The following is a 57671-nucleotide window of genomic DNA, read 5'->3' as shown; positions in this document are numbered from 1 at the left end:
TTATTAATACTCTTAGAAACGACCTTCTAACAGCCATTCGTTATGGTAACTCATCACTTATTTCATATTGATTTCCCATGAAAAGTCTTGTCGCTCTTGCTATCGCCTTACTCGCTGCCTATGCCTTATTGAGTCCCAGTCATTATGTGACCAACCCTTGTCCTCAATCTCACTTGGAGCCAACTTCAAAGTCATTTGATGATGTTCATTTCCAGCAGTTGATCAAGCAAGCACAGTCTTGTTCGTCTTGCTCAAAAAGTCATACCTAGAGTTGATATCCGTTAAAAAATGGGCGCTCGTACTAGTCGATACGCCCTCCCAAAACAGTGCAAATTATCAACAATCCGTCAATTCAAGCTCACTTCTACATCCGATTTAATGGTACTGGAACAAGCCAACACAAAACCATTGGCTTTATCTTCTTCAGTCAATGTTTCGTTGCTGGTAGAGTCTACTTGGCCAACTTTCACCTTACATTTGCATGAACCACAAATACCACTGCGGCAAGCTGCAATAACCGGCACGCCTCCCTTCTCCAAGGCATCAATTAACAAGGTTCCCTTATCAGCATCAAGCTCAACGCCAAAGTCAGGCACCGCTACTTTTACAACGCCCTCTTCCATGTCTAGCGTAACATCAGTCGGCGTAAAACTTTCTTGATGGAACTCCGACATATCAAAGTTGGCTTGCTCTAGGGAAGATTTAACTACCTCCATAAAGCCCGTTGGACCACACAAATAAACGGTGCGTTCATGAAAGTCAGGAATTAACGACGTTAGCCATTCAAGATTTATCAAACCTTGCGGAAAATCTGTGCCAGAATTGTCTTCAAGCAACATTTTTAGTGCGAAGTTATCGACCGTTTGGTTAAGCTCAACCAACCTATCAAAGTAAATTGCATCTTGTTTGCTCTTCGCAAGATGGAGAAATTCGATATTGACATCTGCACCGTCCACTAGCCATTGATCGACCATGGACATGACAGGTGTGATACCACATCCCGCGCTGATCATTAGCACTTTGTTTTTGGGCTGACAGTCAATATTATTGAAATGACCAAGTGGTGCTAACGCTTCTACCTGAGCACCAACTTCAAGCTGCTCAACAATATGGTTTGACACCAAACCGCCTGCGACGCGCTTCACTGTGAATTTAAGCGTTTTACTCCCCGGTACTGAACTAATTGAATAAGCTCGATACGCTTTACTGCCGTCAATATCAAAGCCAAGCGATGAGAATTGACCCGGTTTGAATTGAAATTCAGTCTCGCCGGACTTTGAAGCAAGTTCAAACGATACCGAATCTGGTGTTTCAAACCACTTTTTAGTACATGTCAGTTCTATCGTATCTGATTGGGACCATGCCATTACATCATTCCTCTGAATAAGAAATGGCGCCTTAAACGCCATTTCTAGTACCTTTTTTTACGCTGCCAAAATCGTCTTTAAGTCGTTTTCTACGGTAGAAATACCACGCATATCAAACTTCTCTTGTAAGATGCTAAGCAGGTTATCTGTAAGGAATGCAGGAGCCGTTGGACCGGTATAAATGCCTTTAACGCCTAAAGCGAAGAGTGTCAACAAGATGACAATCGCTTTTTGCTCAAACCAAGATAGGACGAGAGTTAGTGGCAATTCGTTAATGCCACAATCAAACTCATCAGCAAGCGCTAACGCCAATTGGATAGCAGAGTAAGCGTCATTGCACTGACCCACATCCAATAGGCGAGGAATACCATTGATGTCACCAAACTGGTTTTTGTTGAAGCGGAACTTGCCACACGCCAGCGTCAGAATAACACTATCTTCCGGAGCTTGAGCTGTAAAATCGCTGTAGTAACTACGCTCTGCCTTGTCGCCATCACAACCACCAACCAAGAAGAAATGCTTGATTGCGCCCGCTTTCACCTGTTCGACGACTGCTGGTGCTGCTTGCATTAGCGCATTGCGACCAAACCCAACCGTGATCATGTGTTCAATTTCGTCGTGCTGGAAGCCGTCTTGTGCAAGTGCACATTCAATCACTTGACTGAAATCGTCCCCTTCAATGTGCGCCACACCTGGCCAACCTACAATGCTGCGCGTGAACAGACGGTCCGCGTATTGACCGACATTAGGATTCAACAGGCAGTTAGACGTCATTACAATCGCACCAGGGAAGTTGGCAAACTCTTTTTGCTGGTTCTGCCATGCGCTGCCATAGTTACCGACTAAATGAGGGTACTTCTTAAGCTCTGGATAAGCGTGAGCTGGGAGCATCTCACCATTAGTGTAGACGTTAATGCCTTTTCCTTCTGTTTGTTGAAGGATTTTCTCTAAGTCATGAAGGTCGTGACCAGACACTAGAATGCAGTGGCCTTTTACCGTTTTAACGTTAACTTGAGTCGGCTCAGGGTGACCGAAGGTTTCCGTTTCACCTTTATCTAGCATTTCCATGATCTTGTAATTCATAAGACCAATTTGCATCGAGGTATTCAGTAATGGCTCTAAATCGACAGGGTCAGTGCCTAACCAAGCCATAATTTGGTGATACTCACCATAGACCGCTTCATCTTTTTGAGAGAGCACACGAGCATGCTCAAGGTAGGCGGCTGCACCTTTAAGGCCGTAGAGACAGAGTAAACGAAGGCCAATCACGTCTTCATGTAAACTATCGTGACCACGGTTTACCGCTGCAGTCGGAGCAAATTCTAATAGCGCTTGTTTTGTAGTTGGTAAGTCAAACTGAGCCGCAGGAGAAAGTTCATCAATCGCGATACCTTGTACTAGAGAGGCAGCTTGAACTTGTTCTTGAAGACGCGCTTTATATGTTGCAGCCAGATTGGCAAGCTCGATGATGCGTTCAGGGTCGAAGTTAACGTTAGTTAGCGTAGAAAAGAATGCTCTAGGCGCCCATTGGTCGATTTCTTGGTCTACGATACCGAATTTACGACCCTGATCGGCCCAGAATGAAACCCCTTGAAGGGTATACACTAACACGTCTTGTAGGTCAGAAACTTCAGACGTTTTGCCACACATACCTTGAGTATAAGAACACCCTTTAGCAACAGGGGTTTGAATAGTTTGTTCGCATTGAATACAGAACATAATGAGGACTCCAGTATTTTAATTCGTGCCTTGGTACTTTGCCAAAGCTGATTATTCCTGAAGTCTCTATAGCATAACGTGTGCCAATTTTTATCTTATTGTAATTAAAGACTTTTAACACAAAAATCACAATTAAAACAGTCATTTAGACCTAGACCACAATCACAACATTAAAACACACCTGAGTCATTATGACCTAAATTACATCAAGAAAACGATTCTCCATTTCAACTTCTTGAAGTTTCATTAGTTTCAACGCAGTTTTCATATGTTTCTGCATGACTTTATACGCCATTTCAGAATCACCAACTCTCAATGCCTCAATTAATGAAAGTTGGCTATCTATACCTGTGCGCCAGAGATCGTAGTTTTCTGGCTCATATAGCTTCTTGTAGATTGTCATATCTGACAACATTTGAGCAGTAAAGCGGATAACCAGTTTTAGTAACTCATTGGAGGAAAAACTTGCCAAAATACGATGGAATTCAATCGACGCTAAGTGATGCTCTCGCTCTTCATAAATATCACGAGGAGGCTCAGCATACAATTTGGTTTGGTCCTTTAGCTCTTTGAGCTGATTCGACGTTAGTTTACCCGCTAAACTGGCGGCAAGTTGGGGCTCTAATGCGAGACGTAGCTGATACAAATCTTCAATTGAAGTCTCCTTGAAGAATAGATAATTACTCAGCAACATTTGCGCTTTTTCTTCAGAGACTTCGGAAACGAAGACACCACCTTTGGGACCCGTTTTTGTCTGCAATAGCCCCTGAGCGTCTAATAGTCGCATCGATTCGCGCACTGTGCTTTTTGAGGCGTCAAACATTTCCATCACTTCCACTTCATTAGGAAGTCTATCTCCTGGCTGAAGCTTCTGTTCCACAATCCATTTTTTAATCGCTGACGCTACGTTTTCGGTTCGTCGTTTTTTGACGGTCAAAAGACACCTCTATTTTTACTCGATTTCAATGTCTACGGTAACTGAAACTCCCTGTCGGGTGAAGCAGTTACCTTAAAACACAAGGTTATCAGCTCTCAATATCGTTACAAATCATACTCACAAAAGCGACGACATCGATTGCATTTATCATGATAAATAGTGTATTTTGCCAATTTATCATGATAAATAAGTAAACGCAGCATCAAAAACGAGAATAAATATGACCATTGCATCCACTTCATCACTAGCTTGGGATTGGCTTGAGCAACTAGCAAAATGTTCTGAGACAACCAACCCTGATGTAGAAGGCGTAACCCGTCTTTGTGCCACAAAAGAACATAAAGAGGCCATCAATCTACTTAAGCAATACATGATGGAGTCAGGCATGTCAGTGAGAATGGACAATGCCGCCAACCTAATTGGCCGATACGCCAGCGCGGAATCAAACGCAAAGACTCTCATCTTTGGTTCACATCAAGACACCGTTCCTAATGGTGGTAAGTACGATGGAATTTTGGGAGTCGTTGTCCCACTCGCTCTCGTTCACCACCTGAACCAGCAAGATATTCAACTTCCGTATAACATTGATGTCATCGCCTTTAGTGATGAAGAAGGCACTCGCTTTCAATCAACACTACTCGGCTCGAAAGCCATTTCCGGTATTTTCGACCCTGCAATGCTCGACGCTAAGGATTCACAAGGGGTATCGCTGCAAGACGCACTTCACGACTTTGGTTGTGAGACACAGCAAATAGAAAATGATGCCTACGACGCAGAAGAAGTCATTGGTTTTGTTGAGCTGCACATAGAACAAGGCCCACAGCTTGAAGCCGAACAACTGCCAGTCGGTGTTGTATCCGCTATCACTGGGATAGAGAGACATACCATAACCATTCATGGCAAAGCGGGACATGCTGGTACTGTTCCAATGCACAACCGCCAAGACTCTCTTGTCGGCGCTGCAAGTGTAATCAGCACTTTTGACGCCCTGTGTAAAAGTGATAGAGATCTCGTTGGCGTGATAGGAAAAATAGAAAACTACCCTAACGGCGTGAACGTCATCCCACAGAAAACGCATATTACCGTTGAACTTCGCTCTCCTATTGATGAGAAGCGCCGTAAAGCAAGAGCGACATTTTTAGCGTCTATTCAGCAACAACTTAATGCACTCAATCTCAGTTACGACCATACGCAGACCTATGAGCAACAAGCCGTTCAATGTTCAAAGGCCCTGTCAGATAAGCTAACTCAAGCTGTCGAAACCTGTGGTATTAAACCGAAAACCTTATTCAGTGGAGCTGGTCACGATGGCCTCGCGGTCAGCTCTCTAACCGACATCGCAATGCTGTTCATGCGATGCACTGATGGCGTAAGTCATCATCCTGACGAAGCGATTACTCAGGAAGACTTACAAGCATCTTTACAAGTACTAAAAGAATTCTGCCTAGCGATATAAAAACGTAAAGAATCAACCTAGAATCAAACTATGGAGAATATTGGACATGGAAATGACCAATCAGATTGACACAACATCGAAACGCCCCTGGTACAAGTCAATGCCAGACCCTATGGTCTTAATTTTTGGCATTTTGGTGGCAACTTACTTGCTCACATTTATCGTTCCAGCAGGCGTATTTGAAAGGGCCGTTGTTGATGGAAAAACAACGGTAGTTCCTGAGTCGTTTACGTATCTTCAAGATGCACCATCGGTGCATTTCTTTGATATTTTCGTCGCCATTCCGAAAGGTTTGATTAGTGCAGCACCTTACCTGTTCATTGTGTTTATCGCTGGTGGGTTGTTCCATATTCTGCAACGTTCCGGAGCATTAGAAAATGCTATTGGTGTCGCAGTAAATCGCGTAGGAGTAGAAAACCGTAACCTAATAATCACTATTGGTACGTTTATTTATGGTTTCTTCGGTGTTGCGGTTGGTTTTGAAAATAACATTGCGTTGGTCCCAGTCGCTGTTTTGATTTCCGCGGCGGTCGGTTATTCAAGCCTAGTAGGTACCGTAATGGCAGTGGGTGGTATCGGTGTTGGTTTTGCTTTGTCACCTATTAACCCATATACCGTAGGTGTTGCTCAAGGTATTGCAGAACTGCCTACTTTCTCTGGCGCTGGCCTGCGTACCGCTCTTGTTATCGCCTCGCTGGCTCTTCTTTCACTCTTTATCTGCAAGAAAGTCACCAAAATGGACTTTGTAGAACAAGATGACTCCGCCGGCCTTAAGAAAGATCTTAGCGAATACTCGATGAATCGAGAGAACAAGCTCACGCTTGCTGCTTTTGTTGCAGGCCTTGGTGTGATGCTTTACGGTGTTTTCGCCAATGGTTGGTACATCAATGAGATTGCAGGTTTATTCCTGCTCATGGCGATTGTTATCGGTATCATCAACAAAATGAATGCTAACCAAATCGTCAAGGAAATGATGGTTGGTGCATCAGGTGTAACCGCAGGTGCCTTGGTAATCGGTGTCGCGGCATCCATTCAGGTGATTCTAGATCAAGCACAGATCATCGACACCATCGTTAATGCACTTAGCTCTCTAATCCAAGATATGCCAATTGCGATCTCTGCGATCGTAGCCAGTGTCGTGCAAGGTATTATCAACTTGTTTGTTCCATCAGGTTCAGGGCAAGCAATGGTAACTATGCCGATTCTAATTCCTGTTGCTGATTTGGTAGGAATGAGTCGTCAGCTGATGATTACTGCATTCCAAGTTGGCGATGGTTTAACCAACCTAATTGTTCCAACATCGGGCGGTACTTTAGCTATGCTGGCATTGGGACGAGTTTCTTACGAGCAATGGCTTAAAGCCATTATGCCATTCATGCTTATGGTATACGGACTAAGCTGGGTCGCACTATTCATTGGCCAATTAATCGGCTACTAACTTCAATTATAAGTGGAGGCACTGCGCCTCCCATTTCCAGAAGACTATGACAATATCTCTATTACATTTTAATCCATTAACCGGAACCTCTGCGTCCATTACTGCGACAGGAGGTCCTTGCGTTGGCGGATATGTCAATCATTCTTGGCGCTCCGTTGGTGCATGTGCTACCCAAGGGTTATTTACCAATCCTTGGTATGCAGACTTTGCCAAAAACAAATTACAGCAAGGTACTTCCGCCAGAGATATTATCAACGAACTGACTGCGTTAGACTCAGGACATAGTCAACGACAATGTCTTGTTATGGACCAAAACGGAGCATCCGCTGCGTTAGATGGCAGCGACAATATTGCTTACATTGGTCACCTTAGCTATCCAACTATTGCAGTGGCAGGCAATATGTTAGAGGGACATCAAGTCTTAGAGCAATTCAGTCGAGTATTTATTGAACAAACGACCATAAACTCCCAAGCGGTATTGGAGCACATTGAGGCCCCTCAATATAAACCAGACTATGAAGCAACTTTGCCCGATGCACTTATTAGCGCTTTAGAAGCGGCCTTATCAGCGGGTGGAGACAAACGAGGTACAGTTTCTGCATCATTGCGTATTGAATTTGCGCATCTCGCACCGATCGACATCCGCATAGATTGGGCAAAGGCCGACCTTATCGAAGAGCTTCGCTTTGTTCTGGATAAAGTACGAGAAAGAAGCTTTCAAGCGTTTTTATCTGAGCTCCCTCGACAAGTAGACCATTAAATCTTCTGGTGTCAGAAGTGTGACATCACTTCTGACACACTTATTATTCAACTAACTTCTCAAGCGCTTGTTATAGCTTAACGATATTGCTAATGTAGACGCATATAACAAAAACAATGGGTTCCAAGTGAACGCTGTCAGCTTTAACAACGTCGATAAATGGTTTGGGGAATTCCAAGCTCTCTCAGCAATTAACCTCGAAGTCCTCCAAGGTGAAATTGTCGTAATCTGCGGCCCTTCAGGCTCAGGAAAGTCCACATTAATCCGCTGCATTAACGGATTAGAGCAATACAATAATGGTGACATCCAAGTATTGGGGCAAGCTATAAACTCTAGTGGAATAAAGCCCGGACAAGTTGGTATGGTATTCCAGCACTTCAATTTATTTCCACACCTTACTGTGTTAGAAAATCTCACTCTATCGCCTATTCGCACACTCAAGCTATCTAAAAAAGAGGCCACATCTCGTGCACTCGAAATGCTTGAGCGCGTGAAAATCGCCGAGCAAGCGAACAAGTACCCTTCTCAACTGTCTGGTGGTCAGCAGCAAAGGGTAGCAATAGCGCGCTCTCTTTGTATGAAGCCTGACATATTGCTGTTCGATGAACCGACTTCAGCGCTCGATCCTGAGATGATCAGTGAAGTGCTCAATGTGATGGTTGAGTTGGCAGAAGAAGGGATGACCATGCTTTGTGTTACTCATGAAATGGGCTTCGCCAAACGTGTGGCAGACAGAGTAATCTTTATGGATGAAGGACAAATTCTAGAATCCGCTCCGCCGAGCCAGATTTTTGATAATCCGCAACACCCTAGAACAAAAGCCTTCTTAGATAAGATCTTAAATCACTGATGATATTAAAGATTATTAAGCCAGTTCTATCGGCATTGATACAGATCGCATTAGTCACTGTCGCGCTTGTTTGGCTGCTCGATAGCGGAGCCCAAGCGATGGGCTATCGCTGGCAATGGGAACGCGTACCCGATTACCTCGCCTTTTATGAAGATGGACAGTGGTGGCCCGCTGAGCTGCTTGAAGGACTTGTCGTAACACTCAAAATCAGTGGACTAGCGCTCGTTTTCACCTTGTTGTTTGGACTCATTACTGCCTTACTTAAAACATCAAACTCAGTCGTTGGTCGTGGCATAGCTCATTGTTATGTCGAAGGGATTCGAAATACACCACTACTTGTTCAAATCTACCTGCTTTACTTTGTGTTTGGTCCAATTATAGGTCTTGATCGTTTTTCTACTGCCGTGTTCGCGCTGGCTTTATTTCAAGGTGCTTATACAGCAGAGATATTGCGAGCAGGCTTAAACAGCATCCCTAAAGGGCAATTTGAAGCCTGCCGCTCAGTAGGTTTGTCGCGATTCTACACCTATTACGATGTGATACTGCCTCAAGTCGTGAGACGCACTGTCCCTCCACTCACCAATGAAATCGTATCGCTAATAAAAAACTCATCCATCGTCAGCGTTATGGCTATTTTCGATTTAACCACAGAGGGTCGCAACATCGTTTCAGAAACGGCCATGCCTTTTGAAATTTGGTTTACCGTGGCCGCTATTTATTTAGTACTAACACTTACGTTATCCGCTTTATCCGCTTGGTTGGAGCATCGCTTAAACCAATCGCAATCGATTTAACTTAAATCGCAATCAAGGAGTCAGACTATGCAAGGAAAACTCAAAAACATAATTAGAGCCATCACTACCGCTGCTATCGGTATGGCGGTGTCTCTAGGTGTCGCTGCCAGTGACACTCCAAACCTGGACAAGATCAATGAACGAGGCACGCTACGCGTTGGTATGTCCACCTTTGTTCCATGGGCTATGCGTGACAAACAAGGTGATTTGATTGGTTTTGAAATCGATGTTGCTAAACGCCTCGCAGAGGACTCAGGCTGGAAAGTAGAATTTGTTCCCACTGCCTGGGACGGTATTATTCCGGCTCTATTGGCGCAAAAATTTGATGTGATCATCGGAGGTATGTCGATCACACCAGAGCGTTCTAAGAGTGTTCTCTTCACTACACCTTACTCTCATTCAGGGGTTCAAATTGCCGCGAGTAAGAAACTTGCAGAAGGCTTCTCGACCATTGAAGACTTCGATTCTCGTCGAGTTAAGATCGCAGCAAGACGAGGTGCCTATACGGTTCAAGTTGCTCGTGAAACCTTCCCTAAAGCCAAAGTCTTACAATTTGACGATGACGCCCAAGCGTTTCAAGAAGTACTCAACGGTAACGCGCATGCAGTTATCGCATCTAGCCCTAAGCCAGAGCATGAAGCAATTAAACACGCCAATGCCCTGTTTATTCCGTTTAGTGAGCGTTTATCAAAAGGTAACGAAGCATTTGCAGTGCGCTTGGATGAAGAGGACAAAAAAGTATTCTTTGATCAGTGGATTCAGGCTCGTACCGATGATGGTTGGCTAAAAGATCGCTATGAATACTGGTTCTCTACTCTTGATTGGCAAGATCAAATCGCTGGCGGACAGTAAATATTATGATGAACACCGACTCAACATGCCGTAAATATTGCGATAGTGCAATGAAAAAGAAGTGGCGCTTATCCACTTTGGATCTTGTTCTTATTACCGTGCTGGTTGTACTACTAGCGTGGTTCGGCTATCGCTCTTCCATCGGTATTAATTACCATTGGCGATGGTCTCAGGCTTTTGAGTTGGTGTTTACTCCCACTAGCAATGGTGGACTGCCCTACTTCGTTCAAGGCGCTATCTCGACATTACGCCTTAGTATTTGGGGTATGCTGTTGGCGCTTTCCCTAGGCACTCTACTTGGACTAGCGAAGCACTCAAATATGGTGTTTTTGCGGGTTCCGGCAAATATCTTTATTCAGCTAGTAAGGAATATTCCACCACTCGTATTCATATTTATTTTCTATTTCTTCATTTCCAATCAGCTAATTCCATTACTGGGGTTATCTGAATTACTTCGTGGTAGCAGTAGTGAAATCAGTGGCTGGCAATCCTTCTTATTCGGCCCCCAATCACTATGGGAGAACTTACTATCCGGCGTAATATGCATAGGTCTGCTTTCCTCAGCCTATGTCGCTGAAATTGTCAGAGCAGGGCTTAACGCTATACCAAAAGGTCAGTGGGAAGCTGGCCAATCATTAGGTTTGTCTACATGGCATCAATATCGTGATGTTATTGCCCCTCAAGTGCTTACTACTATAAGCCCCGCTTTAGCCGGTCAAGCCATATCCTTAGTCAAAGACACCTCGATTGTTTCACTGATCTCGATACAAGAGATGACATTTGTTGGCACTGAAATCGCTAATTCATCTGGATTGATATTCGAGATCTGGTTAATCGTGGGTCTGTGCTACTTTTTGCTCTGCTTTTCATTATCGCTATTGTTTAAAAAGCTAGAAGTAACCCAGCGCTAACACTGCGCAAACCTAAGCACTACTTTCTGACAGAACATTCAAATTATGGCCGTAATAGTATGTTATGGTCATTTCTTATCCATACTCACATTATTAGTAAGCGCCAATTATTTTAACCACGTCATACTTTTAGGTATAAACATTATTATCTAACTATACAGTTTTATATAAACCTAGCGCCTTTATAATACGACATAATATTACATTTAATACATAACATTACCCGAACTTACATAACACCCTCACAAGTACCGACATACCGTAACTCATAGCCTATTTTTAAATATAAATTAATTTATCCATAAAGATCATCGTCGGAAATATATTCTATTAGCCATTTACTGAAACTTTAATTCCATTTGTCTGCACTTATAGCTTTGTTAATAATCATTTAGCCTATTTATAGATACGACGAGCCAAGAGCGTATTAATAATAAAACTTATTAGAGACTAAATAGGGATTTAACATGAAGAAAGTTTCTCTTTTAACAGCGGCTATTATTGCAGGTTTATCAGCAACGGCAGCGAATGCAGCTGACGTATATAAAGGTGATAATCTGAACCTAGCAGTGGGCGGTCGAGCTGAAGCGCGTGCTGATTTTGACAAGAGCAGTAATGATAGAACCGTGGCCGACAATAGTCGTGCTCGTTTAAACATTGGAGCTACAACTGAAATCGCAGATGGTGTAAATGCCAAAGGTTTCTATGAAAATGAATACAATAAGGATGGTTTGTCAGAGAATCGATATTTGTATGTGGGCGTCGCAGGTGAAAACAACGAACTTCAATACGGTAAAACTGACGGTTCATTAGGTATCATTACTGACTACACCGACATCTTAGACGCATTTGGCGCGGAAGCAGGAAAGAAAACTGCTACAGCGGATCGCGCAGAAAACCAACTACTTTATATTGGTAATTATGGTGGTCTGACTGTAAAAGCAAACCTTAACGGTGGTGGTTCTACTGCTACGGTTAAAAGTAGCGATATTTTTGCGACTGCGGCCAATGCAGGAAATTTAGACAAAGTATCTGGAACAGTAGATCAAGGTTATGGTCTAGCTGCCAAATATCAGTTAGGTGACCTATCTTTCGGTGCAGGTTACGCATATCAAAAAGAAGTCGATGTCAAATCTATAGATAAAAGTGGCACAGAAACTAACTTAGATGATGCTACTAGCCAAAACGTACTTGTTGGTGCCGGCTATCAGTTAAATAGTGTTTACTTAGGTGCACTGTATACTCAGGGACAGCTTCTAGAGCAAAAATACAAAGGGTTTGAAGTCGCTTCTAAGTATGATCTAACCGAGAAAGTTCGTCTTGCAGCTACATTCCAACAAGTAAAGTTTGATGAAGCAAAAGATAACAAACAAAACATCGCGGCAAGCGTACACTACAAATTTACTAATTACTTCACGACTTACGCAGGTATCTCACAAGACCTTAAAGGCGACAAAGATACAGCAGGACGTGTTGGCGCTATCGTCACGTTCTAATTCTAAACTGCACTTTTGTTAGATGGGATGGATTAACATGACCGAAGATCTTTCCTGGCAGCTAGTTTAAATCCAAACGCCCTATCAGCCATCACCTTGTGATGGCTGTTTTTTTATTATTGAAGAATTAAATTGGTAGGTAGTGGTCCACCAGCAACACTACAAATAAAATCATCAAATGCATAATGGAGAATTTAAAAGTATCCATTGCTGTCTTTTCTGTTGCCGCATACTTTAATTTCCAAGCATAATAGATAAAACCTGCACTCAAGAAGGTCGAACCGGCCAAATACAACAATCCTGTCATTCCGACTAAGGCGGGTAATAAGCACACTAATGCCAACAAAATGGTATAAAGCAAAATAGAAGTCTTGGTGTATTCAATCCCGTGAGTCACCGGAAGCATAGGAATATCGGCTTTCGCGTAATCATCTTTTCTATGAATCGCCAATGCCCAAAAATGAGGTGGCGTCCATATGAAGATAATCATTACCAGTAACCAAGCATTAGCGTGCAGCTCTCCTGTGACCGCGGTCCAACCTAACAACGGCGGCATCGCACCAGCAATACCTGCGATAACAATATTTTGTGGCGTCGCTCGCTTTAAATACAAGGTGTACACAACAGCGTAGCCAAGCAAGCTAGCGAATGTAAGCCAAGCGGTTAACCAGTTCACCCCCAAAGCTAATATTGCAAAACCTAATACGCCAATACTCAGTGCAAAAGTAAAGACTTTACCAACACTCAAGTCTCCTGATGGCAACGGACGTTTATGGGTTCTAGCCATGACAGCATCAATTCGACGGTCAATTAGATGGTTGAAAGCTGCTGCAGAACCAGCCATTAAAGCTATACCCAACAATCCCAGCACGGTAGCCTGAACAGGCAAGGCTCCCGGTATCGCCAAACACATCCCAACCAAAGCTGTTAAGATCATTAATGCGACCACTTTCGGTTTGGTCAATGTTAAATACACACGCCAGTTGAGTCTTGGTTTAACGACGGAATCCACACGACTTGTCGCCGCCATTGTCAGTTTATTCATAGAGAACTCTCCTTGTCTCCAGATGCTTTCAGTCTCTCAACTTTATTCTCCGACTCAATAACTGTCAGTGTCGGCTTTTCTGATTGAGCGTACCGTATATTCCACATAATATAGTTAGCTTGAATTAGGCTTAATAGAAGTAGCGCAGCGCCCAGATTATGCATAACAGCTATTGGCAAAGGTAAATGGAACACCACATTGCTCACCCCAAGTGCAAGTTGAATCGCTAACAGTCCTAATAACAGCACTGCGACGTTGCGTACCAGGCGTTGATTATGTTTTAGCAAGCTCAGGCCTAATATCCCAACGAGTAAAGTCACCACAATCGCACCAAAACGATGACTCACATGGATGGTCATTCGTGCAGCATAGTCAAGTACGCCAAATTCGTAATTATCAAAGCCAGAATGAACCGGAGTGAAAGCGGTTTTAAAGTCGAGATAGCGCACCCATTCGCCTTCACAAATCGGCAAAGCGGTACACACCACAGCAGCGTAATTTGAAGATACCCAACCGCCGAGTATTATTTGTAAGATGGTTGCGGTAAGAGCCAAGCCAGCCAATATTTTGAGTCGACGACCAATTATCTTTGGCTCACCAGTCACGATATTAGCTTCAACCACTGTTGGCTGAAAGGTCGCACTTACCGCAGATTTAGATTTCGCTTTATTATCCTGCCGCGTCGCTATCACGTTCGGACGTAGTTTTAAATATGTGAAAAATAGTAAAGAAAACATCGTAAAGCCGCCTATCAGGTGACCCATGACTACAATTGGCATCAACTTAAGCGTCACCGTCCACATCCCCAATGCAGCCTGGAAGACAATCACTAAAGATAACGACAACGGCAAAGCCACTCCTAGTCGTGTACGCTCATATCTTAATGCCAGGTAGGTCATCGCGAACACAACCAGACCCAGAGATCCTGCCAAATAACGGTGTATCATTTCTAGCCAAGCTTTATGAGGCTCCACCGCTCGCTCGGGAAAAAGAGTATTAGCAACGGCAACATCAACGTTATTGCTCGGAACCGTAAGATGGCCATAACAACCTGGCCAGTCCGGACAACCTAAACCAGCATCAGCAAGGCGTGTATAAGCCCCCATTGCGATGACAACAACGGTCAGAACTAACGCCCCTTTCACCAAATCTATCAGTCTCATTGCAACTCCTTATGCCTTCAACACTGGTGTGCTCAACCTTTCGCTTCTACCCTACTCGCGATAACTTGAGTAACTTTCTTAGATCGGATAACAACCCCTTGCTATGGGCGATTTGTTGTTCCTTGGTTGTGGGTTCAAAAAACATCACGACTTGACCTAACGTGTCGGTAATGATATACCCTTGTGATGGCACTAAAGCCGAGAAAGCATCGTTAACGGTCAACACGGTCACCGAATCCGGTAGTTCAGGCAGTACTTGTCCGGTCTGTACATAAACAACAGGTGTCACGCGCTCTTTATACTTTCCTAGCGCTAAGTATGTTTGTCCCATGACGTATAAGCGATTTAAGCATGCATCATCACATGTAGCAGGAAGCATAAAACCAAGCTGCCAACTCTCTCCTTGAAGAGGGTTCACCATTCCCAGTGACTCAAACGTTACTCGAGGCTCCAACAGCCGACCATGATTGGTCACGCCAGACTCATACCAATGGTTACTCAGAATCGCCTTCGCGACGATAAACGGCAACGCAAAAAACAGAATCAACGCCAATAGCGTAAGTCGTCCTTTTAACACGGCTTTGGGCTTAAGCGAATGTGTCGTCATCCCTGTGCTCATAAACGCTCCTAATGTCTTGTTGAATGAGTTTTTCTGGCCCATCGATACACGGCAATACCTACTACGAAGGCAAATACCAACGCCATGGAGAACCACTGAAAAGCGTACCCATAGTGTTTGCTCGAGTTCATAGACAATGGTTTCCAAGGGTGAGCATAAGGCGTTGTTGAATCGATAGGCTGCAACGCCCATGCTTGTAGGGGCTTACCAGTAAGCTCTGCCAATGAACCTATATTTAAGTTCTGAATTCGAAATCTGGTAGAAATCGAAGAGGTAAAATCTTCAGGGTAGAGCTCATTACCTAAAGGGCTGTCCATCTTTTGATATAAACGCCCGGTTATCATCAGAGGTTGGGTTAAAGGCTCAACAACAGGCAATGACTGTCTTTGCTCCATTCCTTTAACGAAACCCAGTTCAAGAAGCAAAAAGCGTGACTGGTCATCGATAATAAGCTGAAACACCAAATAACCAACTTGTCCTTCAAAGGTCTGATTATCCAAATAAAAAAGCTCTGGCAGAGGCGTGACCTCAGCAAAGACGGTGACACCTATCCAATCAAGATAATTACTGTTCGATTGAGGCGTGTTTGAAAAATGGACAGAGCTCAAAGAAATCGGAGGCTGCTTACTTCGCTGAGTCAACATCGACTCCATATGTGATTTGTCGTTACCTCGCTGTAGCTGCCACAAACCTAATTTGACCAAAGTAGAAAACACAACCACAGTTAATACAAAGCCGACCCAGAATTTCACCGATTTGAACCAAACCACGTGAGGAACCTCAATGTCACCGACACTATTGTTTAAGATTGTTTTAGTACTGCTGTTACTTTTCATCATCTTTAACTTAGCGCTTGCCTTAATTCGAATGGTGCGAGACGACCCTAATTCTGATAAACCCATGAGTCACTATCTGGGTCGCCGTGTCTTATTTTCTGCGATCGTTATTATTCTTTTGATCATCGCCCTTCAAAGTGGATTGCTTGCTCCTAATCCCCGCCCTTATTAAGTCAGTTCTCTAAAACTTGAGTTAAAGTACATAAACAAAAACAAAGAGGCACAACCAAACCACATCAACAAAGTGCCAGTACCAACTGCCAGCCTGAAATGCAAAATGGTCTTTGGGAGTAAAATGATCTTTAGCGATTCGGAACAAGAGTACAATCAAGAAGATCGTTCCTAAACACACATGTAGGCCATGGAATCCAGTCAGCATAAAGAAGGTATTGCCGTATATCCCAGATTGTAAGGTCAGTCCCATATCTTGATATGCATGCGCATATTCAACCGCTTGGTAATAGAGGAAAAACACCGCTAGTACGATGGTAATCTCAAGCCAGACGATAAGCGCCGTTCGTTTGTTTTTCTCCAAACTGACATGCGCCATATGCAGCGTAATCGAAGAAAGCAGTAGTATGATAGTGTTCTTCAATGGCAAACCTTGCCATGGCATCGCCTCAGTCGTGTCACCTGCTGGCGTTGTCGTCAAAGGCCAAATTGCTTCAAAACTAGGCCACAGAACTTCGTGAGTCATCACATTGTTGTCTGCCCCGCCAAGCCAAGGGACGGAGATCATTCGTGCATAAAACAACGCCCCAAAAAAAGCGCCGAAGAACATCACTTCAGAAAAAATGAACCAGCTCATCCCTTGACGAAATGAACGCGTAATCTGATCTGAATACAAGCCTGACAATGATTCACTGACAACGTTGCTAAACCAACCTGACAGCATGTACAACAACACGACAAAGCCAAGCGCTAGAGTAACGTTACCAATGACACTACCCGCCCCACCAGTTTCTAAATGTTGAACCGTGAGCCCAGCCCCAACCGCTACTAAAAACAGCGCGATTGCCCCCACGATTGGCCAACTACTCTGAGCTGGAACGTAATAAGATTGAGGTTTACTCATAGCTTAACTCCCTGTTAAGTGCGCTTTTGCTACCCTTACTGCGTTCAACGGCATCCTGCACGCTTGCATTGCTTGTGATGTTGTAGAGTGTGTACGACAAAGTCAGTGTGTGAATTGACTCGGGGATATCAGGTTCGATATAGAAAATTAGAGGCATCTCCGCTTCGCCATTAGCATCAAGAGGTTGATGGTTGAAGCAAAAGCACTCAATTTTATTAAAATAAGCAGCGCCAGTGCCCGGAGATACAGATGGCACTGCTTGCCCGATTAAAGATTGCGACGCATTGTTCTTTGCCAAATAAGCAGTTTGAATCACCTCACCGGGATGAACATCAAGGTAGATGGTTTCGGGCTTAAAGGTCCACGGCATATCAGGATTGATGTGTGCCATAAACTCAACACGAATCGTACGCGAGATGTCCGCCCTCATTCCGACGGGTTGCACCGCAGACACCGTATTGGTTTTACCATTGATACCCAATGCTTCACACATAATGTCGTACAACGGAACCAAAGCAAAACCGAACCCAAACATGCCGATAACAGCAACACTAAGCCACGTTACTAACTTTTTATTTGACTTACGGTTTTGCTCGCTCATAAGTCACCTCTCTAATCCACTTTGGGTGGAGTACTAAAGGTGTGATGCGGTGCTGGACTTGGGACTGTCCATTCTAGCCCTTCCGCTCTGTCCCAAGGTTTGGCTTCGGCCTTTTCTCCACCTTTAATGCACTTGATTACTAACCATAAGAAAATCAACTGCGACAGACCAAAGGCAAAACCGCCGATTGAGACGATCTGGTTTACATCCGCAAATTGAATTGCATAGTCAGGAATACGCCTTGGCATGCCCGCTAATCCTAAGAAGTGCATCGGGAAAAACAGCACATTGACCGAAATAACCGAGCACCAAAAATGCCACAAGCTAAGTTTGTGGTCGTACATATGTCCTGTCCATTTGGGCAGCCAGTAATAAGCGGCCGCCATAATTGAGAACACAGCACCAGACACCAATACATAGTGGAAGTGAGCCACGACAAAATAGGTATCGTGATACTGGAAGTCCGCCGGCACGATAGCTAGCATCAACCCAGAAAAACCACCGATGGTAAACAAGACAATGAAGGCGATGGCGAACAGCATGGGCGTTTCGAACGTTAACGCACCGCGCCACATGGTTGCTACCCAATTAAATACTTTCACACCCGTTGGCACAGCAATCAGCATAGTGCAATACATGAAGAACAACTCTGCGAATACCGGCATCCCTGTAGTAAACATATGGTGCGCCCAAACCAAGAAAGACAACAGTGCGATACTGCACGTCGCATAAACCATAGAGTGGTAGCCAAACAGTTTCTTACCACTAAACGCTGGTACGATTGCAGAGACGATACCGAAAGAAGGTAAAATCATGATGTACACTTCTGGATGGCCAAAGAACCAGAAGATATGTTGGAACATCACAGGGTCGCCGCCACCCGCTGCATCAAAGAAACTGGTTCCAAAATACTTGTCTGTTAACACCATTGTCACAGCACCCGCTAACACTGGCATCACCGCAATAAGCAGGAAGGCTGTAATCAACCAAGTCCAAACAAAGAGTGGCATTTTCATCAACGTCATCCCAGGGGCGCGCATATTGAAAATGGTAACAATGACATTTATTGCCCCCATGATGGAGCTAATCCCCATGATATGTACCGAGAAAACAAACAATGCCGTACTATCGGGACCATAGGTTGTAGAAAGTGGTGCATAGAATGTCCAACCAAAATCAGGACCACCACCGGGCATGAAGAGAGATGACAATAGAATCAGGAAGGCGAACGGCAGAATCCAAAAGCTTAAGTTATTCATGCGCGGTAATGCCATATCTGGCGCACCGATCATCATAGGGATCATCCAGTTAGCCAACCCAGTAAATGCAGGCATTACTGCACCAAATACCATCACTAAGCCATGAACTGTGGTCATCTGGTTAAAGAAATTTGGCTCTACAAGCTGTAAGCCCGGTTGGAATAGCTCTGCACGAATGACCATTGCCATTGCGCCGCCAGTAAGAAACATGGCGAAACTAAACCACAGGTACAATGTCCCGATATCTTTATGGTTAGTGGAGTATACCCATCTTGCCCAACCTGAAGGGGCGTGATCATGATGATCGTCTTCAATAACGGCCGTGCTTTCCGCACGACTCATCTCTGCATCCGTCGCTGTTGACGACTTAACTGTTTCCATAGGATCCGTTTTCATCATAACTCCTTGGAGCTGGTTTGCTCCCCATCTTGCGCTTTGAACGCATTGATATCAGAGGCTTGTACTGCATCTCCCGTATCATTACCCCAAGCATTTCGCTGGTACGTCACTACTGCTGCTATTTCTTTGTCTGTCAATTGGTTAGCAAACGACTGCATGGCTGTTCCATTTACCCCATCAACAATTTTGCTGATGTGAATCGACACATCTCCGGTCGTCGCAACTGCACTCCCCGCAATGGCTGGAAAAGCCCCCGTGATACCTTCACCGTTTGCTTGATGGCAGACAGCACAACGACCCGCATACACTTCTTCACCAATTGTCATCAGTTCATCAAGTGGAAGTGTGGCATCAAGAGATTTTGCTGCTTCCGCTGCTGCCAATGCCATTTCTTGTTTCTTTCCTGCTAACCATGCATCGTAATCACTCTGCTCCATGGCTTGAACGACGATCGGCATAAACCCATGAGCTTTACCACACAGTTCGGCACATTGACCACGATAAACACCTGGCTCGTCAATCTTGGTCCATGCCTCATTAATAAAGCCTGGGATTGTGTCTTTCTTGACGGCAAAATCCGGCACCCACCAAGAGTGAATTACATCATCGGATGTCATTAAGAAGCGGATTTTTTGATTGATGGGTACGACGAGTGGATTGTCTACTTCTAGTAGATAATGAGCACCTTTTTCTTCAATACCGTCTATTTGCTTTTGAGATGTAGCCAACAAGGAGAAGAAATTAACATCTTCACCAAAGTACTCGTAGTGCCATTTCCACTGCGAGCCTGTAATTTTGATGGTGATATCGGATTGAGACGTATCTTCCATTGCCACCAAAGTTTTGGTTGCGGGAATCGCCATCGCAATCAATATGATAATCGGAATAACCGTCCAGACAATTTCAACTTTGGTGCTTTCGTGGAAGTTAGCGGCGACGGCGCCGCGAGATTTTCTGTGTTTGAAAATGGAGTAGAACATCACTCCGAATACAACAAATGCAATGGCACAACAGATGTAGAAAATCAGCATATGCAAGTCATAAACTTGGTTACTGATATCAGTAACGCCTTTAGTCAAGTTATAGCCGCTCGACTCGGCGATGAGAGGTTGGCTGATTAGCGCAGCAGCCACACCAATCCATAAGCGAATGGTCAGCAATCTCTTCAAAAGATTTCTCCTTTGCCTAGCCACGTTTGTCCTAACGTGGTTCCCCTATGACTTATACCAAGCACGTCTGAAGAGTGATCAAACAATTCAGGATGGTAAAGCCCGCAATCAAAACCCAACTAACTGTGATTCGACGACGTCTAACGAAGACCAACTAGGTTTTATCAACTCGAAAATGAGTTTCAAAAATAAAGCCAAACTGCACAAGTAAACAGTCATACACATGATAACCACTTACTTATTGAGTCCGGTATCAATAAAATACAACACAAAACAATTTGTTATATTTTTGTTAACTAAAGGCTAGTTAGAGAATTAGAGATTCGCAAGGATAAAAATAAAAGGTCACTTTTTGTGATGGTGGCTTGTCGATTACCGTTTAAATTTTGACAAACTGGAAAACTGATGTCTCTAGAACAACGGAAGGCGTGGATTCTGTCATTGCTCACAAAATACGTAAAAAACCATGAACCACTCGTAGAAGTATTTTATTATTGTATGACAATATGGCATATTACTTCTATTCCCTTTAGACATACTTCGTATATACAAGAGAGTTGGTATGAGTAACGACAAATCATTCGATGCAATCAAGGCCATGAAGCTGGAAAACGACACTTCTGCTGGTAACTTGGTTGACCTACTACCTATTGAAGTTCAGAAACGAGACTTTGACCTGTCCTTCCTAGATAACCTTGCAGAGGCTCGTCCTCGCCTACTCATCCAAGCCAATGAACTAGCCGAATTTAAATCAAGAGTTAAAAAAGATGAATCTCACTGCATGTTCGATGACTTCATGAATAACTCGACGGCCAAATTTTACGATACTGAACCTTATCCAGAACCTCAGCCTTACCCAGAAGAAACGGTTGGCAAAGCCTCTCTTTGGCGACCTTATTGGCGTCAAATGTATGTTGATTGCCAGATGGCGCTCAATGCGACACGTAATCTTGCGATCGCAGGCATTGTCAAAGACGATAAAGAACTTATTGGCAAAGCTAAAGCTTGGACGCTCCAACTCGCGTCCTATGATCCAGACGGTGTAACATCTCGCGGCTACAACGACGAAGCAGCCTTCCGCGTCATCGCAGCAATGGCTTGGGGCTATGACTGGCTACATGGTCACTTTACTGAAGAGGAACGTTCAATAGTACGTGAGGCATTAGTGACTCGTTTAGACGAAATTATGCATCACCTAAAGGTCACCGTTGACCTATTAAATAATCCATTGAACAGTCACGGCGTTCGTTCTATTTCTTCCGCTATTATCCCGACGTGTATTGCTCTCTATCACGACCATCCTAAAGCTGGTGAATATATTGCGTATGCGTTGGAGTACTATGCCGTCCATTATCCGCCATGGGGTGGTGAAGATGGTGGCTGGGCAGAAGGTCCAGATTATTGGAATACTCAAACAGCCTTCCTAGGTGAAGCATTCGATCTGTTAAAAGCCTACTGTGGTGTAGATATGTTCAATAAAACATTCTACGAAAACACAGGAGACTTCCCACTTTATTGCATGCCAGTTCACTCGAAACGAGCCAGCTTCTGCGACCAATCTTCTATCGGTGACTTCCCTGGGTTAAAACTTGCCTATAACATCAAGCATTATGCTGGAGTAAATCAAAAGCCTGAATACGTTTGGTATTACAACCAGCTGAAAGGCCGTGATACTGAAGCACATACGAAGTTCTATAACTTTGGTTGGTGGGACTTTGGCTATGACGATCTTCGTTTTAATATTCTTTGGGATGCGCCTGAAGAAAAAGCGCCGTCAAACGATCCGTTGTTAAAAGTATTCCCTATCACAGGCTGGGCAGCTTTCCACAACAATATGACTGAACGTGATAACCATATCCATATGGTCTTTAAATGTTCACCATTTGGTTCAATCAGCCATTCACACGGCGACCAAAATGCGTTTACTCTGCATGCCTTTGGTGAAACATTAGCGTCTATCACCGGCTACTATGGTGGCTTTGGCGTCGATATGCATACAAAGTGGCGTCGTCATACTTTTTCTAAGAACTTGCCCCTGTTTAATGGCAAAGGGCAGTACGGAGAGAACAAAAACACCAAATTTGAAGGTCACCAAGACCGCTTCTGTATCGAAGCAGGCGGTCAAATCACAGACTATGACACAGACTCTGACGTCAAATTTGTAGAGGGCGATGCAACCGAATCCTACAAGTTCTTTACACCAGATATCGAATCCTACAAACGTAAGATTTGGTTCGTGAAAGGCAAGCTCTTTGTCATCCAAGACAAAGCGAGCTTTGGCGAAGAGAAAGATCTCACTTGGCTAATGCATACCACGTTTAATACCGAGACAGCTCAAAAGTCATTTGCTATCCACGGTGACAAAGCACATCTAGATGTGAGCTTTATCAATCAGAGCGCTGAGAAAATTACGTCAGTGACCAACGTCGAAGGCTTTGGCGATGTGGACCCTTACGAGTTCCAAGATCTCGAGATCCACCGTCATGTAGAAGTAGAATTTTCTGCATCAAAACAACACGACATTCTTACGTTGCTTGTCCCTAATAAGAACAACGGGGAACAGGTGCAGGTATCACACAGCGTTTGCGGTAGTGAACTAACGCTCATTGTAGACGGTGATACGGTAGTCATCGATTTATCGTAATCCGTAAAAAAGGAACACAGCCCCTTTTAGCCACGCTTCAAGGGGCTTTTTTATCACTAACAGCTTTCGACTCTGGTTCATCCGAAACATCAATTTATATACATAATCTAAAAACTGATTATCTATAGCTATCAATTATCAACAGAATAGACACCTGATAATCTCCGCTCTGCAATAAACAACGCATCGAACGCACTGTTGGTGCTGTTCATTGGAGAAACATATATGCAATATGAAGGTAAAGTTTATCGGCCTTGGCCCGAAGCGCGCAGCATCTTGATTCAGACCACTCTAGGTTGCAGTATTAATACTTGCACTTTTTGTAGCATGTTTGACGACAAACGCTTCAAAGTTCGAGATCTTGACGCTGTTTTTAAGGATGTTGACGACGCAAGATTCATCTATCCTCATGTGGACTCTATTTTCTTAATCGACGGTAATGTTATGGCAGCGCGCACCGAGTACCTTGTTAAGTTACTGGATAAACTACGCAACACGTTTCCCGAAGCCTCTAAGATTTCGATGTACAGCGGCTTAAATGACTTTAGAAGAAAGACGGTCTCAGAGCTTAAAGAGATCAAAGATGCAGGACTGGATATGTGTTATTCCGGCTTGGAATCTGGAGATCCTGTCGTGCTGGAGCGAATCAAGAAACGTATGACCGCACAACACGCGATCGAAGGAATGGCAAGAGCGAAAGAAGCCGGAATTGAGACGCTGCTCTCTTTCATTTTTGGATTAGGTGGTCGTGAGCGTTCGAAAGAACATATCGTAGCAACGACTGAATTATTGAATATCACCAATCCAGAACAAATTGCGCCCATGGCACTCGCGATTCAACCGGGTACCATCATGGAACAAGAAGTGCAACGTGGCGAGTTTATTATGCCAACTCAGTTGCAAGTACTGGAAGAAGAAAAATATTTGTTAGAAAACCTCAATATCGATACTTTCTATTGGGGTGATCACGGTAATAACCTTGTACCTCAAAAAGGTTTCTTACTTGACTCACGCGATCAGTTTTTGGCAAATATAGATCGAGCCATCGTGGCGAATCCTTTAGCAAAAGATAATATTATTCATACGTTTGCTTGGTAGAGGTCACGTGCTAGTGTGGTGGCCTACTTTAGACTGCCCACTTCATCGCTTCTCAAGTTCCCAATATGGCTGGCTTCCAAAATAGTCCGAGAAAAAGTCGATAAACGCTCGAACTTTTGGCGCTAGCAAGCGCGAACTTGGGTAGACCGCCCAAATAGCGGTTTCAGATATCAAAGGGTAGTCTTCTAGAATCGGAATCAACTCCCCTCGCTCTAGATACTCGTAGCAACACCATGCAGAGCTTACCGTTATTCCTAATCCATGCACACAAGCGTCTCTTACTGCTTCACCATTGTCGGCTTTAAACTCGCCTTTAGGCTTCACAGATACCGGACCATCTGGTGTCTCGAATGTCCAATTTTCAAAGCCAGTTAAACAGACAAAATTATGTTCAAGCAAGTCAGTAGGATGAGTTGGCTTGCCATGTTTAATGAGGTAACTAGGAGATGCACATACAATTCTAGTATCGCTGGTAAGTTTACGTGCCACTAATGTTGAATCTTTGAGGGCCGCATTCCTTATTGCAACATCAAATCCTCCTTCAACTAAGTCGATAATAGAGTCCGAGAGTCGGCAATCGATTTTTAACCCCGGATGTGCATCCATAAAAGCCTGCATGGCTGGAATCAAATGCATACGTCCAAAAGACGCCGGAGCAGAAACTCGTAGAACACCACTTGGTAGCCTATTCCCCGCTCCTACCGATGCTCTGGCTATTTCTATACTTTCCAATACCTCTTCCGCGTGCGGGAGAAAAGCTACTCCTTCTTCGGTTAGCGATACTTTTCGGGTTGTTCTATGAACCAACCTAACACCTAAAGCGCTCTCTAACTTACTGATATAGGAACTTGCTACGGCTGGCGACAAGCCTAGCTCTTGGCCAGCTTGACTAATATTGTGCGTTGCCGCAAGACGAACAAATAGTTTTAGATGCTCAACATTCATGATTTCCCTTATCTCAAAACATCAGTAGGCATACTCACTTAGTAAGTAAATTAAAACCTAGCGACGCACTTACACAACAATGACACTTCACCAATGGCATTCAATATCTAAATAATAATGCAAATATCGGACGATTATAAACGTTATCTATAAAGTATTTCAGGAAAACAAGCATAGTTTGCAAACAGCTATCACTCTAAAGTTAGGTCAATAGCAACGGACCTGCATCGAGATAAGGTTTGGTGATTTCAATAGATAAGGTTTGGTGATTTCAATAGTTAATGATCAATAGAAGGAAGGCGATATGTCTACGTATTATTCAGTTTTAGAAGTGACACCAACAAGTCAAGATTGGGTATCTGACTACATTGGTCCGGCAAATAAACTTGTCGCTAAATATGGAGGTAAGTATCTGGCCCGAACTAATCACCATGAGCGTCTTGAAGGTGAACGACAGGATCCTGCTCTGCGAATTATTATTGAGTGGCCTTCACACCAGGCGGCCAAAGACTTTATGAATGATCCGGAATACCTTCCGCACCTTACCGCACGAACCAAAGGTTCAGTCAGTCATCACGCGCTTATCGAAGCCAAAGATGACTTAACATAAAATAAAAAGCCATCACGTTCGCAGTGATGGCTCAAAATGTCAGCTAAAGAAACTTGATAGTTCAATAAAAATGTACCGTCTGCTAACCTAAATCGCCAGCCATTCCACCTCGACAATGGGTTTGCCTAGATACTTCACACGTCCTAAGAAACGATCACCAGAAACAATCTCGCCAACCCCTTGGGGCGTCCCGGTCATCACAATATCTCCATCTTGCAATTCAGTGTAAGAAGCCAGTTCTTGCAAAATCACAGCTGGTTTATACAACATTTGTTTGGTGCCACCTAGTTGCATTCGCATACTGTTGATAAACAACTCCACCTCAAGCTCACAGACATCCATATCTGATAATGGAATGAAACGGCTAAATTTGGCCGAGTTATCAAACGCTTTAGCTCTTTCCCAAGGCAGACCCTTCTGTTTCAACTTAGACTGTAAGCTTCGTTTGGTAAGATCTAATCCAAAGCCCACTGCGTAGAGTTGTCGGTTGCGGATAAGGAAGCAAATTTCTGCCTCGTAATGAAGAGGCTCATCAAGGTAAGAATAAAGCTCTGATGCGATACTAGAGTTTGGTTTGTTGAACACCACCATATCTTCAGGGATCTCATTCCCTAATTCATTGATGTGTTCGACGTAGTTACGGCCTACGCACAAGATCTTCGATGGGAAAAAAGAGTCATCTCCAACAAATACCGCTTTCATTGCCCTTCCTTGACTGACAGGTAAATTCAACACTAAGAACTGTGCATTTTAGCGGATTTATAGTGACAGACTTATGATTTAGAAGAGTATTTTTCAAAGTTGAGGCAAGGATCGAGGTTTAAGTTGTTATCGTAGTTGCGCACCCAGCCCACAAATTTGATAGGAATTCATCTCACTCCTTGCATTTTAATTCAATTTCGACAACCATTTGTATATTCAATTTATCGAGTGACGAGTCGTTAATGTCTGCTGAGCCCCTGTATATTCAAATCAAACAATATATCGAACAGAAGATAGACCAAGGGCACTGGCCTGTTGGACAGCGTATCTCAACCGAAATGGAGCTCACCGAACAGTTTTCTGTCAGTCGAATGACCGTTAATAAAGCCATTAGGGATCTGGTGGGTGAAGGAAAATTAGAGCGACGGCCAAGGCTTGGTACGTTCGTAAAAAAGCAGAGTGAAAAGGCTGAGAGTCCTCTACTTGATACACGGAACATCGCCAAAGAAGTCGCTTCTCGCGGTAAAACTTATTCGTGTGATGTCATTAAACACCTCGCAACCAAAGCCGACCAGAATATCGCCACCAAGCTAGGCGTTATGTTGGGGAGCTCGGTTTACTACAGTGAGATCTTACACAAAGAAAACGACCTTCCTATTCAGTTGGAATGTCGTTGGGTAAACGCAAAGTTTGCACCTGACTATTACAAACAAGATTTCTCGAAAGTCACTCCAAACGAGTACTTGACGCTAAACTGCCCAATGACTGCCGTTGAACATACCGTCGAAGCCATTATTTGTAATGATGAAATAGGTCAGAGACTCAAAATGATGACAAAGGAGCCTTGTTTATTGCTCCACAGAAGAACTTGGAGTGACGACCGCCTTATCAGTACAGCCCTGCTCTACCATCCCGGTAGCCGCTATCAGCTGAGCTCGAAAGTCACCCTTTAGTCACGTGTAATACTCTCGAATTAAACAAACTAAACAACTCACTAATTTGTAAGCTAACTAACGATAATACAACGAGTTAGCTTACGTTGGCTTACCCCAATACCTAAGTTCCAATGTTAGGATTTCTCGCATAATAACCACACAAACCAGTGAGAAATCAGAATGAAAAAAACAGTCTTAGCACTTTCTTTAGCCATCGCCGCTTTTTCTACGGCACCTTTAGCCAACGGAGGCTTCTACGTTGGTGCCTCTTATTCAAAAATGAGTTACGACGCAGCGTTTGTAAGCAGTAACGAAGTGACAAATGGCTACTCAGTGAAAGGCGGCTATGATTTTCCTTTGGGTAGCTTTTTTGTACTTGGTACAGAGCTAGAATATAAAAACCTTGGTTCAACCAAAGAGTCTTTCCTCAGTGATTATTACACCTTGTCGATGACCTCATACGGAATCAATGTCATCCCAAAACTTTATATGGGCGATCGTTTTTACGCGATAGCAAAACTAGGTTTCCACAAAATTAATTCTGAAGTTGAAACTAACGTTTCGGTCAACGGTTCATCAGTCTCCGACACTGCATCCGTATACGGACTCGGTCTTGGCTACGACATCACGGAACACTTTGCGATTCAAGCTAGCTACGAAATTCACAACATCGCCGTCTACAATACCAAGTCTGCCAACCTTGGAGTGAAGTTTAACTTCTAATCTTACCTATATCTGGCAAATTATACTCACTTCAGTAGGTCACCGTATAGTGGCCTACTTCTGTTTAAGATCATGTATATCAGTCAGTTAAGCCACAGAGTTACCGCCGTTAAGGTTTAAAATCACCTAACCTGATCCTTCTATTTAATCATCTACTGAAACCTCAAATCTTAGACGCTTAGATCACATTTTGTACGATGCACTATTGATCAATTGTATATATTCGACTAAATATTTGTATATACAATAAAGCTCTGGATTGAACATGCACTTAATTCTTAAAAATGCCCGACTTGTTACTATGGAAGAAGGTTCAAGTGGATACACTCCTACGGAGCCTTGTTACCTGCTTATTCGTAGTGGGTTAATTGTCGCTATAGGTGAAGACCTATCCACACTCTACGGCAATACGCCAAAAGAGTGCTCAGATTGTCCAGTACTCGATTGCGCTGGCAGTATTGTGACACCCGGATTGATTGATCCCCATACACACTTGGTTTTTGCTGGGAGTCGAGCACAAGAATTCGAAGCACGTTTAAACGGCGAATCGTACCAAGCTATCGCTCAGCGTGGTGGCGGTATTAACAGTACGGTTGCATCGACTCGTGCCGCCTCTGTGGACGAGCTAATTGAACTTGCCCTACCAAGATTGGACAGTTTGATTAAAAGTGGCTGTACAACTATCGAAGTGAAATCAGGTTACGGATTGACGCTAGAAGATGAAGCGAAGATGTTGGTGGCCGCCAAGTCGTTAGAAAACCATAGACGCGTCAGTATTACCACGACGTTACTCGCAGCACATACTGTCCCCCCTGAATATCAGGATAGAGCGGACGACTACATAAACTACGTGGTAAACGACATCATCCCTCACGTCGCAAAACACAACTTGGCAGATTCTGTAGACGTGTTTTGTGAATCCATAGGATTTACTCTAGAGCAAACTGAACGTGTTTTTGCCGCAGCTAAAGCGCATGGTCTTGCTGTCAAAGGGCACACCGAGCAGCTCAGTAATCTTGGCGGCAGTGTACTTGCCGCTCAATACAAAGCACAGTCGGTCGATCATATCGAGTATCTGGACCAAGCGGGCGTAAAAGCTCTTGCCGCTTCAGGGACCGTAGCAACACTTTTGCCCGGGGCATTTTACTTCTTAAGAGAAACACAGCTGCCACCCATTGAATGGCTGCGTGAGTTTAACGTGCCAATGGCAATCGGTAGCGACATTAATCCCGGAACCTCTCCATTTGCAGACTTACAGTTAATGATGAATATGGCTTGTACCTTATTCCGTCTAACGCCAGAAGAAGCGCTTCGTGGTGTGACATGCCATGCTGCGGCAGCAATTGGTCAGAAAGACACCATAGGACAAATCCGCAAAGGATTTAAAGCCAATTTAGCCATTTGGGATATCGACCATCCGAGCGAGCTTAGCTATCAGTATGGATTGAAAGGACTTAAACAACGTATCTTTGCTGGGAGTATCGAACATGTCGCCTAAAGCAATCAATACTCAGCACAGTTTTACTTGGTCTGGCCGTGACGACCTAGAAGATGGCGAGAAGCGTCTCAGAGTTCATCACGTCATTACACAGATTCATGAGCTAATGTCAGACACTTGTGGTGCTCAACTTCTAGGTTTTGAAACCGATGAGGGCGTGTCTAGAAACAAAGGTAGAGTTGGCGCTAAAACGGCACCTGATGCTATCCGTGGTGCCTTAAGCAATTTGGCTTGGCACTCAGAAACTAAGATTTTAGACCTAGGCAATTCAGGCTCACAAAACACATCTTTGGAACAAAATCAAAGTACAACGGCCAAAATCATTACCAATGCCCTCTCTCATGGACCTGTCGTTGTGCTCGGCGGTGGACATGAAATCGCTTGGTCATCTTTCTTAGGGCTATCAAACTATCTACGCCAAAGCGAACCCACTCCTAGAATCGGTATCATCAATTTCGACGCTCATTTCGATCTTCGAGAGTATCAATCTGAAACCGTGCCCTTAAAGCCGAGCTCTGGAACGCCATTCTCGCAAATTGCTGACCACTGCCAATCAGAGCAACTCGCTTTCGAATACCTTTGTATCGGCATCAGTTCAACTTCCAATACACAAGCCTTATTTGATAAAGCGCAGCGCTTGAATGTTCGCTATATCGAAGACACAGAGCTACTGCTTACCCCCCACACACCAATGCTTGAGGAACTTGAACAGTTTATTGCCAGCGTCGACTACCTCTATCTCACAATCGATCTAGATGTGTTCAATGCAGCGCTTGCTCCGGGAGTCAGTGCTCCCGCTGCGATTGGTTTATCCATTGAACACTTCTATCCATTTTTTGACGCGATATTACAGCACAACAATAAGTTGCTGATGGCGGATATCGCTGAATATAACCCTACTTATGACATTGACAATCGCACCGCCAAACTCGCCGCTAGGCTCTGTTGGCAAATGCTGACGGCAATGTCCAAGCAGCAAAAATAGACAATAGATAACAATTAACAACCAATTACGTGAAACACAGTGCGACGCCGCATAACGAACCAACTTGGCGTCCACCATTCAAAAGGAAAACAAGATGACTGATAGTAATAATGCTCGTCTAGATGCAACTCGCAAAATCAAGGCACCACATGGTACTGAGCTAAATGCCAAATCATGGCTGACAGAAGCACCACTGCGCATGCTGATGAACAATCTTGATGACGAAGTTGCTGAGCATCCTCAATCATTAGTGGTTTACGGCGGTATCGGCCGAGCGGCGCGCAATTGGGAGTGTTATGACAAGATCGTCGAAGTCCTAAAACGTCTTGAAGATGATCAAACACTCTTAGTTCAATCCGGCAAACCCGTCGGCGTTTTCCCTACACATAAAGACGCCCCACGCGTATTAATTGCCAATTCCAACCTTGTCCCACATTGGGCCAATTGGGAGCACTTCAACGAGCTGGATAAGCAGGGCCTAATGATGTACGGCCAAATGACGGCAGGTTCGTGGATTTACATTGGTTCTCAAGGCATCGTTCAAGGCACGTATGAAACCTTTGTGGCGATTGCCAAGCAACATTTTAATGGCGATGCCAATGGCAAGTGGATTCTAACAGGTGGCCTTGGCGGTATGGGCGGCGCTCAACCACTCGCGGCGACTATGGCTGGCTTTTCAATGATTGCTGTAGAGTGTGACGAATCTCGTATCGATTATCGTCTAAATACTCGTTATGTCGATACCAAAGCGCATAGCCTCGATGAAGCATTGTCCATTATTAAGAATAGCGACAAACCAATCTCAGTTGGTCTACTAGGAAATGCCGCTGATATCTATGCAGAATTGGTAGAGAAAAACATCACGCCAGATGTTGTCACCGATCAAACCTCAGCACACGATCCTCTTAACGGTTACTTACCGCAAGGCTGGACCATGGAACATGCTAAACAGCAACGTGAAAGCGATCCAACGGGCGTGGTGAAAGCGGCCAAAGCCTCAATGGCAGTGCAAGTTGAAGCCATTCTAACTATGCAACAACGCGGCTCGGTAGCAACTGACTACGGGAATAACATTCGTCAAATGGCGTTGGAAGAAGGGGTAGAAAACGCGTTTGATTTCCCAGGTTTTGTTCCTGCGTATATCCGTCCACTTTTCTGTGAAGGTATCGGACCTTTCCGGTGGGCTGCACTCTCTGGTGATCCGGAAGACATCTATAAAACAGACCAAAAAGTCAAAGAGCTGATTCCTGATAATCCACATCTGCATAACTGGCTCGATATGGCGCGTGAGCGTATTCAGTTCCAAGGTTTACCTGCTCGTATCTGCTGGGTAGGCCTGAAAGATCGTGAGCGTTTGGGTCAGGCTTTCAATGAAATGGTTAAGAATGGCGAACTAAAAGCACCTGTGGTTATTGGTCGTGATCATCTTGATTCAGGTTCAGTAGCCAGCCCGAACCGCGAAACCGAAGGTATGATGGACGGCTCAGACGCAGTGTCCGATTGGCCATTATTGAACGCCTTACTCAACACCTCAGGTGGTGCTACTTGGGTCTCTCTGCACCACGGCGGCGGTGTAGGAATGGGCTTCTCACAACACAGTGGAATGGTCATTTGCTGTGATGGTAGCGATGATGCTGCTCGACGTATTGCACGCGTTTTACACAATGACCCTGCAACTGGCGTAATGCGCCATGCCGATGCTGGGTACGACATCGCTAAACAATGTGCCAAAGAACAGGGCCTAGATCTGCCAATGCTGAATCAAAATGATGATAACCGAGCTTAAGGAGTACACCATGTTGAAATTAGTTCTTGAGCCAGGTCAGCTAACGTTAGGGCAACTACGCCAACTCAGCCGTTCTCCTGTGAGCTTATCTTTGCATCCTTCAGCGGTTGAAGACATTGATGCCAGCACTCGAATTGTAGAGCAAGTTATCGCCGAAGATCGTACGGTCTATGGCATCAATACTGGCTTTGGATTGTTAGCCAATACACGCATCGAGCCAGAAGATCTCGAGATCCTGCAAAAGAGTATCGTGTTGTCACACGCCGCCGGTATTGGTGAGCTAATGAGTGACGAAACTGTTCGTCTGATGATGGTGCTAAAGATCAACAGTCTTGCACGCGGCTATTCAGGCATTCGACTTAAAGTGATCCAAGCCTTGATTGAACTGGTTAATTCGCAAGTTTACCCATGCGTTCCTCAAAAAGGTTCTGTTGGTGCATCAGGTGACTTAGCCCCACTCGCTCACATGAGCACAATCTTACTCGGTGAAGGTGAAGCGAGACATAACGGGAAAATCATTAGTGGTCTAGAGGCTTTGCAAATTGCTGGGCTTGAACCAATCACGCTAGCACCAAAAGAAGGGCTAGCACTACTAAACGGCACGCAAGCCTCGACGGCGTTTGCTTTAGAAGGTCTGTTCTTAGCGGAAGACCTGTTCGCATCAGCAACACTATGCGGCGCAATGTCAGTAGAAGCCGCACTGGGTAGTCGTCGTCCATTTGACCCACGCATCCATCGAGTAAGGGGACATCGTGCACAAATGGACGCCGCCTCGGCCTATCGCCACCTATTGGAAGGCAGTAGTGAGGTGGGTGATTCTCACCAGGGGTGTGAGAAGGTACAAGATCCGTATTCACTGCGTTGCCAGCCTCAGGTGATGGGGGCATGTCTACAACAGATTCGCAACGCAGCAGAATCGCTCCAAGTGGAAGCAAATTCTGTCTCTGACAACCCATTAGTGTTTGCTGATGACGGCGATATTATTTCCGGCGGTAATTTCCATGCTGAACCCGTCGCTATGGCGGCAGATGGCTTAGCGCTAGCGATTGCAGAAATTGGCAGCCTTTCAGAGCGTCGAATGGCATTGCTCATTGATAGTGCCCTGAGTAAGTTACCGCCTTTCCTCGTCGACAACGGCGGTGTTAACTCAGGCTTTATGATTGCGCAAGTGACTTCAGCCGCGTTAGCAAGCGAAAATAAAACCCTTGCTCACCCGGCCTCAGTTGACAGCTTGCCAACTTCGGCTAACCAAGAAGACCACGTTTCTATGGCAACTTTTGCGGCTCGTCGCTTAAAAGATATGTCAGAAAATACGCGTGGTATCTTGGCCGTGGAATACTTAGCGGCGGCACAAGGGTTGGACTTCAGGGCACCACTGAAGTCCTCACCACGAGTAGAGCAAGGTAAACAAATCTTGCGTGAGGCGGTGCCGTTCTACGATAAGGACCGCTACTTCGCCCCGGATATCGCTAAGACAAATGAAATTATCAAGCTTGCACTTCATAACGCATTGATGCCTGAGAATATACTTCCAAGCCTCTGATTTTATGGATTTAAAAAAGAGCCAGCATACTGCTGGCTCTTTTTTGTTGGACGCAAATATTTACCAATTAAATAACCGGACGACATGTTGGCAGTCACAAGTTTAAAATGAGCCTATGTGTACATGCATCAAATTGCGTTATAACAAATGTGCTTAATAAAAGAACAACGAGGCACAAAAGACATGGAAAATACGTTTAACCACCCTATGCCCAACGATGAGGGCTATTTTGGCGAATACGGCGGTAGTTTTATCCCTCCTCAGCTACAAGAAATCATGGATGAAATCAGCGCAGCTTACGACTCATGCCGCCAAGATCCAGATTTCAGAGCCGAGCTTGCACGCCTATATAAACACTTTGTAGGTCGCCCTAGTCCAATCTTCCACGCTCAAAATCTTTCTGATAAATACGGCGCACCTATTTATCTCAAACGGGAAGATTTAAACCACACCGGCGCACACAAAATTAATCACTGCTTGGGCGAAGCACTGCTTGCTAAAAAGCTTGGTAAGAAAAAGCTCATCGCGGAAACTGGAGCGGGTCAGCACGGCGTTGCCCTTGCCACAGCGGCGGCTTTAGTAGGTCTAGAGTGTGATATCTATATGGGTGAAGTCGATATCGCAAAAGAGCACCCAAATGTAGTAAGAATGCGAATTCTAGGTGCTAATGTGATTCCTGCCACTCACGGTAGAAAAACGTTGAAGGAAGCGGTAGATGCTGCATTTGAAGCCTACTTAGCGGACCCGCACACTCAGTTATACGCCATTGGATCGGTTGTCGGTCCCCATCCATTCCCTGCAATGGTGCGAGACTTCCAATCGATTATCGGTAACGAAGCCCGCGTTCAGTTCCAAGAAATGACAGGTGAACTGCCCAATAATCTCGTAGCATGTGTTGGTGGAGGCTCTAATGCAATGGGTCTGTTTAGCGCGTTTTTGAATGATGAAGAGGTTAAAATCCACGGGGTCGAACCATCAGGGCGCGATTTGCATATCGAAGGTGAACATGCTGCGACGCTAACACTTGGTGAGCCTGGCGTTATGCACGGGTTCAAATCATACATGCTAAAAGACGGAGAAGGCGAGCCTCAAGAAGTATACTCAGTGGCAAGTGGTCTCGACTATCCATCGGTAGGGCCTCAACACGCCTACCTCAAAGATACTGGCCGAGTGAGTTACGGCCATATTAATGATAAAGAAGCCATTGATGCTTTTTTCGAGCTATCTCGTTTGGAAGGCATTATTCCAGCCATTGAGTCGGCTCACGCCGTTGCTTACGCGCTGAAATTGGCAAAAGAGGGAGAAAAGGGGTCTATTCTTCTCAACTTATCTGGTAGAGGCGACAAAGATATCGATTTTGTTGTTGAGCATTATGGGCAAGACTTCGGTATTGAATCGCTGCTGTAGGCCGTAAAAGACCACAACATACCTTAAAGAGTTCTGCCTGATTGAGTCGCTTATCAGGCAGAATTAACATTCTCACTCATTGATAAAATCAACATTAAAACCAACGCTAGACCAGTATTTTAGAATAATCATCTAGAATATGTCATTTTAATGCCAACCTCGCCGATTTATTGAGTTTGATTCCATAAATAAAGCAAACCATTCGCCACACTTATTTTTCCACTCTAAATTACTTTCTATCACTTGCCGGATGCGAGTGACCATAAGAATAAAGACTTCCACTTGCGTGTTAATACGCATTAGAAACTGATTAAGAGAAGGTATTGGTATGAAACAGACAAGAGTCTTGCTTTCAATGGCGGCACTTGGTTTAGTTGCTAGCCCGTTAGCATACAGCCACGGATACGTTTCAGCGGTTGAAAGCGGTGTTGCAGAAGCTCGTGCAACGTTATGTAAGTATCCAGCCGACACTGGAGAAAAGAACGTAAATTGTGGCTCCGTCCAGTGGGAACCCCAAAGTGTTGAAGGTCCTGAGGGCTTTCCTCAAGCTGGCCCTCCTGACGGCCAAATCGCGAGTGCAGGCCTAACACAGTTTTCTCCTCTTAACGAGCAGACGTCTGACCGTTGGGTAAAGCGCCCTATTCAATCAGGTATGCAGACTTTTGAGTGGACATTTACAGCCAATCACGTCACTAAAGATTGGAAGTATTACATTACCAAGCCGAACTGGAATCCGAACCAAGCCTTGACGAGAGATTCATTCGATCTAAATCCATTTTGTGTGGTAGAAGGCAATATGCAAAAGCCACCAAAATTAATGAGCCACCAGTGTAATGTCCCTGAACGGGAAGGCTATCAAATTGTACTAGCGGTGTGGGATGTGGGTGATACTGCCGCTGCTTTCTATAATGTTATTGACGTACAGTTTAATGGTGATAATCCTGGCATCCCTGGCTGGTCTCAAGCAGGTACAATCAATCCAACGATGGATTTGAAGGTTGGCGACTCCGTTTTCACTCGCGTCTTTGATTCTAACGGTGAGCTACCAAACCTTTCTACCAGTATTACCATTACTTCAGAGCAACAAGGACAGGCAAATCAGTGGTCTCACGCTCTCGCGACACAAATTAATCATGAGCACACTGATATCAAAGCTGGACAGCAAGATAGTAACGGCAATATCTCACCAGTTTATGGTAGCAACACCGTGTATGTGGCAGATAATAGCGGCTTAGATCGCGTTGAAATTGGCTATGATATTGTGACACCTCCACCTTCAATTGGTGCAGACGTAACGGGACTGGAGCCAGAGTATCAAATCGGTGAAACACCAGTTGAACTGACACTGAATGTCGCGGCTACAGGTAACGTGGACGTGAGCATGAATGTTTACAACCACGCACAAGAATCTTTAGCGAGTCAGGAACTTAGCTTAGCGGATGGTGAAAACCAGAATGTAACCCTCATGCTGTCTAAATCTGAAGCTGGCCACCATATGTTAGTGACACGCGTAAGAGACGATAAAGGCAATCTTGTCGACCAAACAACGCAGGACTTTATGCTGGTAGAACAAACCATCCCCGGCGACTATGACTTCGTTTTCCCTGATGGTCTGTCACAGTACTCAGAAGGCACTAAAGTCCTCGCTAAAGATGGTCACATTTATCAGTGCAAACCATTCCCGAACTCCGGTTACTGTGTGCAATGGTCACCAACAGCAACGCAGTTTGAACCTGGCGTCGGTAGCCACTGGACATCGGCTTGGAACAAACTGAATTAATCTTACTTCTAAGGTAGCACCTTCCCCTATGGGTGTTGCCTTTCTTGTTTTCACTCTTTTGAGTGGCCAATAAAAAAACCCATTAACCTCTAGTTAATGGGCTTTATAATTCATCGGTCCAGCGTTTAGTTTTGCTGTTCGCCAACCATAGACAGAGCAAGCGCTTCTGCCACTTTGATACCATCTATACCTGCCGACAGAATACCACCAGCGTAACCTGCACCTTCACCTGCGGGGAAGAAGCCTTTAAGATTAACACTTTGATAGTCTTTACCGCGTTTGATGCAAACAGGCGATGAAGTACGAGTTTCAACACCAGTTAACAGGCCATCTGCACCAGCGAAGCCTTTGATCTTTTTATCAAACGCAGGAATCGCTTCTCTGATTGCTTCAATAGCAAAATCAGGTAGTGCTTTAGAGAGATCGGTTAGCTTGATGCCCGGTGTGAATGACGGTTCTACCTCACCTAAAGCACTTGGGTCATTACCTTTTAAGAAGTCACCAATTTTCTGAGCTGGTGCATCGTAGTTTTCACCACCTAGCAGATAAGCATTACTCTCTAATTCACGTTGGAATCGAATACCTGCTAATGGATCACCTGGGTAGTCTTGATCAGGTGAAATACCGACTACAATTGCACTGTTAGCGTTGCGCTCAGCACGAGAGTATTGGCTCATTCCGTTAGTCACTACGCGACCTTCTTCAGAAGTCGCCGCAACAACGGTTCCGCCTGGACACATACAGAAACTATATACAGTACGACCATTTTTGCAGTGATGCACCAGTTTATAATCAGCCGCGCCAAGGATTGGGTTACCAGCATTAGGACCAAAACGTGCTTCATCAATCACTGATTGTCTGTGTTCAACACGGAAACCCACAGAGAAAGGTTTAGCTTCCATATAAACACCACGTTCATGCAGCATTTCAAACGTATCACGAGCACTGTGACCTACGGCTAGTACCACGTGGCGTGATTTGATTTCTTCGCCATTTGACAGTGTCAAGCCAGTGATTTGCCCGTCTTCCATGTGAATATCATCGACGCGAGTACTAAAACGAATTTCACCACCTAGTTCGATGATTTTCGCACGCATTTTCTCAATCATGGTCACAAGTTTAAACGTACCGATATGCGGCTTACTCACGTAAAGAATTTCTTCTGGTGCACCAGCAGCTACAAACTCTTCGATGACTTTACGACCATAGTGCTTTGGATCTTTGACTTGGCTATAGAGTTTGCCATCTGAGAACGTCCCCGCACCACCTTCACCAAACTGTACATTCGACTCTGGGTTCAGTGTACGCTTACGCCAAAAACCAAAAGTATCCTTAGTACGTTCACGAACTTCCTTACCACGTTCAACGATGATCGGATTAAAGCCCATTTGTGCCAACACAAGGCCAGCAAATAGACCGCAAGGGCCAAATCCAATAACGACAGGACGCTCAGTGTTATCAGCTGGAGCTTTAGCAACGAATTTGTACTCCATATCCGGAGTGACTTTGACGTGTGGATCATCGGTAAATTTTTCAAGCAGTAATGCTTCATTCTGCACTTCTACATCTAGAGTGTAGATAAGAAGAATCTTGCTCTTCTTACGCGCATCATAGCCACGCTTGAACACATTGAATGACATCATCTGCTCAGCAGAAATGCCGAGTTTTTTAAGAATGGCAGCAGAAATTGCGCCTTCTTCGTGGTCAAGAGGAAGTTTAATTTCAGTTAAACGTATCATGGAGGGGTCTCGCCTAGTCGGTGTCTTAGCCTAATCGGTCAACTTGGGGACCGATAAGCTCACAATGGCGCGCATTTTACGTTAACTTGTTTTGTCTGTCATACTTAATTCACTTTAGGCAGGAGTTAGATACACGAATAACCTGCTTCTAATATTGAATTTTGTTGGCGAATGAGTATTATCGCCCCTCCACAAATTTGGCAAATTAAGAGTTGATAACCATGGCTTTTGTCGTCACTGATAACTGTATCCAATGCAAATATACCGATTGTGTCGCGGTGTGCCCTGCTGACGCATTCTACGAAGGCCCAAATTTTATGGTCATTAGCCCTATCGACTGCATTGACTGTGGACTTTGTGTACCTGAGTGTGACGCTCAAGCAATTTTCCAAGAAGACGAACTTACGGAAGACCAGCAAGTATTTATTGAGTTGAACGCTGAATTAGCAGAAGTCTGGCCCAATATCACCGAAGTCAAACCTGCTATGGATGAAGCAGAGAAATGGAATGGCGTGCCAAACAAGTTAAGCATGCTTGAAAAATAGCACTATGAACACCAAAAAAGGGCGCAATATCAATAAGGTATTGCGCCCTTTTTAGTTCTAATCGTGTTCTGGAAAAGCCGTTAAACTTCACTATGTTGGCGGCGGAAGTTATCGAGAATAATCCCCGTTGCCATGGCTACATTCAGTGATTCGGCACCACCAAATGCTGGAATGGTAATTTTATCTGTCACATACTGTTCAGCGTCAGGGCGGACACCGTGAGACTCACTACCCATTAGCAAGATTCCCTCTGAAGAAAAGGTCATCTTATGCACATTTTCGCCTTCTAAGAATGCTCCATATACCGGTAGTGACGCTTGCTCTAGGTAGCTAGGAAGATCCAAAAGCGTTACTTGAACACGCCCAAAGCTGCCCATCGTAGCTCGGATGGTCTTTGGATTATACGGATCCGCACAATCGGTACTGGCCACGATATGTTTGATGCCATACCAATCGGCGATTCGAATAATGGTGCCCAAATTACCCGGATCAGAGACCCCATCTAGGGCGATCATCATCCCTTTAGCCGCTGGTATTTCCGTTTGAGGGATCGCTACAACGGCCACTGCCGCATTGTTACTCACAAGAGAACTGGCTTTAGTCAGTTCTTCAAGCGATGCTTCGATACATTCAACACGTTGCAACGCTTCTCGATTGCTTGCCAAAAATTCACTGGTGGCAAAGACATGTTTTATCACCATGGATGTCTCCAATAGCTCTAACACGTTCTTCTCACCTTCTACGAGAAATAAGCCATGTGCTTTACGCTGTTTCTTTTGACTTAATGCACGAAGAAGTTTTAATTGGTTTTTGGAAATCATAGTCATACCCCGGATGAAAGCGCGGGCATTATATACTTAATTGAGAATCTGATGCGAGTAGCAAAACGTTGCCTAGCGCCATTTCTAAAACCTTGGCGTTTCTGAGAACATTGGGCAATAGCCATAAAGTTGCACTTATCGACGTTATGAACCAATTTGATAACAAAGTTTATAAAAACGCACACTAAAGAGCCTCAGCAAACGGTTGCCACCTGCCAATACAAAATAACTACAAAATAATCACCGTCATAACAAAACACCTAACTAAATGATTTTATTATGCTAAATATCAATATCACTTGGCTAGCTGTAAAAATACGACAATTCGCCTCTTGACTCTCACATTTACATCACCATAATACGCGCCGTTTGCCTAAAATCTGGTAAATGGTGTATTTAAATTTAGATAATTGTGAGGTAAGAGATGTCTGCGGATAACAACTACAGTCTAGGTCCGGTTCCACAATCGGCTAGAAAGGGAGTCGCTTCATTAACCATGGTGATGTTAGGACTGACTTTCTTCTCCGCAAGTATGTGGACAGGTGGTTCACTCGGTACTGGTCTCTCCTTTAATGATTTCTTCCTCGCTGTTCTCATTGGTAACCTCATCCTCGGTATTTACACTTCTTTTCTTGGTTACATCGGCTCTTCCACTGGCCTCTCTACTCACCTCCTAGCTCGTTTCTCTTTTGGCTCTAAAGGCTCTTGGCTTCCTTCTGTCCTTCTTGGCGGCACTCAAGTAGGTTGGTTTGGAGTCGGTGTGGCTATGTTTGCCATCCCCGTACAGAAAGCAACAGGTATCGATACCAATACATTAATCATAGTAAGTGGCCTGCTCATGACAGCGACGGTTTACTTTGGTATTTCTGCGTTAATGGTTCTATCAGCCATCGCGGTACCTGCCATTGCTATTCTTGGCGGTTATTCAGTATTCACCGCAGTCGACAGTGTTGGTGGTATTGGCGAACTTCAGAAAATTCAACCGGCTGAGCCTCTCGATTTCTCAATTGCACTGGCCATGGTAGTCGGGTCGTTCGTAAGTGCTGGTACACTTACTGCTGACTTTGTTCGTTTCGGTCGTAATCCAAAAGGTGCTGTATTCATTACAATGGTGGCTTTCTTTATCGGTAACTCACTGATGTTCATCTTTGGTGCAGCAGGCGCATCGGTGACGGGACAATCCGATATCTCTGAAGTGATGATTGCTCAAGGTCTATTGCTTCCAGCCATCATCGTACTAGGTCTGAACATTTGGACGACTAATGACAACGCACTTTACGCATCAGGTCTTGGCTTCTCGAACGTGACAGGCTTGCCAAGTAAGTATCTGTCTATGGCGAATGGTCTGGTTGGCACACTATGTGCCCTTTGGCTCTATAACAATTTTGTTGGTTGGTTAACCTTCCTATCGCTTGCTATCCCACCTATCGGCGGCGTAATCATCGCGGATTTCATTACAAACAGAAAACGTTACGCAAATTTTGAAACTGCGAAATTCCAAACTGTGAACTGGGCAGGTATCATTGCAGTAGGTCTTGGCGTAGCAGCAGGTAATTTTCTACCAGGTGTAGTACCAGTTAATGCTGTACTTGGCGGTGCCATCAGCTACGTCATATTAGACCGCCTTATCAACAAGAAAGCGGCGCAACTTAAACAAGCAGACGCTTAATAATTAGGAATTTGGTGTTATGTCATCTTTGCTCATTCAAAATGCTTCAATCAATATGAAAGAAGGTCTTTATGACCTTTTGATTGAAGACGGCGTTTTCAAGGCGATTGAACCTGCTGGCTCAAAAACGCTGACTGCGGACAAACACATTGACGCGACCGGTCATCTGGCGACAGCGCCATTTTGTGAACCTCACATTCATTTAGATACGACTCAAACTGCCGGAGAGCCTAGTTGGAACATCTCGGGAACCTTGTTTGAAGGGATTGAACGTTGGGCAGAACGCAAAGCACTTCTGTCTATTGAAGACGTTAAGCAGCGTGCTAAACAAACTTTAAAGTGGCAGATTGCCAACGGTATTCAGCACGTTCGTACTCACGTTGATGTGTCTGACCCAACACTAACCGCGCTTAAAGCGATGGTGGAAGTTCGTGAAGAAATGAAGCAGTGGGTTGATATCCAGATCGTTGCTTTTCCGCAGGAAGGTATTTTGTCTTACCCGAATGGCAAAGAGCTCCTTGAAGAAGCGGTACAGCTTGGTGCGGATGTTATCGGTGCGATTCCACATTTCGAATTTACTCGCGAGTACGGCGTTGAATCACTTCATTACGTCTTTGAATTGGCGCGTAAATACGACCGCTTGATTGACGTTCACTGTGATGAAATTGATGATGAACAATCTCGCTTTGTGGAAACTCTTGCGGCGCTCGCTCATAAATACGAAATGGGCGACAAAGTGACAGCAAGTCACACCACCGCAATGGGTTCTTATAACGGCGCGTACGCATCTCGCTTGTTCCGTCTGCTGAAGATGTCAGGCATTAGCTTTGTCGCAAACCCACTGGTTAACATTCATTTACAAGGTCGTTTCGACGATTACCCTAAGCGTCGCGGTGTAACACGAGTAAAAGAAATGTTGGCTGCAAACATCAACGTCTGTTTTGGGCATGATGATGTTTTTGATCCTTGGTACCCATTGGGTACTGCCAACATGCTTCAAGTCTTGCACATGGGGCTACATGTATGTCAGGTGATGGGCTACGATCAAATCAATCAGTCACTTGACTTGATCAGCACTAATTCAGCTAAAGCACTGAATATCCAAAACAAGCACGGTTTGGACGTGGGCAAAGCAGGTAGCTTGCTATTGCTGCCAGCGGAAAATGGCTTTGACGCTGTCCGTCGCCAAGTACCCGTCAGCTACTCCATTCGTAACGGTTATGTCATCGCTCAAACGAAGCCAGCCGAGACTCAAATCCACCTCGAGTCCTCTGAAAACGTTACGTTTAAACGCTAATCATCATCTCAAAAGAGCAAGTCACGAATGGCTTGCTCTTTTTGTAACTAATTCATAAGAAATTCATTTAATCCTTTGCTAGGTGTGTTACACTGCTTGCGCTCTGGTGTTCAGAGTTATTTAAAGTAAGAGTAAAAGAGTACGAGAAGTATTGTCAGATAATTTCCCTTGCGGGTATTTGTCATTCGTTTTTCCCATTTACGGCTTGATTAAATAAACGGAAACACAAAGCGAGATCGCCGAAAGGCAAATTTTAATCTTAAAAGTAAGGGACATAACATGTCTAACACAAATACTGGCACAGTAAAATGGTTTAACGAAGAGAAAGGCTACGGCTTCATCGCTCAAGAGAACGGTCCAGACGTATTCGTTCACTTCCGCGCTATCTCTGGCGAAGGTTTCAAAACTCTAAAAGAAGGCCAAGCGGTTTCTTTTGGTGTTGAGCAAGGCCAAAAAGGTCCTCAAGCTGTTAACGTTATTCCTCAATAATAACGACAGTTAAAGAATTTCTAAAAGGCTTCGAGTAATCGAAGCCTTTTTTGTATCTGCAAACACAACTACCCACCTCTCTTTTCCAACGCTTTTCTAACACTGCTACATTAGGCTACTAAACTCATCATCTTTACGATATCTCCTGTCACTCACCGTGACATAGGCTGTCTCTCCGAGGCTCTAAATCAGGAGAGTCAGTCATCCAATCTTATGGATTTCCACGCAGGGATGCGATTTCGTCAGTTGGTATTTTCTAACTGTATTTTTGACAATTTTGGAATCGTAAAGACAATGAAAAAACTACTCGCATCTGCACTAATCGTGGCTTCTTCCTCTACTATCGCCGCAGGTATGGACGACGTTAATTTTAACATTTTGGCAGGGTACGACCGCAATGCACCTACTGTAGCGTTTGAAGTTGATTATTCAAACATTCTACTGGGTACTCAGCTACACGCTGAGCAAAACTCAAACGTGGCCGATTTAACATCAAAAAACGCAATAGCTCTAGGCACCGTAGAACGCAATAATTTCTCATTCTATTCAGGTTATCGCTTTGACATGGGGCTTAGCCTTAAAGCAGGTGTCACCGTTAATAGTCTTAAGTTCGACCATGTTGCAAGTGAGATCGGTTCTTTTAGCAACCGTAAAGTGCTGCCATTTTTAGGTGCTGGATATGAATTCAAAAACGGCCTCAATCTTAACCTGCACGGTACTATCGGCAAAAATGACAAACTAGATGTTGGCAGTGCAGGAGAACTGTCTATCGAGGATAAAGCCAACATCAGCTTCTTAGTCGGATACCGTTTCTAAAACCTTGTAACTAGAAGCTCACAGTAATGTCATCATTCGAAACAAGACATATGAAAACACTGAAATTAACAATGCTAGTCATTGGCGCTTCACTATTATCAGGCTGTTCCGTCTACAACGCGGTGAAAGCAGGACAACTGCAAGCGGACTACGACCTAATCTTAAGAAATAGCGCCATTTATAATTCTGATAATGGTAGCCAATACAGTATTCCTGTGCCTCATAATGAAAGCAGGACCAAAATGCTGGTTTGTTATAACCAAAGCGGTATCTTCAGTGCCTCCGATTCTGGGGAGTTACGAGAAGTGGCCAATGAATGGCTAAGCAAAAATAAGCCGGGAAAGCTCGCTGGCGACGAACTAAACCGTTCTGGTGTTTGGGATTCTAGAACCTGTTATGAGTTCGACATTGTGGATATTCAACCGATTGGTGCGTATCTCGATGAAGAAACCGGGGAAGTCGTTATCGTCGGTGAAAGTCACGGATAAGCAATATATAAGAGCCTAGATTTAGGCTCTTTTTACTTTATTCATACCACGACTCTGGGATGGGCTCATCGTACAAAAAGACATCTTGGTTTCGCTTTAAGAACGCTTGCACTAGATCTGCCATTCCTTTCGCGCTGGCTAAAAACGATCTTGCCTCGCCAATAGTCCCCCAATGGCCGATACCTTGTTTAACAAATGGACGCTCAAGCTTGTCATAGTTTTCATGAATGCTACCAAACGGACTTTTATGGCGACGCAGAATCGTCTCAATAGCCTCATCACCTTTAATAATCGTGATGGCTTCTGACTCAGAATCGATACGGTTAGGAATCGCACTCCACTCTTCCACACCATGTATGTATGTGTTACGAGTTAAAGGACACCCTAGAAAGAGAATCTGCGCATCAACGTCATAGAGTTTTCCCCAAGCGCCATGTCGAGGGCATGGAGACGTCAATGTTTCTTCGCCAGCAATAAACTGCTCGGCATTTTTCCCCAACGCGGCCATAGAGTGAGTAGGGTGAAGCGAACGAAGCACGCCCTCCCTTTGCCTAAACATCTCACCAAGGATACCGACACAAGAGGGTTCTGTTTTAGGGTCATAAATACCATTAGCAAGATTGTGCTTGTCCCAACTGTGCGTGGGTAGCAATAACAGCCCTTCCGACATAAACTCACTCAAAGCATCCAGTACTGTGTCAGCCCCACCCTCAACGTCTCCTATGGCTTTCATGGAGGAATGTACGAGCAACGTTCCATTTGGATTGATGCCGATATCTTGAAAATCGCTAATTAATCTCTGTTTCGTGATCATTTTTTTGTTGGTTTTCGTTGTTTCGAAAGATACTGACAAAAACCGCAGTAAATAACCGTTAACCAGACGTGTATTCTGGCAAATTTACAGAGATATGACGAAAAAAGCCGGAGCAAAAACTCCGGCTTAGCAAAAACTAGAGACCTTAGAAGAAACCTAACGGACTAGTCGAATAACTCACCAACAAATTCTTAGTGTTTTGATAATGGTCGAGAGCCAGTTTATGAGTTTCTCGTCCAATGCCTGACTTCTTGTAACCACCAAATGCAGCGTGTGCTGGATATGCATGGTAGCAGTTAACCCACACTCGTCCTGCTTGAATTTCACGTCCCATGCGATACGCTAAGTTGCCATTACGAGTCCAAACCCCTGCGCCTAGACCATACTCAGTATCGTTAGCAATTCGCAGTGCATCGGCTTCGTCTTTAAAGGTGGTAATCGCGATAACAGGACCAAAAATCTCTTCTTGGAATACACGCATTTTGTTGTTACCTGCAAGCATGGTTGGCTGAATGTAATAGCCGTCTTGTAAGTCACCTTCTTGCTTGTTCATGTCGCCGCCAATGATCACTTTTGCACCTTCTTGACGGCCTATCTCCAGATAGCTCATGATCTTATCAAACTGCTCTTGTGACGCTTGAGCACCGACTTGCGTGGTCACATCCAGTGGGTTTCCTTGCTTTATGGTTGCTGAGCGCTCCTCAAGCTTGGCGATAAATTTGTCATAAATAGACTCTTGAACCAATACTCGGGATGGGCAAGTACATACTTCGCCTTGGTTAAAGAAAGCTAATAGTGTCCCCTCAATGCACTTATCTAAGAAGTCATCGTCCTTATCAAAGATATCTTCGAAATACACATTCGGAGACTTACCTCCAAGTTCAACCGTCGAAGGTATCAAACTTTCCGCAGCGCATTTTAATATATGGTGGCCAATTTCCGTTGAACCAGTAAACGCAAGTTTGTTAATACGCTCACTAGTTGCTAACGCTTGACCAGCCTCTGCCCCATAACCATTGACAATGTTGACCACACCAGCAGGAATTAAGTGACCGATTTTTTCCATAAGCATTAAGATAGATGCTGGCGTTTGCTCCGCAGGCTTGAGTACCACGCAGCACCCTGCTGCTAATGCTGGTGCTAGTTTCCATGCTGCCATCAGCATTGGAAAGTTCCATGGAATGATTTGACCAACAACGCCCACAGGTTCTGGGAAATGGTAGCTTGCAGTGTTGGCATCAATATCCGCCGCAGATCCCTCCTGAGCACGAATACAACCAGCAAAATAACGGAAGTGATCCACGGCTAAAGGAAGGTCTGCTGCTAATGTTTCACGCACAGGTTTGCCGTTTTCCCACGTCTCTGCAACAGCAAGTTCCTCAAGGTGTTGCTCTATTGTGTCAGCGATTTTGAGCAGGACGTTTGCTCGCTCAGTCACACTGGTTTTGCCCCAAGCTTCGCGTGCAGCATGGGCGGCATCGAGGGCCAAACTAATATCATCGGCATCTGAACGAGGGACTTCGCAAAACGCTTTACCATTAACTGGAGATGTATTTTCAAAATACTTGCCGTTTACTGGTGCTACCCACTCTCCACCAATATAGTTTTCATATCGTTGCTTGTAGTTAACTACTGCGTTTTCCGTTCCTGGCTGAGCGTAAATCATAGCTTATCCTTTTGTTATTTAATCGAATGTTAGCAGCGTCGTATGCAAAAAAGTCATGCCTTATGTGTTATACGACATCGTGACAAGCGCAACAATTACGCCAATCTAACAAAAGAGATGTTATAATTTTGTAAATTTATGATTAATATAATTTAAACGTAATTTGTATTTGTCCTTCTATTGTTGATGCTCAAATGGCCGTTGTTCCGTTATGTAGCATGATGTCACAGTGAACTGCTACAGAATGGAACACTCATGTTAATTAGCCATACAACTAACGAAAAGGCGTGGATCAAGGACTCTTGGAAACGCAGTATTCAAGCTGGTTTGAGTAGCCGCCATCTGCCCGAAGATCATCGACTTAGTAACGTCGAAGTTACTGAACGAATCGATAAGCATCAAACGTTAATCAATGTCATTGAAAAACATGCATACCCACTTTTTTGTCAGATATTTTCCCGTACAGATAGCCGACTTATCTTAGCGGATACCAACGGGGCAATAGTAAAAACGTGGGGACAAAAGCGATTTCGCGAGAAACTCACGGAAATAGCACTCGATCAAGGAGTACTTTGGGATGAGGGACTGAAAGGTACAAACGCGATAGGGACAGCCTTGGTAGAAAAACGTCCAGTCTCCATCATAGGTGGAGAACACTTTATTAGGCATCATCATTTCATTAGCTGCACTGCCAGCCCGATCTTTTCACCCGCCGGAGAACTCATTGCTATATTGGACGTGACCAGTGAATATCAAACCCATAACGATGCCACTAGGGTACTTATTCAGAACATGGTCCAAAACATAGAGAGCGAACTACTCAACTTTATTCCCGATGCAGCATTAAAAATACGCCTTGGTCATGATAGTTCTGTTCTTAATAGTGGTTGGCAAGGAATCGTTGTCACCGATAAAAATGGGCAAGTGCTGGCTCAAAATGCTATTGCCTCCAGTGTACTAGCTAATCAACTTAAGCCGGGTGATCCTATTGAGTCTGTTATTGGTTCACTGACTCTTGATCGTATCCGTAAAACAGACCAGTTTTACTATCAAGTTGAGTCTGTTAAACCTCTGCGTCACCTTCCTAAGAGTAAATCAAAAGCCGAGTCTTCAAGCTGCCCATTACACCAAGGAGATAGTTGTGTTGAAAAAGCTTGGCAACAAGCTATAAAAGTCATGTCAAAACGTATCGGCTTGGTAATTTCAGGAGAAACCGGAACCGGGAAAAATGAATTTGTAAAAGCATTGCATAAACAAAGTTCACTTGCCGCAAGACCTCTTATTGCTATCAACTGTGGAGCGCTACCAAAGGACCTTATTGAGTCAGAGTTATTTGGTTATGCTCCGGGAGCTTTTACAGGTGCTCACCCTAAGGGGTTCGAAGGTCGATTTAGGCAAGCCAATGGCGGCATTTTGTTTCTCGACGAAATTGCAGACCTTCCCCTTAATGCTCAATCTCGCCTCTTACATGTACTACAAGAGAAAATTGTTGCACCCATTGGAGCCAATCGCAGCTATCCCGTTGATGTCTACGTCATCGTTGCTAGCCACAAGAACTTAACTGATATGGTCGCTAAAGGGGAGTTCAGAGAAGACCTATGGTATCGACTTGAAGGACTGAGTATCACTTTACCAAGCGTTCGTGAAAGAGAAGACACTCAACAGCTGATTGAGTCAACGTTTACGCAGGAGTCCAATAAACAGCGTCTCTCAGATGACGTTATTGACCTCATGCTTAAGTATGATTGGCCGGGAAACCTTCGAGAAGTGCACTCTACCTGCCGTTTGATCGCCGCTCTATGTGATAATCCCATCGTCAATCTAGATGATCTTCCGGAAAACATACTCCGTAAGCTCACCACTACACGAACTGCTACTCTTGAACAAGATAACGACTTACAATCGACCATTGACAATAAGCTATTGAAAACTATCGAAGAAACAAACGGAAACGTGAGCTTGGCATCGCGAATATTAGGCGTGAGTAGAAACACTATTTATCGCAAATTGAGGAAGCTCGGGATAGACAAAATTTCTTAATCGTTTCGAGAAAAACCTTTTGTTAGACATTAACTCCAATATATCCGTTAATGCGCACGACTCTTGAGTACTCTGCTCCACAACATTGGCACTCAAGAAGCTGTTCGTGACCATCATGGAAGATCATCACGAGGTTTGATTTTTCAGGTTAACGCTAATTCCCAATCATCAAATCGAGCGAAAATTCGAAAAAGAAAAAGATTAGTACCAGCCTGAGCGCATGATAAGTGAGACATGCCGTGACTAATACTTCCAAACTTGACCGCATCCGCGCCGACTACAACGTACAACACTGGAGCCAAAATTTCTTTGGCATCAATGACAACGGCGATGTAACTGTTTCTCCTCGTAAAGACGGTCAACACCATGTTCCATTAACTCGTATTGCACAAGCACTTGAAGAAAAAGGCTTAACCTTGCCTGCCTTAGTGCGTTTTCCGCAAATCATCCATCAACGAGTTCATGGTATCTGCGACGCGTTTAACCAAGCGATCAACGATTACGGATATAACAACGAATATCTATTGGTTTACCCAATTAAAGTAAACCAACAAAAAGACGTAGTAGAACAAATTCTTGCTAGCCAAGCAGAAGCAGAGACGAAACAGCTTGGTCTTGAAGCAGGAAGCAAACCTGAGTTAATGGCAGTACTGGCCATGGCTCAACGTGCGAGCTCAGTGATTGTTTGTAATGGCTACAAAGACAGAGAATACGTACGTCTTGCACTGATTGGCGAAAAGCTTGGCCACAAAGTGTTCATCGTTCTTGAGAAGCTATCCGAGCTGGATATCGTTCTTAAGGAAGCAAAAGCACTAAACGTTAAACCTCGTGTCGGTTTACGTATTCGCCTAGCATCACAAGGTGCAGGTAAATGGCAAGCAAGCGGCGGTGAGAAGTCGAAATTTGGTTTGTCAGCGTCTCAAGTGCTACAAGTCGTTGAGAGATTGAAAGCTGAAGACCAGCTAGAAATGCTTCAGTTAGTTCACTTCCATCTAGGTTCGCAGATGGCCAACATCCGTGATGTACGCAATGGTGTGAACGAGGCTGCACGTTTCTACTGTGAGCTTCGCAAAATGTCAGTGCCTATTGCTTACTTCGACGTTGGGGGCGGCCTAGCCGTTGATTACGATGGTACACGTAGCCAATCAAGCAGTTCCATGAACTACGGCTTGGCGGAGTACGCTCGCAACATCGTAAGTACCGTAGGTGATGTGTGTGCTCTTTATGAAGAAAGCGCGCCAGTGATCATTTCAGAATCTGGTCGCTCACTCACTGCACACCACGCTGTATTGATTACCAATGTAATAGGTACGGAAAGCTATAATGTGGAAACGGTTGATGCACCGAGCGAAGACGCACCACTGCTGCTGCAAAATATGTGGCAGAACTGGCAAAACCTAAGAGCGGGCACCGATGCACGTGCACTTATCGAGATTTACAACGATACTCAAAGTGACCTGAGCGAAGCTCAAACACTCTTCACTTCTGGTGTCGTGGATTTGCATCAGCGTGCTTGGGTTGAGCAGTTAAGCTTAAGCATTTATGGCGAGTTGCATAAACAAATGGACAACAAGAATCGTTTCCACAGACCGATTCTTGACGAACTAAGCGAGCGTTTGGCTGACAAGTTCTTCGTGAACTTCTCCCTGTTCCAGTCGCTTCCTGACGCTTGGGGTATTGAACAAGTATTCCCAGTGTTGCCACTATCTGGTTTAGGAAGTGAAGAGCAGACTCGTGCTGTTATGCTAGACATCACATGTGACTCTGATGGCGCAGTTGACCAATATGTTGATGGTCAAGGTATTGAGTCAACACTACCAGTGCCAGCTTGGAACAAAGACCAACCATACTTAATGGGCTTTTTCCTAGTAGGCGCATACCAAGAGATCTTGGGTGATATGCATAACCTGTTTGGCGATACGCACAGCGCGGTAGTTAACGTCACTGATAATGGTGATTTCGAGTTTGCTGCTATCGACCTTGGCGATACCGTTGAAGATATGATGCGTTACGTGCACATTGACGTAGAAGCGATCAAAAACAATTACAAAGAGCTTGTTGAAAAACACATCGAAGCTGATGAACAAGCCTTAATTTTAGAAGAATTAGAATACGGCCTAACAGGCTATACCTATTTAGAGGATTTTTAAATGAATGATTTGTTTACTAAAACTGATTATTCACTGTATTCAAACGCGATGACGTTTGTTCGTCGTCCATACGTGAAAAATCCAGTTTCTGCTGACGCAGATGTGGTTGTTTTAGGTGTTCCACTCGACATGGCGACCTCTGGTCGCCCTGGCGCTCGTCTAGGGCCAGACGCCATTCGCCGTGCATCAGTCAATCTTGCGTGGGAAGGAAAGAAGTTTCCTTGGGATTTTAACGTATTCGACAAAACAAAAGTTATCGACTCTGGCGACCTAGTTTTCGACTGTGGTGACGCAGAAGATTTCACCTATCGCTTAGAAGCAGCGACTAGCGAAATTCTAAAGAGTGGTAAGACTATGCTCGCATTGGGTGGTGATCACTTCATCACACTGCCGATCTTACGCGCGTACGCTAAACATCACGGAGAAATGGCGCTAATCCATTTCGACGCACATACTGACACTTATGCTAATGGCAGTAGTTACGACCACGGTACCATGTTCTACCATGCGCCAAAAGAAGGGTTAATCTCAGCCAAGCATTCGGTCCAAATAGGCATTCGTACTGAGTATGATTACGATGACCATGGTTTTAAAGTCATCAACGCAATGCAAGCGAATGACCAGAGTGTTGACGAAATTGTTAGCCAGATCCGTGAAACTATCGGTGACAAACCAGTATATATCACGTTTGATATCGACTGCTTGGATCCCGCTTTTGCGCCAGGAACGGGAACGCCTGTTTGCGGCGGACTAAACTCAGATAAAGTGCTTAAGATCATCCGCGCTTTGGCTGGTATCAACGTGGTAGGTATGGATGTGGTAGAAGTCTCACCTCCTTACGACCAAAGCGAACTGACTGCTCTCGCTGGTGCAACCATAGCGCTAGAGCTGCTTTATGTTTGGGCGAGTAGACCGACTCAAGATTAAACATAAAAAAACAGCAAGGCTTACTGGCCTTGCTGTCTAGCGCTACTCTTTATTTCTCTATTCGCATTACAGCATCTAAGTGCTCACGCATGCATTTCTCCGCCTTGTTAGGATCTTTTTCAGCGATAGCGTTATATATAGTCACATGCTCATGATAGTTCTGAGTATGATACGGCGTATAGTCTTCCGGGTTTCTCGTCATAATCAACCAAGAGATCAAGGACTCATACAATGAAGAAACCATTGGGTTGCCGATCATATCGATGATACATCGGTGAAACGCTATATCTGTGCTAACAAAAGAATTGTAGTCTTTACAGTGCATTTTATTCTGTTCGAGAATAGCTTTGAGCCGGACAAGATCCTCGTCAGTGCGCACTAATGCAGCTTCCCTTACAATCGCAATTTCAAACAATTGTCTTAGGTGCTCGAACTGACGCTTCTCATCCTGTTGAGATAATAAACCAATCGCTAAACCAGAAACATTATTCAATAAGGTCTCAGTGCAGGGTTTAGTTACTCGCGTTTTTTCCCCACTTTTTATTTCAACTAAACCTTTTTGAGATAACTTCATTAGAGCTTCACGCACTGAAGGACGTCCAACGTCAAAAGCTGCCATTAACTCCCGTTCTGACGGTAACGTATCGCCTTCTTTTAATGTGTTATTGATAATCAGTTTTTCCAGCTCTTCCGCCACACTATCGGACAGCTTGGTCTTTTTCATAGGCTTTAGTGGAAAAGACGTTAACCCCATAAGAGTTTCCTCATCTTGCATTCATTACATTCAAATAGAATGGTATTTATTATGTCCGAACGACTCACCTGGGTTAAGCAATAAAGCTAGTTTGTTGCTTCTGTTGGCACCAGTTGGAATTCGGGTAAGTACATTTTTCGTTTTTTTGCTTTCGGTGCTATAAACTTTGCGGGAATTGAAGCATACGGAAACCTCATTGTTGGTGTAATGTTACACCACCCCCCCATCGCCGCCATAAACTTATCTGCGGCTGCATTACTGTAGCCTTCATCAACAATGTATGGCGCTATTTCTCGCTCCATAAATCGTTGGATTCGTGTTTCCAACTCTAAGGCTTGAGGGTCCAAAGATAAGCACTGCTCTGTCCATCTTTGCGCTGCGGTTGGGTTTAAGCAATACACATTTGAGTACGCCCCTTTTGCCCCTTTATACGCATCTGTCGCGAGAAAGTGTCCCGCTACAAAAATAGATGCTACTAGAGGTAAGCCTGTCTTTTCAATTTCAGGCGTGATTCTGGCTAATTTAAAACCTACTAAGGTCTCAATGTTTTGATACAGATAAAGTAACTCCTTCGCACTCAGATTAACTTTTGCGTGCGGAGGGTTATATAAGACTATATCTACTCCGTCAGCTTCCTTTTCAACTCCACGCAGAAATCTTTCTGCCACATCTAAAGAACATGGGAACCAGTCTGGCAATATAACTTGTATAGCCCTTGGCTTTAAGGAAGCAGCAAATCTAACTCTTTCTAACGTTGCTTGTGGATGACAATGACTAGCACCTATCTGAAATGGCATTTCTGCACGACGGCACTTCTTCGCTAATAAGGTACTAATATTTTTAAACTCTTCGTCTGACTGAGTATAAAACTCACCAGCTGTACCATTCGAATAAATACCATCGACACCTGCTTCAATATAGTAGTCAATCTGCTGCTCTAACATTACAAAGTTTATTGTCTCATGCTCTACTGGAAGTAAAAGTGTCGCCCAGTTTCCTCGAATTTCCGGTAGTTCAAGTTGGGATTTTTTTCTCATAACAGTGACGCTCTCACTTTAATCACTACTTTGTCTACTATGTGGTCATCGCTTAAAGCCTTAAGCATGGGTCGATGCCACTCTCCCGGTAGAAATACACAATAATTACCTTGTTCTAGAATAATAAACTGCTCACCGCTCATATGGAGACTTAGCTTAGCGTCGTCTACAAACTTCTCGAGTTCATCTTCACTCTCATTGACTCTTAATGAATAACCAAATTTCTCCTTTCCCGATAAGACTAGGTGGATATCAATATATTCATCATGTACTTCCGCCAATGCATCTTCAACGTCTTTCGCTTGGCCTCGAATACGATTAACAAAAACATCGCTGCCACTTACTTCCGTCAGACCATTTGGATACGTATCAACTCCATCATTTATAATATGGTGTATGATTTGGCCAAGCGTTTTGCTTCTGTCCATCGCATTTAAACTAGAAACAACCATATTTCTCTCCTTTAGCTACGATCATTCTAAAATCAAAGAAGTTGATTCGGTAAAAACATCACTAACCCAGGAAAGAGAATAATCAGCCCAAGAACAAATATTAACGGTACTAGAAAAATCAATACTGACTTGGCCAATGTCTCATAAGGAATCTTACCCACTTTTGCTACGACGAATAAAGACACTCCCATTGGCGGCGTAAGGATACCCAGCATCATATTCATCACAACCACGATCCCAAAATGTACAGGGTCGATACCTAAATGCACCGTAATAGGCAGAAGAATCGGTATTAGAATCAACAATAGAGCAAGCGTTTCAATGAAAGCCCCCAGAATAAAGAGCATTACTGAGACTAGCACTAAAAATACCAGTGGAGAATCTGTTACTTGCAAGAATAATTCAGCGGCTTTTAAAGGGATATCTTCCTTAATAATTACGTAACCGAATAAGCCTACCCCACCAATCAAAAAGCCAATCACTGCTGAAGTATTCACCGTTTCATGAACTAACTCTATAAAACGTTTAAACGTCAGCTCTCGGTATACAACAAACCCTAAGAACATTGCATATAGTGATGCAACGACCGCTGCTTCAGTCGGAGTAACAAGCCCTGAAAATATGCCTCCAATAATTAACACCGGTGTTAGTAACGCTAAAGATGCATCTTTAAATGAATGACAAATAGTCTTAAATGATGCTCTAGGATAGACTGGGTAGCGCTTTTTCTTAGCAATGAAATAGACCATAATCATCAACGCGCCCGCACAAAGTAACGCAGGAACAACTCCAGCTAAAAATAGAGCTCCCACAGAAGCGCCGGACATAACCCCATATATTACGATAGGAATACTTGGTGGCATCAAAGGTCCTATTACACTGGAAGCTGCCGTTATGGCACCTGCAAATCCATCGTCATAACCTTCATCACGCATTGCTTTGATTTCAAGCTGCCCTAACCCTCCGGCATCAGCATGAGCAGAACCAGACATTCCTGAAAACAATAAACTTGCCAATACGTTAACGTGTCCTAACGAACCTGTTAAATGTCCAGTCAAATCTCTAGCAAACTTGAACATTTTGTCAGTGATTCCCGCCGAGTTCATAAGCAGCCCGCTAAAGATAAAAAATGGAACCGCAAGAAGGGGAAAAGAATTTAGTCCTGAAATCACTTTTTGTGGCGCGAGAGCAATGCCACCATTGAGCAACAAATAAATGATAGAAACAGCGTAAAGCGTAAATGCAACAGGCATACCTATAGCTAATAAAGCGCCCCAGCCTCCAAAAATACTAAACATAGCATTAAACCCTTCTCATACTATTGGGGAATCGCAGTTGTACTACCTTTCTCTTGCTGAAACAGCTTAGACAAAGAGAGCCCTGCATTTAAAATGGACTTAACAAATACCAGTGCAAAACCTATCGGAACCGCAGCGTACAAACACGACATTTGCACATCCATTGTGATCGAGCCCAATCGATCCATTCGCTCCATAAAGAGATAACCACGATAAACAATGAAAACAGATATCACTGCAAAACTGCCGTGAATCAAGATATCTAGGATTAAATTTGCTCTCACACCGAGCCTGTTTGGAACAATATCAACAGCAATATGGTCTCTTCGCGAGACCGCCTCACTTGCTCCAATAAACACGATGTAAATGTAGAGCCAACGAGACAGTTCCTCTGTCCAAGGTATGGCAACACTAAAAAAGTACCGACTTACTATTTGAATAGTGAGAACAGAAAGCATGGCCAAAAAAAGAAGAATTGAAAGGTACTTCTCTGCCCACTCCATTTTTCGGATTATATTATTCATACATGGACCTTATCTTGTAGCGGAGCACAGCTCCGCCACTTCACGTTTCTATTGCGCGTCAATTAGTGTTTGCGTAAATCCCTTACCATACTTTTTGTCTAGCGCAGCATAATAAGGTTTCATTGCGGCACGGAACGGTTCTAAATCTGGGTGTGTAACTGTCACTCCTGACTCTTTAAATAATGCGAGGAACTTATCCGTGTTTTCGTTGATTCGACGTTCAGCTTCTTCTCCACCTTTGTGAAGCGCTGTAATGAGCCATTTTTGTTCTTGTTCAGAAAGATCATCCCAACTATTTGAATTAATTGAAATGGTCTGGTCTTGTACAACGTGATTTGTCATAGCCAAGTATTTTTGAACTTCATAAAACTTCATTGCTTCAATGGAAGGGATCGGATTCTCTTGGCCATCAACAGCATTCGTCTGAAGCGCTAAGTAAACTTCAGCATATGCGATTGGAGAAGGTATAGCGCTGGTTGCTTTTGCGTAGTCAATTAAAGCCTTCGCATTAGGAGTACGAAGCTTCATGCCTTTCATGTCTTCAATTGAATTTATCGGACGGTTTGAGGTAGTTTGGCGAACGCCAAAGTACCACATATCAATAGGCTTAAGTTCAAAGTTATCTTCTAACTCCGCGCGTATTTTAAGCCCCCATTCACCGTTAAAAATCTTACGTAAGTGATCGAAGTCTTTTACTATGTATGCTGTTTCCAAAGCACCAAGTTCCGGAACATATTGAGCGT

53 protein-coding genes (1 of these 53 running past the window's edge) are annotated in these 57671 nt (G+C 44.2%); 30 read left to right on the top strand and 23 right to left on the bottom strand.

From position 1 onward, the window contains the following. The first annotated feature begins 77 nt into the window (after positions 1 to 77). Entirely contained in the window at positions 78 to 269 is a 192-nt protein-coding gene (locus L2W36_RS11895; RefSeq protein WP_236110130.1) for a hypothetical protein, read from the top strand. 78 nt (positions 270 to 347) lie between these two features. On the opposite strand, the gene L2W36_RS11890 is transcribed toward L2W36_RS11895, so the two are convergent. The 3 genes from L2W36_RS11890 to L2W36_RS11880 all read right to left on the bottom strand — a co-directional run bounded on the left by L2W36_RS11890 (position 348) and on the right by L2W36_RS11880 (position 4023). Beyond that, positions 348 to 1367 carry a hybrid-cluster NAD(P)-dependent oxidoreductase gene (locus L2W36_RS11890; RefSeq protein WP_236110129.1) on the bottom strand — a complete coding sequence of 340 codons (1020 nt, stop codon included), beginning with the start codon at positions 1365 to 1367 and terminating at the stop codon, positions 348 to 350. A 57-nt stretch (positions 1368 to 1424) separates the two neighbouring features. Next, entirely contained in the window at positions 1425 to 3086 is a 1662-nt protein-coding gene (hcp, locus tag L2W36_RS11885; protein ID WP_006069107.1) for a hydroxylamine reductase, read from the bottom strand. 196 nt (positions 3087 to 3282) lie between these two features. After that, positions 3283 to 4023, bottom strand: coding sequence for a FadR/GntR family transcriptional regulator (locus tag L2W36_RS11880; RefSeq protein ID WP_006069108.1), 741 nt, complete (start codon positions 4021 to 4023; stop codon positions 3283 to 3285). 220 nt (positions 4024 to 4243) lie between these two features. Here L2W36_RS11880 and L2W36_RS11875 point away from each other — a divergent pair, with 220 nt between their 5' ends. The 8 genes from L2W36_RS11875 to L2W36_RS11840 all read left to right on the top strand — a co-directional run bounded on the left by L2W36_RS11875 (position 4244) and on the right by L2W36_RS11840 (position 12580). Further along, positions 4244 to 5479, top strand: a complete 1236-nt coding sequence (locus tag L2W36_RS11875; RefSeq protein ID WP_236110128.1) for a M20 family metallo-hydrolase — start codon at positions 4244 to 4246, stop codon at positions 5477 to 5479. A gap of 46 nt (positions 5480 to 5525) precedes the next feature. Then, positions 5526 to 6917 carry a YfcC family protein gene (locus L2W36_RS11870; RefSeq protein WP_006069110.1) on the top strand — a complete coding sequence of 464 codons (1392 nt, stop codon included), beginning with the start codon at positions 5526 to 5528 and terminating at the stop codon, positions 6915 to 6917. A gap of 46 nt (positions 6918 to 6963) precedes the next feature. Continuing rightward, entirely contained in the window at positions 6964 to 7677 is a 714-nt protein-coding gene (locus tag L2W36_RS11865; protein WP_236110126.1) for a DUF1028 domain-containing protein, read from the top strand. Between the two features lie 127 nt (positions 7678 to 7804). Continuing rightward, positions 7805 to 8527, top strand: a complete 723-nt coding sequence (locus L2W36_RS11860; RefSeq protein WP_124941843.1) for an amino acid ABC transporter ATP-binding protein — start codon at positions 7805 to 7807, stop codon at positions 8525 to 8527. Then, complete coding sequence (locus L2W36_RS11855) at positions 8527 to 9321, top strand: amino acid ABC transporter permease (RefSeq protein WP_006069113.1); 795 nt, start codon at positions 8527 to 8529, stop codon at positions 9319 to 9321. Before L2W36_RS11860 ends, L2W36_RS11855 begins: the two co-directional genes overlap by 1 nt. 81 nt (positions 9322 to 9402) lie before the next feature. Continuing rightward, complete coding sequence (locus L2W36_RS11850; protein ID WP_443088393.1) at positions 9403 to 10173, top strand: transporter substrate-binding domain-containing protein; 771 nt, start codon at positions 9403 to 9405, stop codon at positions 10171 to 10173. A gap of 50 nt (positions 10174 to 10223) precedes the next feature. Beyond that, positions 10224 to 11084: an amino acid ABC transporter permease gene (locus L2W36_RS11845; RefSeq protein WP_050798568.1), complete on the top strand. Its 861-nt coding sequence runs from the start codon at positions 10224 to 10226 to the stop codon at positions 11082 to 11084. 467 nt (positions 11085 to 11551) lie between these two features. Next, positions 11552 to 12580, top strand: a complete 1029-nt coding sequence (locus L2W36_RS11840; RefSeq protein WP_236110124.1) for a porin — start codon at positions 11552 to 11554, stop codon at positions 12578 to 12580. A 127-nt stretch (positions 12581 to 12707) separates the two neighbouring features. On the opposite strand, the gene cyoE is transcribed toward L2W36_RS11840, so the two are convergent. From cyoE to L2W36_RS11820, 4 genes are read right to left on the bottom strand one after another with little or no spacing between them, the layout of a single operon-like run. Then, on the bottom strand, positions 12708 to 13610 hold the full coding sequence (cyoE, locus tag L2W36_RS11835) for a heme o synthase (protein WP_236110139.1): 903 nt from the start codon (positions 13608 to 13610) through the stop codon (positions 12708 to 12710). Between the two features lie 11 nt (positions 13611 to 13621). Next, positions 13622 to 14788 (bottom strand): COX15/CtaA family protein, encoded by a 1167-nt coding sequence (locus L2W36_RS11830; RefSeq protein ID WP_006069118.1) that lies wholly within the window; start codon positions 14786 to 14788, stop codon positions 13622 to 13624. Positions 14789 to 14834: 46 nt separating this feature from the next. Beyond that, a complete protein-coding gene (locus tag L2W36_RS11825; protein ID WP_236110123.1) occupies positions 14835 to 15407 on the bottom strand; it encodes a hypothetical protein in 573 nt (190 codons plus the stop codon). An 8-nt stretch (positions 15408 to 15415) separates the two neighbouring features. After that, the gene (locus tag L2W36_RS11820; protein WP_236110122.1) at positions 15416 to 16177 is read right to left on the bottom strand and encodes an SURF1 family protein; all 762 of its coding nucleotides are present in this window, start codon (positions 16175 to 16177) and stop codon (positions 15416 to 15418) included. A 13-nt stretch (positions 16178 to 16190) separates the two neighbouring features. Here L2W36_RS11820 and L2W36_RS11815 point away from each other — a divergent pair, with 13 nt between their 5' ends. Beyond that, positions 16191 to 16415, top strand: a complete 225-nt coding sequence (locus L2W36_RS11815) for a DUF2909 family protein (protein ID WP_081411502.1) — start codon at positions 16191 to 16193, stop codon at positions 16413 to 16415. A gap of 21 nt (positions 16416 to 16436) precedes the next feature. On the opposite strand, the gene L2W36_RS11810 is transcribed toward L2W36_RS11815, so the two are convergent. From L2W36_RS11810 to coxB, 4 genes are read right to left on the bottom strand one after another with little or no spacing between them, the layout of a single operon-like run. Then, positions 16437 to 17318 (bottom strand): cytochrome c oxidase subunit 3, encoded by an 882-nt coding sequence (locus L2W36_RS11810; protein ID WP_236110121.1) that lies wholly within the window; start codon positions 17316 to 17318, stop codon positions 16437 to 16439. Continuing rightward, a complete protein-coding gene (locus L2W36_RS11805) occupies positions 17311 to 17919 on the bottom strand; it encodes a cytochrome c oxidase assembly protein (protein WP_006069123.1) in 609 nt (202 codons plus the stop codon). Before L2W36_RS11805 ends, L2W36_RS11810 begins: the two co-directional genes overlap by 8 nt. An 11-nt stretch (positions 17920 to 17930) precedes the next feature. After that, on the bottom strand, positions 17931 to 19559 hold the full coding sequence (ctaD, locus tag L2W36_RS11800) for a cytochrome c oxidase subunit I (RefSeq protein WP_373455203.1): 1629 nt from the start codon (positions 19557 to 19559) through the stop codon (positions 17931 to 17933). Between the two features lie 14 nt (positions 19560 to 19573). Then, positions 19574 to 20746 carry a cytochrome c oxidase subunit II gene (coxB, locus tag L2W36_RS11795; protein ID WP_198558716.1) on the bottom strand — a complete coding sequence of 391 codons (1173 nt, stop codon included), beginning with the start codon at positions 20744 to 20746 and terminating at the stop codon, positions 19574 to 19576. A gap of 562 nt (positions 20747 to 21308) precedes the next feature. On the opposite strand from coxB, the gene L2W36_RS11790 reads away from it, so the two are divergent. Then, the gene (locus L2W36_RS11790) at positions 21309 to 23390 is read left to right on the top strand and encodes a DUF4962 domain-containing protein (protein WP_236110120.1); all 2082 of its coding nucleotides are present in this window, start codon (positions 21309 to 21311) and stop codon (positions 23388 to 23390) included. Between the two features lie 225 nt (positions 23391 to 23615). Next, complete coding sequence (locus L2W36_RS11785; protein WP_006069128.1) at positions 23616 to 24488, top strand: radical SAM protein; 873 nt, start codon at positions 23616 to 23618, stop codon at positions 24486 to 24488. Positions 24489 to 24530: 42 nt separating this feature from the next. On the opposite strand, the gene L2W36_RS11780 is transcribed toward L2W36_RS11785, so the two are convergent. Beyond that, complete coding sequence (locus tag L2W36_RS11780) at positions 24531 to 25433, bottom strand: LysR family transcriptional regulator (RefSeq protein WP_031494167.1); 903 nt, start codon at positions 25431 to 25433, stop codon at positions 24531 to 24533. 304 nt (positions 25434 to 25737) lie between these two features. Between L2W36_RS11780 and L2W36_RS11775 the strand changes: the two genes are divergently transcribed. Then, entirely contained in the window at positions 25738 to 26043 is a 306-nt protein-coding gene (locus L2W36_RS11775) for a DUF1330 domain-containing protein (protein ID WP_236110119.1), read from the top strand. Between the two features lie 87 nt (positions 26044 to 26130). Here the strand turns inward: L2W36_RS11775 and L2W36_RS11770 are convergent, their stop codons facing one another. Continuing rightward, positions 26131 to 26745, bottom strand: a complete 615-nt coding sequence (locus tag L2W36_RS11770) for a fumarylacetoacetate hydrolase family protein (protein WP_006069131.1) — start codon at positions 26743 to 26745, stop codon at positions 26131 to 26133. Between the two features lie 242 nt (positions 26746 to 26987). On the opposite strand from L2W36_RS11770, the gene hutC reads away from it, so the two are divergent. From hutC to gbpA, 8 genes are all read left to right on the top strand, one after another. After that, a complete protein-coding gene (gene hutC, locus L2W36_RS11765; RefSeq protein WP_236110118.1) occupies positions 26988 to 27698 on the top strand; it encodes a histidine utilization repressor in 711 nt (236 codons plus the stop codon). 162 nt (positions 27699 to 27860) lie between these two features. Next, positions 27861 to 28403 (top strand): porin family protein, encoded by a 543-nt coding sequence (locus tag L2W36_RS11760; protein ID WP_236110117.1) that lies wholly within the window; start codon positions 27861 to 27863, stop codon positions 28401 to 28403. Positions 28404 to 28668: 265 nt separating this feature from the next. After that, positions 28669 to 29901: an imidazolonepropionase gene (gene hutI, locus L2W36_RS11755; RefSeq protein ID WP_236110116.1), complete on the top strand. Its 1233-nt coding sequence runs from the start codon at positions 28669 to 28671 to the stop codon at positions 29899 to 29901. Then, positions 29891 to 30886 carry a formimidoylglutamase gene (gene hutG, locus L2W36_RS11750; RefSeq protein ID WP_236110115.1) on the top strand — a complete coding sequence of 332 codons (996 nt, stop codon included), beginning with the start codon at positions 29891 to 29893 and terminating at the stop codon, positions 30884 to 30886. The genes hutI and hutG overlap by 11 nt, the downstream gene beginning before the upstream one ends. Before the next feature lie 94 nt (positions 30887 to 30980). Further along, entirely contained in the window at positions 30981 to 32672 is a 1692-nt protein-coding gene (gene hutU, locus L2W36_RS11745) for a urocanate hydratase (RefSeq protein ID WP_198558711.1), read from the top strand. 10 nt (positions 32673 to 32682) lie between these two features. After that, complete coding sequence (gene hutH / locus L2W36_RS11740; protein WP_236110114.1) at positions 32683 to 34215, top strand: histidine ammonia-lyase; 1533 nt, start codon at positions 32683 to 32685, stop codon at positions 34213 to 34215. 207 nt (positions 34216 to 34422) lie between these two features. Beyond that, positions 34423 to 35622, top strand: coding sequence for a tryptophan synthase subunit beta (gene trpB / locus L2W36_RS11735; protein WP_236110138.1), 1200 nt, complete (start codon positions 34423 to 34425; stop codon positions 35620 to 35622). A gap of 328 nt (positions 35623 to 35950) precedes the next feature. Next, on the top strand, positions 35951 to 37402 hold the full coding sequence (gene gbpA, locus L2W36_RS11730; protein ID WP_236110113.1) for an N-acetylglucosamine-binding protein GbpA: 1452 nt from the start codon (positions 35951 to 35953) through the stop codon (positions 37400 to 37402). A gap of 125 nt (positions 37403 to 37527) precedes the next feature. Here the strand turns inward: gbpA and L2W36_RS11725 are convergent, their stop codons facing one another. Next, positions 37528 to 39141 carry an NAD(P)/FAD-dependent oxidoreductase gene (locus tag L2W36_RS11725; protein ID WP_236110112.1) on the bottom strand — a complete coding sequence of 538 codons (1614 nt, stop codon included), beginning with the start codon at positions 39139 to 39141 and terminating at the stop codon, positions 37528 to 37530. 221 nt (positions 39142 to 39362) lie between these two features. Between L2W36_RS11725 and fdxA the strand changes: the two genes are divergently transcribed. Further along, a complete protein-coding gene (gene fdxA, locus L2W36_RS11720; RefSeq protein ID WP_236110111.1) occupies positions 39363 to 39686 on the top strand; it encodes a ferredoxin FdxA in 324 nt (107 codons plus the stop codon). A gap of 80 nt (positions 39687 to 39766) precedes the next feature. On the opposite strand, the gene L2W36_RS11715 is transcribed toward fdxA, so the two are convergent. Continuing rightward, complete coding sequence (locus tag L2W36_RS11715) at positions 39767 to 40507, bottom strand: RNA methyltransferase (RefSeq protein WP_171388794.1); 741 nt, start codon at positions 40505 to 40507, stop codon at positions 39767 to 39769. A 424-nt stretch (positions 40508 to 40931) separates the two neighbouring features. On the opposite strand from L2W36_RS11715, the gene codB reads away from it, so the two are divergent. From codB to L2W36_RS11690, 5 genes are all read left to right on the top strand, one after another. After that, complete coding sequence (gene codB / locus L2W36_RS11710; protein WP_006069143.1) at positions 40932 to 42176, top strand: cytosine permease; 1245 nt, start codon at positions 40932 to 40934, stop codon at positions 42174 to 42176. Positions 42177 to 42195: 19 nt separating this feature from the next. Continuing rightward, positions 42196 to 43473, top strand: coding sequence for a cytosine deaminase (locus tag L2W36_RS11705; protein ID WP_236110110.1), 1278 nt, complete (start codon positions 42196 to 42198; stop codon positions 43471 to 43473). 279 nt (positions 43474 to 43752) lie between these two features. After that, positions 43753 to 43962 (top strand): cold-shock protein, encoded by a 210-nt coding sequence (locus L2W36_RS11700; RefSeq protein WP_006069145.1) that lies wholly within the window; start codon positions 43753 to 43755, stop codon positions 43960 to 43962. 294 nt (positions 43963 to 44256) lie between these two features. Beyond that, a complete protein-coding gene (locus L2W36_RS11695; RefSeq protein WP_151899218.1) occupies positions 44257 to 44778 on the top strand; it encodes a hypothetical protein in 522 nt (173 codons plus the stop codon). A 50-nt stretch (positions 44779 to 44828) separates the two neighbouring features. Then, positions 44829 to 45266, top strand: a complete 438-nt coding sequence (locus L2W36_RS11690) for a hypothetical protein (RefSeq protein WP_236110109.1) — start codon at positions 44829 to 44831, stop codon at positions 45264 to 45266. A 37-nt stretch (positions 45267 to 45303) separates the two neighbouring features. Here the strand turns inward: L2W36_RS11690 and L2W36_RS11685 are convergent, their stop codons facing one another. Together L2W36_RS11685 and exaC are read right to left on the bottom strand one after the other, a co-directional pair. Beyond that, positions 45304 to 46080 carry an AAC(3) family N-acetyltransferase gene (locus tag L2W36_RS11685; RefSeq protein ID WP_236110108.1) on the bottom strand — a complete coding sequence of 259 codons (777 nt, stop codon included), beginning with the start codon at positions 46078 to 46080 and terminating at the stop codon, positions 45304 to 45306. 145 nt (positions 46081 to 46225) lie between these two features. After that, positions 46226 to 47746: an acetaldehyde dehydrogenase ExaC gene (gene exaC / locus L2W36_RS11680; protein ID WP_006069149.1), complete on the bottom strand. Its 1521-nt coding sequence runs from the start codon at positions 47744 to 47746 to the stop codon at positions 46226 to 46228. Between the two features lie 255 nt (positions 47747 to 48001). Between exaC and L2W36_RS11675 the strand changes: the two genes are divergently transcribed. The 3 genes from L2W36_RS11675 (at position 48002) to speB (ending at position 52863) form a co-directional block, all read left to right on the top strand. Further along, positions 48002 to 49786 carry a sigma-54-dependent Fis family transcriptional regulator gene (locus L2W36_RS11675; RefSeq protein ID WP_236110107.1) on the top strand — a complete coding sequence of 595 codons (1785 nt, stop codon included), beginning with the start codon at positions 48002 to 48004 and terminating at the stop codon, positions 49784 to 49786. A 239-nt stretch (positions 49787 to 50025) separates the two neighbouring features. After that, on the top strand, positions 50026 to 51936 hold the full coding sequence (gene speA, locus L2W36_RS11670) for a biosynthetic arginine decarboxylase (RefSeq protein WP_236110106.1): 1911 nt from the start codon (positions 50026 to 50028) through the stop codon (positions 51934 to 51936). Next, positions 51937 to 52863: an agmatinase gene (gene speB / locus L2W36_RS11665; RefSeq protein WP_107305960.1), complete on the top strand. Its 927-nt coding sequence runs from the start codon at positions 51937 to 51939 to the stop codon at positions 52861 to 52863. A gap of 49 nt (positions 52864 to 52912) precedes the next feature. Here the strand turns inward: speB and L2W36_RS11660 are convergent, their stop codons facing one another. The 6 genes from L2W36_RS11660 to L2W36_RS11635 all read right to left on the bottom strand — a co-directional run. Then, positions 52913 to 53617 carry an FCD domain-containing protein gene (locus L2W36_RS11660; protein ID WP_107305961.1) on the bottom strand — a complete coding sequence of 235 codons (705 nt, stop codon included), beginning with the start codon at positions 53615 to 53617 and terminating at the stop codon, positions 52913 to 52915. Positions 53618 to 53703: 86 nt separating this feature from the next. After that, complete coding sequence (locus L2W36_RS11655) at positions 53704 to 54654, bottom strand: dihydrodipicolinate synthase family protein (RefSeq protein WP_236110105.1); 951 nt, start codon at positions 54652 to 54654, stop codon at positions 53704 to 53706. Next, the gene (locus L2W36_RS11650; protein WP_236110104.1) at positions 54651 to 55106 is read right to left on the bottom strand and encodes a YhcH/YjgK/YiaL family protein; all 456 of its coding nucleotides are present in this window, start codon (positions 55104 to 55106) and stop codon (positions 54651 to 54653) included. The genes L2W36_RS11655 and L2W36_RS11650 overlap by 4 nt, the downstream gene beginning before the upstream one ends. Positions 55107 to 55138: 32 nt before the next feature. After that, positions 55139 to 56404: a TRAP transporter large permease gene (locus L2W36_RS11645; RefSeq protein ID WP_236110103.1), complete on the bottom strand. Its 1266-nt coding sequence runs from the start codon at positions 56402 to 56404 to the stop codon at positions 55139 to 55141. A gap of 20 nt (positions 56405 to 56424) precedes the next feature. After that, positions 56425 to 56928, bottom strand: a complete 504-nt coding sequence (locus L2W36_RS11640) for a TRAP transporter small permease (RefSeq protein ID WP_236110102.1) — start codon at positions 56926 to 56928, stop codon at positions 56425 to 56427. Between the two features lie 48 nt (positions 56929 to 56976). Then, a protein-coding gene (locus tag L2W36_RS11635; RefSeq protein ID WP_107305966.1) for a sialic acid TRAP transporter substrate-binding protein SiaP crosses the window boundary here: on the bottom strand, positions 56977 to 57671 show its 3' portion. Its footprint extends 277 nt past the window's final position; only the last 695 of its 972 coding nucleotides appear in the window; its start codon lies off the right edge, out of view; it ends in the stop codon at positions 56977 to 56979.

Origin of the sequence: Vibrio sp. McD22-P3, assembly GCF_021568915.1 — a bacterium.
Lineage (GTDB): Bacteria > Pseudomonadota > Gammaproteobacteria > Enterobacterales > Vibrionaceae > Vibrio > Vibrio mediterranei.
The sequence above is the reverse complement of the archived record's forward strand: the minus strand, read 5'-3'. Positions and strand labels throughout refer to the sequence as shown.

Bases quoted from the DNA above. Each gene is read 5' to 3' on its own strand.
- L2W36_RS11895 (WP_236110130.1), top strand. From the start codon at position 78: ATGAAAAGTCTTGTCGCTCTTGCTATCGCCTTACTCGCTGCCTATGCC.
- L2W36_RS11890 (WP_236110129.1), bottom strand. From the start codon at position 1,367: ATGGCATGGTCCCAATCAGATACGATAGAACTGACATGTACTAAAAAG.
- hcp (WP_006069107.1), bottom strand. From the start codon at position 3,086: ATGTTCTGTATTCAATGCGAACAAACTATTCAAACCCCTGTTGCTAAA.
- L2W36_RS11875 (WP_236110128.1), top strand. From the start codon at position 4,244: ATGACCATTGCATCCACTTCATCACTAGCTTGGGATTGGCTTGAGCAA.
- L2W36_RS11870 (WP_006069110.1), top strand. From the start codon at position 5,526: ATGGAAATGACCAATCAGATTGACACAACATCGAAACGCCCCTGGTAC.
- L2W36_RS11865 (WP_236110126.1), top strand. From the start codon at position 6,964: ATGACAATATCTCTATTACATTTTAATCCATTAACCGGAACCTCTGCG.
- L2W36_RS11855 (WP_006069113.1), top strand. From the start codon at position 8,527: ATGATATTAAAGATTATTAAGCCAGTTCTATCGGCATTGATACAGATC.
- L2W36_RS11850 (WP_443088393.1), top strand. From the start codon at position 9,403: ATGGCGGTGTCTCTAGGTGTCGCTGCCAGTGACACTCCAAACCTGGAC.
- L2W36_RS11845 (WP_050798568.1), top strand. From the start codon at position 10,224: ATGAAAAAGAAGTGGCGCTTATCCACTTTGGATCTTGTTCTTATTACC.
- L2W36_RS11840 (WP_236110124.1), top strand. From the start codon at position 11,552: ATGAAGAAAGTTTCTCTTTTAACAGCGGCTATTATTGCAGGTTTATCA.
- cyoE (WP_236110139.1), bottom strand. From the start codon at position 13,610: ATGGCGGCGACAAGTCGTGTGGATTCCGTCGTTAAACCAAGACTCAAC.
- L2W36_RS11830 (WP_006069118.1), bottom strand. From the start codon at position 14,788: ATGAGACTGATAGATTTGGTGAAAGGGGCGTTAGTTCTGACCGTTGTT.
- L2W36_RS11825 (WP_236110123.1), bottom strand. From the start codon at position 15,407: ATGAGCACAGGGATGACGACACATTCGCTTAAGCCCAAAGCCGTGTTA.
- L2W36_RS11815 (WP_081411502.1), top strand. From the start codon at position 16,191: ATGTCACCGACACTATTGTTTAAGATTGTTTTAGTACTGCTGTTACTT.
- L2W36_RS11810 (WP_236110121.1), bottom strand. From the start codon at position 17,318: ATGAGTAAACCTCAATCTTATTACGTTCCAGCTCAGAGTAGTTGGCCA.
- L2W36_RS11805 (WP_006069123.1), bottom strand. From the start codon at position 17,919: ATGAGCGAGCAAAACCGTAAGTCAAATAAAAAGTTAGTAACGTGGCTT.
- ctaD (WP_373455203.1), bottom strand. From the start codon at position 19,559: ATGGAAACAGTTAAGTCGTCAACAGCGACGGATGCAGAGATGAGTCGT.
- L2W36_RS11790 (WP_236110120.1), top strand. From the start codon at position 21,309: ATGAGTAACGACAAATCATTCGATGCAATCAAGGCCATGAAGCTGGAA.
- L2W36_RS11785 (WP_006069128.1), top strand. From the start codon at position 23,616: ATGCAATATGAAGGTAAAGTTTATCGGCCTTGGCCCGAAGCGCGCAGC.
- L2W36_RS11780 (WP_031494167.1), bottom strand. From the start codon at position 25,433: ATGAATGTTGAGCATCTAAAACTATTTGTTCGTCTTGCGGCAACGCAC.
- L2W36_RS11775 (WP_236110119.1), top strand. From the start codon at position 25,738: ATGTCTACGTATTATTCAGTTTTAGAAGTGACACCAACAAGTCAAGAT.
- L2W36_RS11770 (WP_006069131.1), bottom strand. From the start codon at position 26,745: ATGAAAGCGGTATTTGTTGGAGATGACTCTTTTTTCCCATCGAAGATC.
- hutC (WP_236110118.1), top strand. From the start codon at position 26,988: ATGTCTGCTGAGCCCCTGTATATTCAAATCAAACAATATATCGAACAG.
- L2W36_RS11760 (WP_236110117.1), top strand. From the start codon at position 27,861: ATGAAAAAAACAGTCTTAGCACTTTCTTTAGCCATCGCCGCTTTTTCT.
- hutI (WP_236110116.1), top strand. From the start codon at position 28,669: ATGCACTTAATTCTTAAAAATGCCCGACTTGTTACTATGGAAGAAGGT.
- hutG (WP_236110115.1), top strand. From the start codon at position 29,891: ATGTCGCCTAAAGCAATCAATACTCAGCACAGTTTTACTTGGTCTGGC.
- hutU (WP_198558711.1), top strand. From the start codon at position 30,981: ATGACTGATAGTAATAATGCTCGTCTAGATGCAACTCGCAAAATCAAG.
- hutH (WP_236110114.1), top strand. From the start codon at position 32,683: ATGTTGAAATTAGTTCTTGAGCCAGGTCAGCTAACGTTAGGGCAACTA.
- trpB (WP_236110138.1), top strand. From the start codon at position 34,423: ATGCCCAACGATGAGGGCTATTTTGGCGAATACGGCGGTAGTTTTATC.
- gbpA (WP_236110113.1), top strand. From the start codon at position 35,951: ATGAAACAGACAAGAGTCTTGCTTTCAATGGCGGCACTTGGTTTAGTT.
- L2W36_RS11725 (WP_236110112.1), bottom strand. From the start codon at position 39,141: ATGATACGTTTAACTGAAATTAAACTTCCTCTTGACCACGAAGAAGGC.
- fdxA (WP_236110111.1), top strand. From the start codon at position 39,363: ATGGCTTTTGTCGTCACTGATAACTGTATCCAATGCAAATATACCGAT.
- L2W36_RS11715 (WP_171388794.1), bottom strand. From the start codon at position 40,507: ATGATTTCCAAAAACCAATTAAAACTTCTTCGTGCATTAAGTCAAAAG.
- codB (WP_006069143.1), top strand. From the start codon at position 40,932: ATGTCTGCGGATAACAACTACAGTCTAGGTCCGGTTCCACAATCGGCT.
- L2W36_RS11705 (WP_236110110.1), top strand. From the start codon at position 42,196: ATGTCATCTTTGCTCATTCAAAATGCTTCAATCAATATGAAAGAAGGT.
- L2W36_RS11700 (WP_006069145.1), top strand. From the start codon at position 43,753: ATGTCTAACACAAATACTGGCACAGTAAAATGGTTTAACGAAGAGAAA.
- L2W36_RS11695 (WP_151899218.1), top strand. From the start codon at position 44,257: ATGAAAAAACTACTCGCATCTGCACTAATCGTGGCTTCTTCCTCTACT.
- L2W36_RS11690 (WP_236110109.1), top strand. From the start codon at position 44,829: ATGAAAACACTGAAATTAACAATGCTAGTCATTGGCGCTTCACTATTA.
- L2W36_RS11685 (WP_236110108.1), bottom strand. From the start codon at position 46,080: ATGATCACGAAACAGAGATTAATTAGCGATTTTCAAGATATCGGCATC.
- exaC (WP_006069149.1), bottom strand. From the start codon at position 47,746: ATGATTTACGCTCAGCCAGGAACGGAAAACGCAGTAGTTAACTACAAG.
- L2W36_RS11675 (WP_236110107.1), top strand. From the start codon at position 48,002: ATGTTAATTAGCCATACAACTAACGAAAAGGCGTGGATCAAGGACTCT.
- speB (WP_107305960.1), top strand. From the start codon at position 51,937: ATGAATGATTTGTTTACTAAAACTGATTATTCACTGTATTCAAACGCG.
- L2W36_RS11660 (WP_107305961.1), bottom strand. From the start codon at position 53,617: ATGGGGTTAACGTCTTTTCCACTAAAGCCTATGAAAAAGACCAAGCTG.
- L2W36_RS11655 (WP_236110105.1), bottom strand. From the start codon at position 54,654: ATGAGAAAAAAATCCCAACTTGAACTACCGGAAATTCGAGGAAACTGG.
- L2W36_RS11650 (WP_236110104.1), bottom strand. From the start codon at position 55,106: ATGGTTGTTTCTAGTTTAAATGCGATGGACAGAAGCAAAACGCTTGGC.
- L2W36_RS11645 (WP_236110103.1), bottom strand. From the start codon at position 56,404: ATGTTTAGTATTTTTGGAGGCTGGGGCGCTTTATTAGCTATAGGTATG.
- L2W36_RS11640 (WP_236110102.1), bottom strand. From the start codon at position 56,928: ATGAATAATATAATCCGAAAAATGGAGTGGGCAGAGAAGTACCTTTCA.